44 protein-coding genes are annotated in these 50,414 nt (G+C 53.6%); 23 read left to right on the top strand and 21 right to left on the bottom strand.

The window, feature by feature from the left end; genetic code table 11:
- Window positions 1-90: 90 nt before the first annotated feature.
- Genes MIB40_RS13405 through MIB40_RS13395 form a run of 3 tightly spaced genes read right to left on the bottom strand, consistent with a single transcriptional unit; the run spans window position 91 to window position 6,497 of the window.
- Window positions 91-1,446, bottom strand: coding sequence for a sigma-54-dependent transcriptional regulator (locus MIB40_RS13405; RefSeq protein WP_249695119.1), 1,356 nt, complete (start codon window positions 1,444-1,446; stop codon window positions 91-93).
- 12 nt (window positions 1,447-1,458) lie between these two features.
- Window positions 1,459-4,068 carry a PAS domain S-box protein gene (locus MIB40_RS13400; RefSeq protein ID WP_249695117.1) on the bottom strand — a complete coding sequence of 870 codons (2,610 nt, stop codon included), beginning with the start codon at window positions 4,066-4,068 and terminating at the stop codon, window positions 1,459-1,461.
- Window positions 4,069-4,070: 2 nt separating this feature from the next.
- Complete coding sequence (locus MIB40_RS13395; protein WP_249695108.1) at window positions 4,071-6,497, bottom strand: HEAT repeat domain-containing protein; 2,427 nt, start codon at window positions 6,495-6,497, stop codon at window positions 4,071-4,073.
- 483 nt (window positions 6,498-6,980) lie between these two features.
- On the opposite strand from MIB40_RS13395, the gene MIB40_RS13390 reads away from it, so the two are divergent.
- The 5 genes from MIB40_RS13390 (at window position 6,981) to MIB40_RS13370 (ending at window position 13,517) form a co-directional block, all read left to right on the top strand.
- The gene (locus MIB40_RS13390; RefSeq protein WP_249695106.1) at window positions 6,981-8,090 is read left to right on the top strand and encodes a cytochrome-c peroxidase; all 1,110 of its coding nucleotides are present in this window, start codon (window positions 6,981-6,983) and stop codon (window positions 8,088-8,090) included.
- A gap of 16 nt (window positions 8,091-8,106) precedes the next feature.
- Window positions 8,107-9,285: a cytochrome-c peroxidase gene (locus tag MIB40_RS13385; protein ID WP_249695104.1), complete on the top strand. Its 1,179-nt coding sequence runs from the start codon at window positions 8,107-8,109 to the stop codon at window positions 9,283-9,285.
- Complete coding sequence (locus tag MIB40_RS13380; protein WP_249695101.1) at window positions 9,282-9,875, top strand: arsenate reductase (azurin) small subunit; 594 nt, start codon at window positions 9,282-9,284, stop codon at window positions 9,873-9,875. Before MIB40_RS13385 ends, MIB40_RS13380 begins: the two co-directional genes overlap by 4 nt.
- A 13-nt stretch (window positions 9,876-9,888) precedes the next feature.
- Window positions 9,889-12,597 (top strand): arsenate reductase (azurin) large subunit, encoded by a 2,709-nt coding sequence (locus MIB40_RS13375; RefSeq protein ID WP_249695099.1) that lies wholly within the window; start codon window positions 9,889-9,891, stop codon window positions 12,595-12,597.
- Between the two features lie 320 nt (window positions 12,598-12,917).
- Window positions 12,918-13,517 (top strand): hypothetical protein, encoded by a 600-nt coding sequence (locus MIB40_RS13370; protein WP_249695097.1) that lies wholly within the window; start codon window positions 12,918-12,920, stop codon window positions 13,515-13,517.
- Between the two features lie 114 nt (window positions 13,518-13,631).
- Here MIB40_RS13370 and MIB40_RS13365 read toward each other — a convergent pair whose 3' ends face one another.
- Entirely contained in the window at window positions 13,632-14,453 is an 822-nt protein-coding gene (locus MIB40_RS13365; protein WP_249695095.1) for a substrate-binding periplasmic protein, read from the bottom strand.
- Between the two features lie 191 nt (window positions 14,454-14,644).
- Here MIB40_RS13365 and MIB40_RS13360 point away from each other — a divergent pair, with 191 nt between their 5' ends.
- Complete coding sequence (locus tag MIB40_RS13360; RefSeq protein ID WP_249695093.1) at window positions 14,645-16,141, top strand: YifB family Mg chelatase-like AAA ATPase; 1,497 nt, start codon at window positions 14,645-14,647, stop codon at window positions 16,139-16,141.
- 277 nt (window positions 16,142-16,418) lie between these two features.
- Here the strand turns inward: MIB40_RS13360 and MIB40_RS13350 are convergent, their stop codons facing one another.
- The gene (locus tag MIB40_RS13350; RefSeq protein WP_249695091.1) at window positions 16,419-18,170 is read right to left on the bottom strand and encodes a putative bifunctional diguanylate cyclase/phosphodiesterase; all 1,752 of its coding nucleotides are present in this window, start codon (window positions 18,168-18,170) and stop codon (window positions 16,419-16,421) included.
- A 282-nt stretch (window positions 18,171-18,452) separates the two neighbouring features.
- On the opposite strand from MIB40_RS13350, the gene rep reads away from it, so the two are divergent.
- Both rep and MIB40_RS13340 read left to right on the top strand, forming a co-directional pair.
- The gene (rep, locus tag MIB40_RS13345) at window positions 18,453-20,468 is read left to right on the top strand and encodes a DNA helicase Rep (protein WP_249695089.1); all 2,016 of its coding nucleotides are present in this window, start codon (window positions 18,453-18,455) and stop codon (window positions 20,466-20,468) included.
- A gap of 86 nt (window positions 20,469-20,554) precedes the next feature.
- On the top strand, window positions 20,555-20,974 hold the full coding sequence (locus tag MIB40_RS13340) for a hotdog fold thioesterase (protein ID WP_249695086.1): 420 nt from the start codon (window positions 20,555-20,557) through the stop codon (window positions 20,972-20,974).
- Between the two features lie 76 nt (window positions 20,975-21,050).
- On the opposite strand, the gene MIB40_RS13335 is transcribed toward MIB40_RS13340, so the two are convergent.
- From MIB40_RS13335 to MIB40_RS13300, 8 genes are all read right to left on the bottom strand, one after another.
- Complete coding sequence (locus MIB40_RS13335; protein ID WP_249695085.1) at window positions 21,051-22,148, bottom strand: polyamine ABC transporter substrate-binding protein; 1,098 nt, start codon at window positions 22,146-22,148, stop codon at window positions 21,051-21,053.
- Between the two features lie 258 nt (window positions 22,149-22,406).
- Window positions 22,407-22,754: a DOPA 4,5-dioxygenase family protein gene (locus MIB40_RS13330; RefSeq protein WP_249695082.1), complete on the bottom strand. Its 348-nt coding sequence runs from the start codon at window positions 22,752-22,754 to the stop codon at window positions 22,407-22,409.
- Window positions 22,754-23,473: a hypothetical protein gene (locus MIB40_RS13325; RefSeq protein WP_249695080.1), complete on the bottom strand. Its 720-nt coding sequence runs from the start codon at window positions 23,471-23,473 to the stop codon at window positions 22,754-22,756. The genes MIB40_RS13330 and MIB40_RS13325 overlap by 1 nt, the downstream gene beginning before the upstream one ends.
- Before the next feature lie 135 nt (window positions 23,474-23,608).
- On the bottom strand, window positions 23,609-24,046 hold the full coding sequence (locus tag MIB40_RS13320; RefSeq protein ID WP_249695078.1) for a c-type cytochrome: 438 nt from the start codon (window positions 24,044-24,046) through the stop codon (window positions 23,609-23,611).
- Between the two features lie 104 nt (window positions 24,047-24,150).
- Complete coding sequence (locus MIB40_RS13315; RefSeq protein ID WP_319941672.1) at window positions 24,151-24,807, bottom strand: LysE family translocator; 657 nt, start codon at window positions 24,805-24,807, stop codon at window positions 24,151-24,153.
- A gap of 33 nt (window positions 24,808-24,840) precedes the next feature.
- Window positions 24,841-25,758 carry a MaoC family dehydratase gene (locus MIB40_RS13310; RefSeq protein WP_249695076.1) on the bottom strand — a complete coding sequence of 306 codons (918 nt, stop codon included), beginning with the start codon at window positions 25,756-25,758 and terminating at the stop codon, window positions 24,841-24,843.
- A 14-nt stretch (window positions 25,759-25,772) separates the two neighbouring features.
- The gene (locus tag MIB40_RS13305) at window positions 25,773-27,263 is read right to left on the bottom strand and encodes a sensor histidine kinase (protein ID WP_249695074.1); all 1,491 of its coding nucleotides are present in this window, start codon (window positions 27,261-27,263) and stop codon (window positions 25,773-25,775) included.
- Window positions 27,257-27,970, bottom strand: a complete 714-nt coding sequence (locus MIB40_RS13300; protein ID WP_249695072.1) for a response regulator transcription factor — start codon at window positions 27,968-27,970, stop codon at window positions 27,257-27,259. The genes MIB40_RS13305 and MIB40_RS13300 overlap by 7 nt, the downstream gene beginning before the upstream one ends.
- A 234-nt stretch (window positions 27,971-28,204) precedes the next feature.
- Between MIB40_RS13300 and msrB the strand changes: the two genes are divergently transcribed.
- The gene (gene msrB / locus MIB40_RS19755; protein WP_249695071.1) at window positions 28,205-29,407 is read left to right on the top strand and encodes a peptide-methionine (R)-S-oxide reductase MsrB; all 1,203 of its coding nucleotides are present in this window, start codon (window positions 28,205-28,207) and stop codon (window positions 29,405-29,407) included.
- 83 nt (window positions 29,408-29,490) lie between these two features.
- On the opposite strand, the gene MIB40_RS13290 is transcribed toward msrB, so the two are convergent.
- Window positions 29,491-29,730 carry a TIGR02647 family protein gene (locus MIB40_RS13290; RefSeq protein ID WP_249695069.1) on the bottom strand — a complete coding sequence of 80 codons (240 nt, stop codon included), beginning with the start codon at window positions 29,728-29,730 and terminating at the stop codon, window positions 29,491-29,493.
- 20 nt (window positions 29,731-29,750) lie between these two features.
- Entirely contained in the window at window positions 29,751-30,140 is a 390-nt protein-coding gene (locus MIB40_RS13285) for a DUF4870 family protein (RefSeq protein WP_249695061.1), read from the bottom strand.
- Between the two features lie 265 nt (window positions 30,141-30,405).
- Between MIB40_RS13285 and MIB40_RS13280 the strand changes: the two genes are divergently transcribed.
- Window positions 30,406-30,861: a bacteriohemerythrin gene (locus MIB40_RS13280; protein WP_249695059.1), complete on the top strand. Its 456-nt coding sequence runs from the start codon at window positions 30,406-30,408 to the stop codon at window positions 30,859-30,861.
- A gap of 82 nt (window positions 30,862-30,943) precedes the next feature.
- On the opposite strand, the gene MIB40_RS13275 is transcribed toward MIB40_RS13280, so the two are convergent.
- From MIB40_RS13275 to MIB40_RS13265, 3 genes are all read right to left on the bottom strand, one after another.
- Window positions 30,944-31,291, bottom strand: coding sequence for a hypothetical protein (locus tag MIB40_RS13275; protein WP_249695057.1), 348 nt, complete (start codon window positions 31,289-31,291; stop codon window positions 30,944-30,946).
- 127 nt (window positions 31,292-31,418) lie between these two features.
- A complete protein-coding gene (locus MIB40_RS13270; protein WP_249695055.1) occupies window positions 31,419-32,423 on the bottom strand; it encodes an asparaginase in 1,005 nt (334 codons plus the stop codon).
- The gene (locus tag MIB40_RS13265; protein ID WP_249695053.1) at window positions 32,420-33,889 is read right to left on the bottom strand and encodes a C13 family peptidase; all 1,470 of its coding nucleotides are present in this window, start codon (window positions 33,887-33,889) and stop codon (window positions 32,420-32,422) included. Before MIB40_RS13265 ends, MIB40_RS13270 begins: the two co-directional genes overlap by 4 nt.
- A gap of 187 nt (window positions 33,890-34,076) precedes the next feature.
- Here MIB40_RS13265 and queC point away from each other — a divergent pair, with 187 nt between their 5' ends.
- From queC to MIB40_RS13235, 6 genes are all read left to right on the top strand, one after another.
- A complete protein-coding gene (gene queC, locus MIB40_RS13260) occupies window positions 34,077-34,736 on the top strand; it encodes a 7-cyano-7-deazaguanine synthase QueC (RefSeq protein ID WP_249695051.1) in 660 nt (219 codons plus the stop codon).
- A gap of 17 nt (window positions 34,737-34,753) precedes the next feature.
- Entirely contained in the window at window positions 34,754-35,407 is a 654-nt protein-coding gene (gene queE / locus MIB40_RS13255) for a 7-carboxy-7-deazaguanine synthase (RefSeq protein ID WP_249695049.1), read from the top strand.
- Window positions 35,407-35,763 (top strand): 6-carboxytetrahydropterin synthase QueD, encoded by a 357-nt coding sequence (queD, locus tag MIB40_RS13250; RefSeq protein ID WP_249695046.1) that lies wholly within the window; start codon window positions 35,407-35,409, stop codon window positions 35,761-35,763. Before queE ends, queD begins: the two co-directional genes overlap by 1 nt.
- A gap of 90 nt (window positions 35,764-35,853) precedes the next feature.
- A complete protein-coding gene (locus MIB40_RS13245) occupies window positions 35,854-36,165 on the top strand; it encodes a hypothetical protein (protein ID WP_249695044.1) in 312 nt (103 codons plus the stop codon).
- A 221-nt stretch (window positions 36,166-36,386) separates the two neighbouring features.
- Window positions 36,387-38,216, top strand: a complete 1,830-nt coding sequence (locus tag MIB40_RS13240; protein ID WP_249695042.1) for a sensor domain-containing diguanylate cyclase — start codon at window positions 36,387-36,389, stop codon at window positions 38,214-38,216.
- A 70-nt stretch (window positions 38,217-38,286) separates the two neighbouring features.
- The gene (locus MIB40_RS13235; RefSeq protein WP_249695040.1) at window positions 38,287-38,694 is read left to right on the top strand and encodes a DUF1801 domain-containing protein; all 408 of its coding nucleotides are present in this window, start codon (window positions 38,287-38,289) and stop codon (window positions 38,692-38,694) included.
- 33 nt (window positions 38,695-38,727) lie between these two features.
- Here MIB40_RS13235 and MIB40_RS13230 read toward each other — a convergent pair whose 3' ends face one another.
- Complete coding sequence (locus MIB40_RS13230) at window positions 38,728-39,111, bottom strand: type IV pilus assembly protein FimV (RefSeq protein WP_249695038.1); 384 nt, start codon at window positions 39,109-39,111, stop codon at window positions 38,728-38,730.
- A gap of 808 nt (window positions 39,112-39,919) precedes the next feature.
- Between MIB40_RS13230 and MIB40_RS13225 the strand changes: the two genes are divergently transcribed.
- Entirely contained in the window at window positions 39,920-42,151 is a 2,232-nt protein-coding gene (locus MIB40_RS13225; protein ID WP_249695036.1) for an NADP-dependent isocitrate dehydrogenase, read from the top strand.
- Window positions 42,152-42,332: 181 nt separating this feature from the next.
- Here the strand turns inward: MIB40_RS13225 and norR are convergent, their stop codons facing one another.
- Complete coding sequence (norR, locus tag MIB40_RS13220; RefSeq protein ID WP_249695034.1) at window positions 42,333-43,895, bottom strand: nitric oxide reductase transcriptional regulator NorR; 1,563 nt, start codon at window positions 43,893-43,895, stop codon at window positions 42,333-42,335.
- Between the two features lie 258 nt (window positions 43,896-44,153).
- Here norR and MIB40_RS13215 point away from each other — a divergent pair, with 258 nt between their 5' ends.
- From MIB40_RS13215 to MIB40_RS13190, 6 genes are all read left to right on the top strand, one after another.
- Entirely contained in the window at window positions 44,154-44,603 is a 450-nt protein-coding gene (locus MIB40_RS13215) for a c-type cytochrome (protein ID WP_249695033.1), read from the top strand.
- Window positions 44,604-44,697: 94 nt separating this feature from the next.
- Complete coding sequence (locus MIB40_RS13210; RefSeq protein WP_249695031.1) at window positions 44,698-46,092, top strand: cbb3-type cytochrome c oxidase subunit I; 1,395 nt, start codon at window positions 44,698-44,700, stop codon at window positions 46,090-46,092.
- A 196-nt stretch (window positions 46,093-46,288) separates the two neighbouring features.
- Window positions 46,289-48,115 (top strand): nitric oxide reductase activation protein NorD, encoded by a 1,827-nt coding sequence (locus MIB40_RS13205; protein ID WP_249695029.1) that lies wholly within the window; start codon window positions 46,289-46,291, stop codon window positions 48,113-48,115.
- 18 nt (window positions 48,116-48,133) lie between these two features.
- Window positions 48,134-48,910, top strand: coding sequence for a CbbQ/NirQ/NorQ/GpvN family protein (locus MIB40_RS13200; protein WP_249695026.1), 777 nt, complete (start codon window positions 48,134-48,136; stop codon window positions 48,908-48,910).
- Window positions 48,911-48,921: 11 nt separating this feature from the next.
- Entirely contained in the window at window positions 48,922-49,512 is a 591-nt protein-coding gene (locus MIB40_RS13195; protein WP_249695017.1) for a cytochrome c oxidase subunit 3 family protein, read from the top strand.
- Between the two features lie 4 nt (window positions 49,513-49,516).
- Window positions 49,517-49,801, top strand: coding sequence for a cytochrome C oxidase subunit IV family protein (locus MIB40_RS13190; protein WP_249695016.1), 285 nt, complete (start codon window positions 49,517-49,519; stop codon window positions 49,799-49,801).
- 62 nt (window positions 49,802-49,863) lie between these two features.
- Here MIB40_RS13190 and MIB40_RS13185 read toward each other — a convergent pair.
- Window positions 49,864-50,414: calcium-binding protein (locus tag MIB40_RS13185; RefSeq protein ID WP_406566466.1), on the bottom strand; the 551-nt coding region annotated here is incomplete at its 5' end.

Genomic DNA, 50,414 nt, shown 5'->3' with positions numbered 1-50,414 from the left:
TGTTCAGGTCTCGACATGAACGGCGAGCTTCGCCTTGATAAAAACCATTTTAGGATCCGCAGAGATCTATCCGAATTAATCAGAGGTGCCCTAGTTTTCCTCTGCCACCGATTGTTGCAACAGGCGCTGCAGCCTAGGCCGTGAAATTCCCAATATTTCACAAGCTCTACCCTTATGACCGTCGGTAAATTCCATAACCCGGTAAACATGTTCCAGCTCTATCTGTCGAAGACTTTTCTGGGCTTGATCAACCGTCGTCAGAGATTCCTCATCCTGTGCCGCCGGGGACTGGAAAGTATCGGAAAGCAGGTCTCGTGTTATGCAATCTCCAGGCGCCAGGGCCACCGACTTGGTCAACACATTCTCAAGCTCACGGACATTTCCCGGCCACTCATAATTCCTGAACGCAGCCATCGTCGACTGTGATATTGACGTCACATTGGTTCCCAGCAATGCGTTGATTCTATGCAATAAAACCGGCACCAGATCTTCCAGGTCATCCAGTCGATCACGCAACGACGGCAACTCCAGACTGACCACTTCCAGACGGTAAAAAAGATCCGATCGAAATTTGTGATGCTCAACAGCTTCTGCCAGATCAACATTGGTCGCAGCAATTATACGCGCATTACTTTCATGAGATCGCTTTGATCCCAGCGGAGTGAATTCACGCTCCTGCAAAACGCGAAGTAGTTTGGCCTGAATGGCGGGCGATAATTCACCAACCTCATCAAGAAACAAGGTACCATTTTGTGCCAGCATAAACTTTCCGGGTTGAGCGCTCACCGCGCCACTGAAGGCGCCTCGTTCGTGGCCGAACATTTCCGATTCGAGCAGGGTATCCACCAGCGCGGCGCAATTGATCGCGACAAAGGGACCGCTGCTTTGTTTACTGGCCTTGTGAATCGCTTTGGCTACCAGCTCCTTGCCAGTACCACTCTCACCCGTAATCAATACCGTGGCCCCGTTACCCGAAACTCGACCGATGGTTTTGAACACCGTTCGCATCGGCTGGCTGCGCCCCACCATCAGATTATGATCCGGTGGCGACAGCACTCCATTACTGGCATCGTTTTGCACATCCCGACTGGCCAACGCCTGGTTCACAGCCCCTTGCAATTCGTCGAGATCGATCGGCTTATGAATATAGTCATCCGCGCCTCCCTGCATTGCCTGTATGGTGCTGTCCATATCGTGGAAGGCGGTGATCATGATTACCCGGGTATCCGGCCAACGCGCCTTGAATTCCAGCAAGCCGATCAGGCCACTCTCTCCACCCATGCGGATATCCAGAACAATGACATGGGGCAGAAATTTTTCACAAGCTTGTAAGCCCTGCTCAACAGAATGAGCAAGCTCAATAGAAAAACCTTCGCTGCCAAAATGCAATTCCAGCATCCGACAGATGGCCACATCATCGTCTACGATTAGCAAACGTTTGGTCATTCCAAATCACCCTCAAATAACGGCGGTTTCCTGTAGAACACCCATGGAAGCAGGTGCAACGGGAAGAATCACTTTGGCCACCACACCGCCCGATGCTCGTAATTCGAGTCGTATGCTGCCTTCATGTTTCTCAACCAGTTGCCGGGCAATCGCCAGCCCAAGGCCCGTGCCCTTTTCCTTACTGGTATAAAAGGGCTCGAACACATTGCCCATCATGCAGGGATCAAAACCCACTCCGTTATCGGTCACGACAACCTGCACTTTTGGGGTGCCATCGACAATTACCACGCCTGTTGATATTGTCAACTTAGCATCAGCCTGAGCAGCCAGCGCCTGGATTGAATTGGTGATCAAATTGCTAAATACCTGGCGTAATTTATTGGCATCGGCATAAAGGGTCGGTAATCCTTTTTCAATTTTAAAATCCAGCTGGATGCCTTGCTGATAGATCTGCTTTTGCAAACTGTTAATCGTCAACTCAAGTACTTTGTCGAGCTGAAGCCATTCGGGAGACAACCGAGTGGTACCGGAATAGTCCATCAAATCCCTCAGGATACCTTCCATATAACGAACCTGTTCCTGGGAGATTCCTATCAACTCTTCCTCTTGCTGATAGGAATCTCCCATCGCCGCACTGCGTTCTCTCATCAATATTTGCAAAGCCATCTTGATCGAACTTAAGGGATTACGAAGATCATGGGCGACCATATTAGCCATCGTACCAACCGCTGCCAGCTCTCGATTCTTTCGGTTTTCCTCTTCTTGCTGTTCCAGCATCACCTTGAGTTTTCGTTTCTCGGTAATGTCATCTTTGACAGACAGGTAGTGAGTAATATTTTCATTTATGTCAAAAATGGGGGATATGGTGGTTTTTTCCCAATAATAAACACCATTTTTCTTTTTGTTTTTTAAAACACCCTGCCAGGTTTCTCCAGCCTGAATTTTTTCCCAAAGCTCCTGGTACTCTTCATCCAGTGTTTCTCCGGAGCTGACAATACTCGGTTGTTTACCGATAACTTCATCGTATTGATAACCGGTAACTTCGACGAAACGTGGATTCACATATTCTATGCATCCGTTGGTATCGGTAATCATGACTATATTAGGACTTTGCTCGACCGCCATGCTTAGCTTTCTCAGTTCCGTTTCGATCTGTCGCTGTTTGGTGATATTCCGACCGAGGCAGATCAGGGAAGAAACCTGGCCGTGCTCATCGATGGCAAAGGTATTCGTCCAGGAAAACAGATGCTGATTCTGATGGGCATCGACCAGCCATTGCTCGACGTGCTCCTCGAGTTGCTGGTCCATTAAGTTACGCAGAAACACCGTGTAGTCACCACTGCGATGATCGGAATCGGGCAGCAGGTCGATCCACTCCATTTCCAGCAATCGATGTCGGCTATAACCCATAGTTCTGGCAAAGTGCTCATTACAGAAAATGATTTTTCCGTGCACGTCCATAATCAGGGCTGCCAGCTCAATATCTTCCAGCGCCCGCCGGAAACTACGCTCATAATTACGCTGTTCCTGAATAGCAATGGTCTTCATGCGCATGCTGCTGATAACAAAGGCACTGGCCAGCAGAATAATCAAAGCTACCAGATAAGCCGGCACCATTTTGCCCAGAAACTCTCGAGGGGCTTCATTGATTAACCGGTTGGGCGCAAACGAAATGACTTTCCAGTAATAGGACTTGGCATCATCATGCAGTCGATTCTGGGTATCTTCTAAAACATAGGGAAACAATGTATCAAAGCTGTAAAGGCCCTGATCAAATACCAACTGGCCTTTGGTGTTCGAATTGATCTGCTGCCAGGCGATGGGATGAGCTTCGGCAAAACTATCCTGATGGTCGAGCATAAAGCCCCAATTCTTGCCATCATCACCACCGACCAGCCAGTAACCTTCCGAATTGACCAACATCATTCGGTCCGACAGGTGGGAGGAAACCTGCTGGAAATTAGCGATCAGATCATCGCCTCGATAATTCGCCAGCAAATATCCCAGCCGTTTAGCTTCTTCATCAAACAGCGCAATACCAATTCGAATGGTGGGCTTAAAGGGTTGTTCAACCTGTGCAGACTCAACGTTGAGATCGAGTGGTGACAGGTATACCTCATCCGCTTCCAGACTTCTCATGCGATCAAAATAGTAGCGGTGGGATTTATCTTGCAGTTCAGAATCGGGAACCGGCAAGGGCCCCGCCGCGGCATTGTTAATACGCACCACTTCTCTGCCATTAACATCGAGCAAGCGAATCTGATCGTACCATTGCTTGTGTTTACTGAAGCTTAAAACAAAATGTGAGATATCATTGTAATGTTCAATAGAGCTCGACTTGCGCTCCATTAGATAACGGAAATGCTCACCCAGAAAGCGAACCTCATCCATCAGATAGCTCAGGTTTGCGGCGGCATTACTGCGAGACAGCTCCACCGCAATACTCTGCTTTTCTTCCAGCGAAACGGATTCGGTGTCGGTATAGATCCAGTAGTGCAGAACCATAACGGTTAACAGCAACAACATGGAAGGAATGAACAGCCTGAGCGCCCCCCTGACCACTTTACCCGCATTATCGGGCAAGGCAGGTTTACGAATACTGTTCAATCCCCGGGCAATCATTTTCAGACCGCCTGCGCGCCATGAATCGAGGTCAACATGGATACCGCCAATCGCCGCACCATGCTATCGGGGGTGTCGATAGCATCGATCAAGCGCGCCGTCGCTGCCTCCGAGTTCATCGGCCTTAAAACCTTTGCCGCGACATCACTCAGTGCACCGCCGGGCTCGAGCCCCATATTCACTAGCAACTCGACATCCGCATATTTCAAAGCACCCAGGGCTTCAATCACGACCACTCGCACACCAATTTCCGGGTCCTTATGGCAGGCCCGAATCGCCTGGATAATTCGTGTGGGCGCCACCTCATCGAGGGATACATGATCATTATCGTCCAGCTTTTTCCCGCCACGTTCGATGGCAACCAGCGATCGAATAGCCTGAATACGTACCAGCGTATCCTGATCATCCAGCGCCGCGAACAGAGGTTTGATCGCGCTCTTATGCCCCAGCACCCCCAGCGCCCGAGCGGCACCAAGGCGAATCTCTTCGGTACCGGCATGCAACTGCGTAACCAGCGCACCCAGACAATTTTTCAGGCTCTCGAGTTGAGGATGATTCTCGGCAATGGCGGCCAGGCTCTCCACCGCCTGTTTGCGCAATTCGGCGTTTTCATCCATCAGGCACAGCAACAGTTTTTGCACACTGAGTTCGTCACTGGCCTCAGACAATATCAATGCGGCCAGGACCGCCCGGGATTCGGCAGTAGATTCTTTGCGCCGCTTCTTGTCGCTCAGCATGCGTTCGCCAGTACGAGCGTTGTGATGCACCACATTGCCGAATTCGGCGTACTCTTCAGGCAGATCATCCACCATCTGCAAAATGCGTTCAGAGTCGGAACTCAGGTTCTGGGGGCTGGCCACAGCGGCTTCCGCATTACTGCGGGTGATGGCATCCAGGGTCGAACCTGCCGCCGAGGTAAAGTCATCATCGGTAGATTCCGGATAACTGGAGGACATACCAGCCAGGATCTCCTCCATGGTCGGTGCCTTTTCAACCTTGTCTTCCAGCGTCAGGGTATCGATCAGTTGCAGGTCGCCCTCGGGTTCCGTGGCGGCTTCAGGTTTGATGGCCACGACGGCCTCATCAAGCGACACAGAAGCATTCTCCGCGACAGCCTCTTGTTCCGTTACTTCAGCTGTCGGCTCTGGCAGCGGGGATTCCCCCGCGAGCATACGGTGCAACATCTCCAGTGGCGGGATTTCCAACGCCTCGGCTGTGGCCACAGAATTCAGTGCCAGTAAGGCTTTCATAGCGCCATGACGTACCGGCAGCTGCTCCGCGTCGCAACAACCCAGCAGAGCTTCCAGGGTCGCTTGAGAGCTGTCCTTTAATGCCTCCAGCGCTTTAATCGCTTCGCACCGCACCAGAGGGGAACACTCGGCATCGTTCACCCGCTCCAATACGGCGGGTACGTCCTCGGCCGACCCCACGCAGGCCAGTAGCTGGCAGGCAATCGAGGCTTCTTCTGCGTTCTCAGCCTGAGTGGCCCGCAGTGCCAATGCGGCCAGTTCGGAGCTGGGCGCCGGGCTATTTTTACAGCGCAGGTGCAGTAACCTGAGCGCCATCTGGCGAACGGGCTGGGAATCAACCTCGGCCAATTCAACACAGACTGCCGTATTCAGCACGCCGGCAGAAAGCCGCTCGAGTCCTTCGAGCGCCGCGACCTGAACATCGGCGTTAGGGTCCCCCAGAAGATGCACCAGGCGAGCAGCGCCGTCACTGTCCTGACGCTTCGACAGTGCCCGGCAACTGGCTTCGCGAACCTCAGCCCGCGGGCTTGCCAGCAGATCCGTTAACACGCTCAAGGCTTCATCGTTGTGACTGTGCCCCAGGGCGGTAGCAATGCGCCGCTGGCTGCGTGGTGTTGCATCCTGTAAACGTTGCTTCAGGCGTTCAGTCCCCGGTGCTCCCATCAGGGCCAGGGCCTTGAGGGCTTCGGATTCTATATCCTGGCAATCCTCATCATCGAGTAGCGCATCGATCTCATCCATCGCTGCCTGGTGACCATGATTGCCCATCGCCTTGACGGCTTCGAGCTGAAGATCCCACCAGTCATCCCACCCTTCCGATTCGCCGGTATCCATATCCTCCGGGCGCTCAAGCACCAGAGGGCGCAAGGCCTCCATCGCGATAGAACCGCCTCGTTCATTCAAGGCTTTGGCCGCGGCCAGTTTGACATCCCCGGCACAGTGATAAGCCAGCGCCTCTACCAGTCCCCGAGTCGCTTCCTCATCCCCCAGCACACCCAGGGCTTGGGCGGCATCGACACAGACATCCAGATCTTCGTCTTGCAAATGATTGTATAAAGCATCCTTTGCCCGCGAATCTCCCAGCCGCCCCAACGCCTGAGCAGCATTGCAACGATCAACCTCATCCCCTTGATCCAACAATGCGATTAAACGATCCACAACCTGTGACCGGATTGCCATATTCTACTCTCCCTTCAACCTCTGTTTTTCGCAGATCGATTGACCCCGAGGCCCATCCATCGGAATCACTTGCGCCTGTGAGCGGTATTCACTTCCCAAGCTAACAGCAGCAATCGTACCAACTTATGCAAGAGCGCTGGAGGCGCCACTTGACGTTTGCAGGGCACTTCACCCTAGCAGAATCGCGAGTATTCGAGGAATGAATTTGAACATAACGTTCAATTTTCAGGCGCAGATCAATAAGCAAAGCTATAGTTCGTTAAATCGCACGCGCAACTCATTAATACGATAATCTCTCAGCTTTTCAATAAAACCCTAATTTACATAGGGTTATCTCAGCATTCATAGAGCTGGCCTGATATCTGCATTATCTGTGGTGCGATTTCTCTTTGTCGTAAACAGCTGCAATAAGAATCGGCTGACTCACGATAAAGCACTACAACACGGGTAGTTTCACTAGTTAGTCTATGGGAGGACATCTAGATGGCTAAATCCACCGCTCCCCTCAAGATCGCGGCCGCAGTCACCATGGGCCTGGCATTGCTTGCCAGCCATGGCGCCAGCGCCGATCAAATGGGGCCATTACCAGCACTGAAGGTCAACGAGGCAAAAGCCGCGTTGGGTAAGCGACTGTTCTTTGATAAACGTTTGTCTGGCGATAGTGCAATTTCTTGTGCGACCTGCCACCAGCCCGATAACGGCTATTCATCCAAAGAGGCACTGTCTCCGGGTTATCCCGGCAACGGCCATTTCCGTAATGCACCAACCCTTGTCAACGTAGCGCACAAGAAGCGCTGGATGCATGACGGCCGGCTCGGCACCAACCTGAACGATGTGACCCGTGAAATGATCACGGAAGACTACATCATGAACATGGATATGCGCCTGATGCAGGAACGCATCAAGCAGGATCCTGTTTATGTGCAGATGTTTAAAGACGCCGGCTACGGCGAACCTTCCAATGGTAGCGTTCGTAAAGCCATCCCGGAATACCTGCAAACCCTCACTTCGCGCAATGCACCCGCCGATACCGGTAACATGAACGACTCTGCCAAGCGCGGTATGAAACTGTTTAGCGGTAAAGCAGGCTGTGCCTCTTGCCACAGTGGTGCGCTCTACAGCGATGGCAAAATGCACAATACCGGCGTGCCTGAAAACTGGGACGTATTCCTCGACCCCAACAACCACCAGGCTTTTATCGCCTTTACCATGTTTATGGGCATCGAGAACTACATGAACCTGAAGCGCGATCCCGGTGGTCACGTTATTCAGAAAAAGGCCGACCGCAGCGATATGGGAACCTTTATGACCCCAACCCTGCGTGAACTGAAGTACACCGCCCCCTATATGCATAACGGCATGATCAAGACCCTGGACGAGGTAGTTGCCTTCTATAACCAGGGTGGTGGCCAGGACCGTTTGAAAGATCCTCGCATCAAGCCTCTGAACCTGAACGCGCAAGAGCAAAAGGATCTGGTGAGCTTCCTCGAGTCCCTGTCCGGTGATCAGCTGACCACGACTGAGCATGTTTACCAGGACACGGATACCTACAAGTACAGGACCATCGAAAACTGGAAACAGGTCCGCAACTAGAGGCATGGAGGATTCTATGAACATCATCAAGAAAGCCAGTCTTAAGCGCCTGGCAACTACCTTGGCGGGATCCAGCCTGCTCATCGCAATCAGCGCCAGCGCTGCGATGGCACCTGCGCCTTTAGCACCACTCGGCGAGCCGCCTATTCCACCCGATAACAAACAAACCGAGGCCAAAATTGAACTGGGTAAAATCCTGTTCTTCGACGGTCGTCTGGGCGGTGACGGTTCTACCGCATGCTCAGCCTGCCACCTGCCTTCCGCCGGTTGGGACTGGCCTGCCGATATCTCTCTGGGCTATCCCGGCACCGTCCACTGGCGTAACAGCCAAACCATTATCAACTCGGCGTACTACGGCAAGTTGTTCTGGGCGGGCTCCGCTAACTCTCTGGAAAAACAGGCCAAGAGTGCCGCCAAGGGTGCTGTAGCCGGTAACGGTGAAAACGACATCATGGAAGCGCGCCTGGCGCTGATTCCGGAATATCGTGAGCGTTTTCAGGATGTGTTTGGCGACCAGTGGCCCAAGGTGGGCAACGCCTGGATGGCGATCGCCGCCTTCGAGCGTACCCTGGTGCAAACCGATACCCCGGTTGATAACTACCTGCGAGGCGATAAGAAGGCGCTTAGCAAGCAGCAACTGAACGGAAAGACGTTGTTTGAAGGCAAAGCCGGTTGTATCCAGTGCCACAGTGGTGCGCTGGCAACCAACGAGGCCTATTACAACATCGGTGTACCGGCCAACAAAACCTGGGAAACCGACGCCCTGCGCCAGATCACTTTCCGCTACGAACTCTACGCCAAGGGTTCCTACGAGGAGTCCTACCGCAAGCTGAAAGGCGATCCTGGTCTGTACTTCCGCGGCAAGATCAAATCACAGCAAGGCAAGTTCCGTGTGCCATCTCTGCGTTATACAAAGTATACGGCGCCCTATATGCATAACGGGACAGTGGCGACTCTCAAGGATGTGGTCGAGTTTTATAACCGCGGCGGCAAGATGGCCGACGGCAGCACCACAGAGTTCCCAGAGACCAAGAGCCAGTTGATCCAGCCTTTGAACCTCAGCGAATCTGAAGTGGATGATCTGGTGGCCTTTATCGAAGGTTTCTCCGGTGACAGGATCACCATGGATACCCCCAAGATGCCGCCTTACGCACCACTATTTACCAAAGAACAGTTAATGGAGGCCACCAAATGAGCCTTTTCAAAAAAGCGAAAAAGACGGATAAGGAAACCGCGAAGGAACATGGCAAGTGCATGCTGTCGCGTCGTAACTTCCTGATGTACAGCAGCACCGCGGCGGTATCGGCCAGTGTGATCAGCGTTAACCTGTTCCCCGGTACGGCACAGGCGGCCAATATGAATGCCCGCGTTGTCAGCTATCCCCGTAAAAAGGTGGCCAACCTGAGCGAGCTGAAAACCAATAAGCCGATTGATTTCAACTACCCCGATGACGGCCCACAAACCCAGTGCATGATCGCCAAGATGGGCGTTCAGGCCGGTGGTGGTGTGGGTTCCGACAAGGATATCGTTGCCTTCAGCTATATGTGTACCCACCAGGGTGGCCCGTTGCAAAACACCTATCGTGCCACCGATGAGCACCGCACCCTGGGACAGTGCCCATTCCACCTGTCGCTGTTCGACCTGCGTCGCCACGGCATCATCGTATCGGGTCAGGCCTATGAGAGCCTGCCCCAGGTGTTGCTGGAAATTCAGGGTGACGAAGTTTACGCGGTGGGCATGCTGGGCTTGTTATTCGGCAGAAACCACAACTTGGTGAGCGGCTAGGAGGGCATGAAACATGGCTACTAATTACTATTTACCCGAAGATCACGCGCCGCTGCCCCCCAAGCATGCGGAAGTCATTACCACCGCCTGTGACTACTGCATCGTCGCTTGCGGCTACAAGGTCTACCGTTGGCCGGCGGCGTCCGGTGATGGCGGCCCCAAGGCGTCTGAAAACGCCTTTGGTGTCGACTTCCCGAGCCACGCTCTGCAAAGCTGGGTCGCGCCAACACAGCACAACGTTGTGATCCATAACGGCGAGCCACACAAAGTGGTTATCGTGCCTGATAAAGATACCAAGTACGTTAACACCAATGGCGATTCCAGTATGCGCGGTGGTTTGTTGGCCTCCAAGGTCTACAACCCGCAAACCCCGACCCGCGACCGTCTGCTTAACCCGATGGTACGTATTGGCGGTACACTACAGCCCGTCACCTGGGAGTTCGCTCTGGATATCGCCGCCGAAGTCGGCAACTACGTGCGTGAGAAACATGGCGACGCCGCCTATGGTGTGAAGACGTACTCTTACCAGTACATCGAGAACACCTATGCCATCACCAAGTACGCGATGCGCCACGTCAATACGCCGAACTTCACCTTCCACGATACGCCGTCTGACGTCACCTCGACGCCGGGATTCCGTGATGCAGGTTTTGATAACTTCGGCCCCAGTTATGACGACTGGGCGGGTGCCGATACCCTGATGATCTGCGGTACCGATCCCTACGAAACCAAAACCATTCTGTTTACCCAGCACATGATGCCGGCGATTCGTGGCGGCATGAAAACGATCTGCCTGAACCCTCGTGAAACGGCCGGTATCGCATTCATGAAGCAGCACGGCGGCCTGCACCTGGATATCCTGCCCGGTACCGACAATTTGGTAGTGGGTGCGATTGCTCGAGTCATCATGGAAAACGGCTGGGAAGACAGCGACTGGATCAGCCAATGGGTCAACAGTAAATGGGAAAGCTCTTCCGGTTTCGGTCAGGGCACCCGAAATACGCCCTGGCAGTGGCGAACTACCTGGGGCAAATTCCAGACCAACGGCTACGAAGACTACAAGAAGTGGAACCTGGGTCAGGATGAATTTGATCCGTCTTACGCGGCCAAGGTCGCTGATATCGATGTCGACAAGATCTACCAGGCCGCCGAGATGCTGGCCAAACCCAAGGCGGACGGCTCTCGTGTCAAGGCCTCTGTTGCGATCGAGAAAGGCTTCTACTGGTCCAACAACACCGGTAATACCAACGCCATCAGCTCCCTGGCGACCATCGTCGGTGCTGGCGGTCGTCCCGGTCAGGTTGTGGGTCGTCTCGGTGGCCACCAGCGTGGCGGCCAGAAAGGCGGCAGTTACCCGCGCAACAAGTCGCCAGAGAAGGTACCTGGCCGTCGCCGTCGTTCACTGGATACGGACCGTTGGCTCTATTCCGGTCATACCCGTATGGCACACGTCATAGGTACCACCTGGATTCAGGCCATGAGTGGCTCGCAAGGACTGCAACGCAAGTTCTGGGAACTGGTAACCGCCAACCCCTATCAGGTACGCAGTTACAACAAGCAGGAGATCATCGACACCCTGAAAGCCCGGGCCGACTCCGGCGGTATGGTGGTGATCAACCAGGATATCTACCTGCGTGAACCCATTGGCGGGCACTTTGCCGACATCGTGTTCCCGGCCGCTACCTGGGGGGAAGAGGACTTTATGCGGGCCAACGGCGAACGCCGTCTGCGTCTGTACCAGAAGTTCTACGACGCGCCTGGTAACGCCAAGCCTGACTGGTGGATCATCGCACAACTGGCCAAGCGTATGGGCTTTGATGGCTTCGACTGGAAGAACTCCAACGACGTCGCCGAAGAAGCCTCACGTTTCAGTCGTGGTAGCCGTAAGGACTTCCATATGATCAAGGTCGCCGCTCATAAAGAGGGTAAAACCCTGCATCAGAAGATGGCTGAGTTTGGCACCGACGGTATCCAGGGTCCGGTGTTCTACAACTACGAGAGTGGTGAGCTGGTCGGTACCAAGCGTCTGCACGATACCACCCTGACCGATGCCGAGCTGGAGAAGAAAGGTTTAGCCAATGGCCCCATCGGCCAGAACACGCTGAAGAAGCAGCTGACCCACTTCAACAGCCAGACCGGTAAGGTGAACATCCAGAAGCATCCATGGAGCCTGTTCTCGGATCTCTGGGAGTGGTTGAAGCCAACCGGTGATGAGCTCTGGTTCAGTAACGGTCGTATCAACGAGATCTGGCAGTCCGGTTTCGACGATATCGAACGTCGCCCCTACACCACGCAACGCTGGCCGGAGAACTGGGTAGAAATTCATCCCGATGACGCCAAGGCTCGTGGTATCGAGTCCGGTGACCAGGTGATGATGTATTCCAATCGGGTGCCCGGTTTCAAGGACACATTGATCGGTGTGGAAGGTAATAACTTCCAGTTCGCTGAGCTGATGAAGCGGGGGCATATCGAGCTCAGTAAGGCCGCCGTGACCGCCGTGGCGATCGTAACTCCGGTGACCAAGAAGGGTTCACTGTACGCCAACATGCTGGATATGCGCCAGCCCAGTAACTCGCTGTCGGCTCGCGTGGTGGACAACATCAGTGGTAACTATAACTACAAGATGGGGGTTGCCCAGATCAAAAAGATCGGTGAATCGAAGTACAAGCATGAGTTCCGTAGCTTCTCCTTCGCGCCACGTAACATCAACCCAACCACCTAACCCTTAGAGGCTAAAGGTAGATCAAGGGGCCGCGAGGCCCCTTTTTTCGCTTACCCTTTTTTGCATAGAGATCACCGTTCACTCATCAGCCCGAGGATTGGGCGGCCTTGGAATCCCGCATGCCTGAGTACCATATCGCCCCCCACCTCCTGCCCATCGACCTAATCAAGTGTCGAAAAATTTTACAGACATACGCCCGGCATTTACTCCCAACCTTGTAACTATATGATTTATAAAATCTTTATTTTTATGGCAAGCATTCTGCTTGTTAGCACTTAATGGACTAATCCGATGTGTAATATAAAGAAAGGAAGTTAAGTATGCTAAAGCAGTCCCTGTGTCTTTCCCTTGCCTGGCTGGCATTCAGCTTATCCGGTTTTGCCAGCGCCGCCCCTATGGCGGATGTGTCACTGAGCTCATTTATCCAGCGAGGCAATGTCTCGAACAACTCAAACAGCGGCGCCAATATCAGCAAGATTGTTTATGATCTGGGCACGGCCGCCAACGGCATCGCCAGCTGGGATCGGAGAACCGCTGGTGGGGCTGCATCCAACTTCTTATCCAACCCTAACTTTTTCCAAACCGTCACCTTTGACGGATTATCTGTAGCACCAGGAACAACCTTTACCTTTGGCAGCCTCGATATAGACCTTATTCTCTCTCTCAGTCCACTGAATGTAGTCGGCTCCCCCATTGATTCAGTTGGTACTTCGCTGGCTAACGCCACGTTCAGTGTTTTCTGGGACAACGGCACTTCCGGCACGGTTGCCCTGATTCAACAAGCCTGGACTGAAACTCAAAACCTCTCGGTGAGTGCAACGGGTGGTGGTGTTAAATCAATCCCCATCCCAAGCTCTATCGCATTAATGTTACTGGGGCTTGCGGGCATTCGAATGACCCGTAAAAAGAGCGCGCTGTAATTCAATCGAAAGTCCGTTGTTTACCACAAAAAATGCACGCCCAAATAAATGGGTGTGCATTTTACGGGTCGGCATTAACAATCCTATGACTGCGAATGAGGCGGATAAAACACGCTAGTTTTCATCAGTCGTACAGCTCTCTACACAGTCGGATTCTATCGGGTGATCGTAGACACCCGCCTCTAACTGTTGCAACAGCTCGTCATAACGACCGCTCTTTTTAAGTCGGCGCAACCCTTCATTGAAGCGCTCTAATAATTGCTGATTACTGCCAATACTTTTACTCAGCATCAGGTAATATTCTCTGCGTTGCACGAGCGTTGGCGAATAAGTGACTTTGTCGCGCTGCTCCGGCGAAAGAGATTGTTTGAAATAGAAATCGGCCACTCGCTTGACCTGAGGGATCGCATCGATACGTTTCATTAACAGCCGATTAAACAGAACATCGTAATCACCCAGCCTTTCCATCTGTACTATACCCATGCGCTCGGCCGCGTCTAATAACGGGTAGATGGTATAAAGGGTTCCGCCGATAATTTTCCCTTGCAAATCTTCGAGCGTTTTCCACTGAAGTGGCTCGCTTTTCAGGTGAAACAGGACTTCATCATCGGTAACAACGATATCGCTGTACAAGAAATCATCGGCACGCGCTTCGCTGTAGACCCATGGCAAGGTTCCGTGCCAGACCCCCACCGTTAAGCCTTGCCCTCTCCGAGCGTATTCAAAGGCTCGTTTCCAGGGAAAGAAATCGTATTGAACGGTTACACCAACTGCGGCAAAGGCTTCCGTGGTTAAATGGCTGGCGAAGCCATAATGTGGCAAGGTCTGGGACACATAAGGCGGCCACTCTCCTACGGCCAATCTGACCCGCTCCTCCGCCAGGGCTATCCCGGAGAATAAAACAACAACGCACAGGACGCCCTTTAGAAGCTTCATCGTCTCTCACTTGGCTATTTGAAACCGACCATTTCCTTTATCTATAGCACCCTTTAAGCGGCACTACATTGATTTCAATTCAGCTCGCTCACAGCCTGGCGCCGCGTTCAAGATTCTGTCGCTGTGCTACACTTTTTACCATGCCAGCGGATACTGGCAACTCTTCAGCAACAGATAACCAGGGAAGGTTTATGTCGCTCTCAATTATTTACACCCGCGCCCGGGTTGGCGTAGACGCTCCTTTGGTGACGGTAGAGACTCACCTCTCCAACGGTTTGCCCTCGCTGTCGATTGTTGGGCTACCCGAAAGCTCAGTCAAGGAAGCCAAGGATCGGGTACGTAGCGCCCTACTCAATAGCGGCTTTCAGTTCCCCACACGACGCATCACCATTAACCTGGCCCCGGCCGATCTGCCGAAAGAAGGTGGTCGTTATGATTTACCCATTGCCCTGGGCATACTCGCGGCCTCAGATCAGTTAGCCGGTGTTGATTTATCGCAATATGAATTTATTGGCGAGTTGGCCCTGTCTGGCGAACTGCGACCTTGTTCCGGTTCGTTAAGCGCTATGATGGCCGCCGAAATCTCAGATCGAACAATGGTGATTCCAACAGCCAACGCAGCAGAAGGCGCATTATTGCAATCAACTCGCATTGTTTGCTCACAGCACCTACTCGCCTTATGCGATTCTCTGATACAAAACAAACCGTTGGGGGCGTGCCCTCCCATACCCGACTATGAAACATACGGAGCCGCCTGCCTGGCCGATATTGTGGGTCAGTTTCAGGGCAAGCGTGCTCTGGAAGTAGCCGCCAGCGGGGGGCATAGCCTATTATTCTATGGCCCTCCCGGTACTGGAAAAACCATGTTGGCCAGCCGTCTGCCGAGCATATTGCCACCTCTAGCTCGTAAAGATGCCCTGCAGGTCGCCAACCTGTACTCCATTGTCAATGGCCAGCCATTGGCACTGGGTCAGCGTCCCTTCCGCTCTCCCCATCACAGTGCCTCTTCCGCCGCACTGGTCGGCGGTGGCGGCAATCCGCGCCCGGGGGAAATCTCCCTGGCTCATCAGGGCGTTCTGTTTCTGGATGAGCTACCCGAATTTGAACGTCGCGTATTAGAAGTGCTTCGCGAACCTCTCGAATCGGGCGAGATCGTAATTTCCCGTGCCGCTCGACAAGTGACGTTTCCGGCACAGTTTCAATTGGTGGCCGCCATGAACCCTTGTCCCTGTGGTTACCTGGGGGATCGGGACCGACCCTGTCGTTGTTCTCCGGCCCAACTGAATCGCTACCGCCAAAAACTGTCCGGCCCGTTACTGGATCGCATCGATATGCAAGTCGAGGTAACACGTCTGCCCGCCAGCACACTTGCCCAACTGGAAGGTTACCATGGCGAACCTTCCAGCGAAGTTCGCCAGCGGGTTTATGCCAGCCATATTGTGCAGCAGGAAAGGCAGAGTTGTTCCAATGCTTCTCTGGATAATCGACAGTTAATGGAAGTCTGCGGACTGGGTAAACCGGAAAGCCAACTTCTCGAGCAGACCATTGAGAAACTGGGTTTATCGGGTCGGGCTTATCACCGCATATTGCGAATGGCTCGCACTCTGGCCGATCTGGAAAAAACAGAAAAAGTGTTAAAAACTCATATTGAAGAGGCCGTCAGTTATCGACAGCTCGACAGGTTATAATTGATTTTCACGCTGCATCGTTCGCGGGCTGGTTAACCCTGGCGTCCGAAACCCTGTACGGCTCCTGGGGAGTGGGTGGCAGCTTGCTCTCCGTTAGGTCTGCGGCGGGGGTCACCGTCAAAGGGCATTATACCTTGATGTCACATTTGAAATGGACACCGGCGATCGCGATCGGCTACTTCGCTAGCATTGGCATGCATTTTCTTATCAACGGCTGAAGCGCGATCGACTTCGGTTTAGCGGCTATTTGGCTGTTCACAAGCGGTGGTTTTGACGCTCAATGCTGGACCATTCCAGAAGATTGCAAGCTGACAGGCATCCCCCGTAAACGACGTTTTATCTTTTGGTCGTTACCCAGAAGTTGCATCAGAGAGTTCAAGGTAATGGGTTTACTGTAGAGAAACCCTTGTATCTGGTCGCAGCTCTCGGCGTTGAGAAATTCGGCCTGGGAAAGATGATCCACGCCCTCGGCGACCACCTTGAGATTCAGTTTATGAGCCAGGCTAATCATGGCCCGGACAATCACCTGATTATCATCATTGTTCTGCAAATTTGAAATAAAGCTTCGATCAATTTTCAGGGTCTGAATCGGCAATTCCTGCAAATGTGAAAAAGAGGAATAGCCCGTACCAAAATCATCCAGGGAAAACTGTATACCCTGTTGACTCAGTTTTTGCATGCTTTCCATAACACCGGCAGGGTCCTGCATAACGGCGGTTTCGGTCAGCTCAAATTCCAAACGAGAAACATCGGCCGAGCAATGCCTAACGATATTGCTGATAGTGCTCTGCAACTTCTGATCATTAAATTGATGAAAAGAAAGATTGACCGCAACGTGCAGCTGGTCAAATCCGGCGCTGGCCAATACCCCCATGTCGAGGCACGCCTGATGCAACACCCAATAGCCGAGCGGAACAATCAAGCCGCATTCTTCGGCCAGGGGAATAAACTCCATCGGCGATAACAGACCCCGACTAGGATGCTGCCAGCGCACCAAGGCTTCCACTCCGACTACACGCTCGGTCTTCACATCAATACGAGGCTGGTAGTGAACGCGTAACTCTTTCAGGCGAATGGCACGCCTGAGTTCAGATTCCAGGTGCAGTAAACTAACCGCCTCTGCCTTGAACTCATCGCTATAAAACTGATAGCTATTGCCCTTCTGCTTCTTCGCTTCCTTCATCGCCAATTCGGCATTATTCACCAAACTCGCTATATCGTCGGCACCGTCCGGATAACTGCAGATACCAATACTGCAATAGACCGAGACCTGGTGTTCTTCCAGATCAAGGGGTTCCGCCAGAGCAGCGACAATTTTTTTAACCGACCGCAGCACTTCGGTGGAATTCGACGTGCGCTCAAGGATGATCGCGAACTCGTCGCCCGATGTCCTGCCAACGCTGTCGGTGCGTCGAACACTGCCCAGCAAACGCTCGGCCACGGTTTGGATGAGGCGATCACCCAGCATATGACCGTAAGACTCATTCACTTTTCTGAAGCCATCTATATCGAGGCCTATCAAGACACAGCCGGTACCATCGCGATCGGCACGATCCATGGCTCGCTGCAACCGGTTTCGGAACAGGAAGCGATTGGGTAACCCCGTTAATGGATCGTTTTGAACTTGCCGTTGCATCTTATGCCGGCATAGATTCAAGTCGTAGCTGTATCGGATCACCCTGGACAATAATTCCGCGTTAATTTGTGCCCAGGATAACTGTTCGATAACCAAACGATCATGGATCGGCGGTTCCGATCCCATGTTTTCACCTAACAGAATAACGGGACAGGGCCTGACCAGATGATCCAGGGGAAGCGTGAGATAGCCGCCATCGGCATCCACCACCGTTTCGTCAATCAATAGCAGATCGGTGCTCAGCTCACGCAGATGTGCGATAGCCCCCTGAATCGAAGGGCACCAGTAAAGTTGATAACGATGGGTCACTGAATGGCTGGCAAGCAGTTTGCGCAATAGGCTAAATTGGCGCTGGTCGGTGCTTACCAACAACAGGCTAAGAGCGGAGGGCATAATAGGATCCGGGCAGAAGCCACCTTACTACGGTCAATTTCTGTACAATTTCAACAGTCCGGCGCTCCTCGCCAGTTCTTACAACCAATCCAGGCCCGACACCATACCTCATAGGGTTGTTTTTTTTCAATACAAACAAACTGATACAAGTGAATAATAAAAATTACTTTAAATAACTAACGAATCCAATGCAGGTAGCTTGCGCCCAATCAACCGCACGACTCTGCTATCACCCGAGCATCTGCTAGAATAGCGCGCCCTGTGATGCAACCCTGATGCCCTGTGAACCACCTGAATAAACGCCAGCACGAAGCCGTGCACTATATCGACTCTCCCCTGCTGGTACTGGCCGGGGCGGGGAGCGGTAAAACCAGCGTGATCACCACCAAGATCGCCTATTTGATCCAGAGTTGTGGTTATCGGGCCAACAACATCGTTGCCGTCACCTTCACCAACAAAGCGGCCCGAGAGATGAAAGAGCGGGTCGGCAAGCTGGTTAAAGGCTCGGCTGCCAGAGGACTGACTGTATCTACTTTCCATAATCTGGGTCTGAACATTATCCGCAAAGAGCATCTCGCCCTGGGCTACAAAAGCACCTTTTCCATTTTTGACGCCCAGGATGCGCAAACCCTGATTGGCGACCTGATGCTCAAGGACGATCAGGGCGAAGATGAACAGATCGATATCATCCAGCACATGATCTCCAACTGGAAGAACGATATGGTCAGCACCGAGCAGGCGCTGGCCAATGCCCGAGGGCCTAGTGAAGAAGTGGCCGCCCGGGTCTATTTTCATTACGACCGAACCCTGAAAGCCTATAATGCGGTCGATTTCGATGACCTGATCCTGCTGCCGGTAAAACTGTTCCTGAGCCGTCCCGATATTCTGGAGAAGTGGCAAAACCGCATTCGCTACCTGCTGGTCGACGAATATCAGGACACCAACGCCAGCCAGTATCTGCTGGTCAAACAGCTGGTCGGACAGCGCGCTCGCTTCACCGTGGTGGGGGATGACGACCAGTCTATCTATGCCTGGCGCGGCGCTCGGCCGGAGAATCTGGTCCAGCTGCAAGAGGACTTTCCCTCGCTGCGAGTGATCAAGCTGGAACAGAACTATCGCTCCACCAGCCGCATCCTGAAAGCCGCCAACACATTGATCGATAATAACCCCCACGTGTTTGAAAAGCGCCTCTGGAGCGAACTCGGCATGGGCAGTGAAATCCGTGTCCTGCGTTGCCGAAATGATGAGGCGGAAGCGGAACGGGTGGCCACCGAGATCGTTAGCCAACGCATCAAGCAGGCCACCCAGTATCGCGACTACGCCATTTTATACCGCGGCAATCACCAGTCACGCTTACTGGAATTAAAACTCCAGCACCATCAGATTCCTTACCATATCAATGGCGGCACCTCCTTCTTCTCCCGCGCCGAGGTCAAGGACATCATGGCCTATCTGCGCCTGCTGATTAACCGTGACGACGACAACGCTTTCCTGCGTATCGTCAATGTGCCACGCCGGGAGATTGGCCCTTCCACGTTGGAGAAACTGGGCAATTACGCCAACGAGCGGCATGTCAGCCTGTTTGAAGCGATCACCGAAATGGGCGTGGAGCAATTTGTCACCGGCCGTCACCTGGAGAAGCTGCGCCGTTTCGCCGAATGGATCGAAGCCGTTGCCAAGCGCTGTTACCAGGATGACCCCATCGCCGCTATCCGCGAGATGATCTATGACTGCGACTACGAATCTTACATATCCCAGCATTGCAGTAATGAACTGATCGCCGAAAAGCGCATGGGCAATGTCTGGTTCCTGCTGGAATCGCTGCAGCAAACCCTCGAGAAAGCTGAGGACGAAGAGATCAGCTTCGAAGATGCCATCGCCCGCCTTGTGCTACGGGATATGCTGGAGCGCCAGGAGGAGGAAGACGATGCCGATCGCGTGCAGCTAATGACGCTGCATGCCTCCAAGGGTCTGGAATACCCCCACGTTTTTATGGTGGGCATGGAAGAGGAACTCCTGCCCCATCGCACCAGCATTGAGGAAGATAATATCGAAGAGGAGCGGCGCTTGACCTACGTCGGCATCACCCGCGCCCGACAAACCCTGACCATGACCCTGGCCGGAATGCGTAAGCAGTATGGCGAAGTGATGGACACGACGCCCAGTCGCTTTCTCGACGAACTGCCCCCGGAAGATTTGCTTCGTGAAGGCTGGGGCGAAGCGGCCAGTCCCGAGCAGAAACAAGCCAACGCCAACAGTCATCTCGATGCCATGCGCCAGTTACTCAACCGGGAGTAACGCTGGCCCCCAAAACTGATTCCTTGGAGCGATTGCCCGACACCCGCCTTCCTGTTTGAATCGGCGGACGATATTAAGGAGCCATTATGAGTATCTGGAAAAAAACCTCCACGCTGGACCAGCTAAACCGTCAATCGGAAAATTCTCTGGTTCGTCATCTGGGCATCGAAATGACCGAGCTGGGCGACGATTATCTGGTGGGCACCATGCCCGTCGATGCCCGCACCCATCAACCCATGGGTATTCTTCACGGCGGCGCCTCGGTGGTATTGGCGGAAACCCTGGGCAGCACGGCGGCGAATCTGGCCGCCGAAGCGGGTCACTACTGTGTTGGTCTTGAGATCAATGCCAACCACCTGTCGAGCCTGCGCTCGGGAACCTTGACCGGCACCGCGAAAGCCATTCACGTTGGTCGTTCTACCCAAGTGTGGGAGATCCGCATGGAAAGCGATAAAGGCAAGTCGGTCTGTATCTCCAGGCTCACCATGGCAGTACTCAAAGCCTGAGACGACCCCTGCCCTGGTCATCCATCAAAAAAGGGCCTGCATCCAGGCCCTTTTTTCTACCACAACACTGAACGTCTTACTGACCCGATTTCAAACGCGTCCAGAGCCTTGTCTGCTTGCGTTCCAGCTTGCGCAACAACGGCTTGTGCAGATACAGCTTGGCCATCACCTCGGGGCCAGGAAAAATACCCTGGTCATTGCGAATGTCCTCGTCCACCAGGGCAATAGCCGCATCGTTAGGCGTGGCATAGGCAACATAATCCACGATCTCGGCCATTACTGCAGGTTCAAGCAGATAATTAATCAGCAAGTGAGCATTTTCTACATTGGGCGCATCCTTGGGAATACCGATCATATCAAACCAGATCGGGGCACCTTCCTTGGGTATGCTGTACGCCACCATGACACCGTTACCGGCTTCGTCGGCACGGTCTGCTGCCTGCAAGACATCTCCCGACCAGCCAACCGCAACACAGGTATCTCCATTGGCCAGATCAGCAATGTATTTGGATGAGTGGAAGTAGCTGATATAGGGTCGAACTTGTTGCATCAACTCGGCGGCTTTATCGTAATCCGCTGCACTCAGGCTATTCGGATCGAGGCCCAGATAGTTCAGCGCCAGGGGCATCATCTCATCGGGAGAATCCATAAAACTGACCCCGCAAGTCGCCAGTTTTTCCATATAGCGGGGTTCAAAAATCAGCGCCCAGCTATCCACCGGGGCATCCTCACCCAGAACCGCTTTCACTTTCTCCGGATTGTAACCAATCCCGGTCGTTCCCCACATATAGGGCACGCCATATTTATTTCCGGGATCGGTAATCTCAGCCAGCTCCGACATCAGCTTGGGATTCAGGTGCTTAAGGTTAGGTAACTTGCTTTTATCGAGCGGCTGATAAATACCGGCCGTTATTTGCTTGGCCATAAAGTTATCCGAAGGCACCACCAGGTCGTACCCGGACTGCCCGGTAAGCAACTTGGCTTCGAGAACTTCATTGGCATCGAAGACGTCATAAACAACCTTAATGCCAGTTTCTTTCTGAAAATTAGCAATGGTGTCTTCGGCTATATAATCATTCCAGTTATAAACATTAACCTGGCCTTCGGCCCAAACCTGGGATGCAGAAAACAGCGCTATCAGCAGGGGGGCACAGAGTCGATTCAATACCGGCATGAATTGGCTTCCTTGGTGGGTGGTTTATAGAGATAAGGGGCCGCAGAGTAGCAGAATTTGATCATGGGAAAAGCCCCCTGTTTGGCAAACTCTTTCAGCTTAGCTCATTTTGTAACGCTTCGAATCTCTCTGAAATTCACCGCCAGTTTGTCTGATGGCTATTGAATTCCCGGCTGTATCGATGCATATCAATTCGCCGACCTGACCGGCTTTAATTTTCATACCAGAGACCTGGCAGACGAACACCAACAGCCTGGACTAGGTATCCGCGCGAAAACCATCCAGCTTCAACTCGACCGGTGTACCCAGCCAATAGGCGTATTCGGTATGGTCTTTCAGGTTATCGCCGGTCATGCCGTGTACAAGAACACTCAAGCCATTTCGCTCGGCATCCAGCCAGGGAATCAGTTCATCAAACACCTTGTCGGAAAAGGCAATCTGGCAGCTCCAACGGGTATGCGGCCCAACACAGCGCTCATGAAAACGGCCAACCGAAACGACAAATTCTGTAGCCACCGTATCACATAAAGTCCGAGCTACTTTTTTACTGTTTTCATCGAAGTAAACATGAGCATGGTATGCCTTATGGCGTTTAACGGGGCGCATCAGGTTCTCCCGATCAGTTTAAGAAGAAAGCCCAGATCATTCTCTAACAGAGGCGGCGACAACAGGGTCTGATAGTCAGGTAGACGCCGCTGACACCAAGCATCGATATCTGCTTTGGAAAAAAACGCTCGAGTCGTTGCATAACTGCATCGGGTAGATCCGACATTATAAGTTACCTGGAGATTCGCCCTGTAGATAGCCGGGACAGCCGGCGACACCTTACTGATCTGGTTAAACAACCATTTACCCCTCTCCTTCCCCTGGCATCGGGGTTGTTCGAAATGGACTTCCAGATTGGAATAGATAGCGTCCCGATCAAAAAAATCGATCAGTACACAGCGGCGCTCAAAACATCCTAAGGCGGCGGCAAGTTCTTCAAGATTCTGCTGATCCTGCCAAAATGCCGACAACCGACCCGAGATGACAACCTGCTTCGCAGGATGGCACCGGAGCACCTCCATCACATCCCCCGTAATAATGGATGACAGCGCTGGATACCGACACCGGGCTCGTTCTGTAATCACTCGCGAGCTATCGATAAAAACAAGCTCTACTTGCTCAGCCAGATAGGCTGCTACGGCCGGAAATCCGCAGAATAGTACCGGTCCGGCACCTCCATCCAGCTCCCCCAGAATTCGTCGAGCGACGGATTCTGGATCATGAAAGGCCGCGTAGATTTCATCCCAATCAATGCTTTGCGAATACTCATCTGCGGTCATCGAGCCCACCTCAGCCATATAAACGATACCCGGCGTTATCATATTCTGACCGTAACGCTATTTTTGTGAACCTTCCAGACATAAAAAAACCTCCCGCGGAGCCGTTCCGGGGGAGGTTTTTTGTGCGATCAGAAACTAGCGGGACAGGCCACTCATGTACTCGATGGCTGAGGCCAGTTCGTCGTCGCTACAAGCACTGCAGCCGCCTTTAGCCGGCATGCTGTTAACGCCCTTGATGGCGCTGGCCAGCAAAGCGGCAAAGTCTCCGGCTTTGGCTTCACGAGCTTTCCACTCGTCGCTGTCATCTTTCTTGGGCGCGCCCAGAATACCGGAACCGTGACAAGCCGCGCAGGCTGCATTATAGACTGCGTCACCGCTCTTGCCTGCGGCACCAGCACTGGCCGTCTCGACACTGGCGCTGGCACAAGGGTCGCCTTGCACACAGACTTCACCAACCGGCTTAATGCGTTCGGCAATGGCTTCGTCTGCCTGGCTTACGGAAGCCAGCATCAAACCCACGATACAGAGTGCGCCAAGGACACTTTTTTTGAACATCTCGATTGCTAAAGCCACGCGGCTTCCCCCTCATCGGTTATTGGTTCTGACCATTATTTGATCATGTAGAAATTTTGCAGGGGCGATTATAGACCATTCTTTACCCACCACAAAGCAGCCTGCTAGAGAGTCACTACCCGCAACGCCACAATCAGCAATAACACTCCGGTAATACGGTCAATCAGCACCGATTGTGCCTTGAGCCTCTCCAATATCGATTGACGCGACAGCACCACCGCTACCAGGCAATACCAGCCACCATCAATCAGCGTTGGCGTTAGCACCATAACCAGCGCCACCCACCAGGAGGTATCCGGCTGTATGAACTGACTGAACAGAGCGACAAAGAAGATCATCAGCTTGGGATTCAGCAACGAGATCATCAAACCATCCCGTGCGGCTTGCTGCCAGCTCTGTGCGGTCGCCTCCGCCACCTCATCACCCACTGAACCAGCACTGCGCAAGGATTTCACACCCAGCCAGGCCAGATAAACGGCGCCCGCCCAGCCCAACAGCTGCTGACCAAAGGGGTAGAGCGCAAACAGTGCCGCCAGCCCGGTCACGGACAATAATGCGTAACAGCCCACACCCAGAGCGTGAGCCACCCCCACCGCAATACCATGGGAGCGAGAATGGTTGACCGTATGTCGCAACACCACCGCCAGACTGGGACCGGGAGACATAGCCCCCAGCAGGCAGACGCCTACCAATGCCAACCAGGCCGCCAGCGTCATAACACCCGTTCCTGTTTCATCATAAATATTCTCATCTGATTTCACTCAACCTTGCTATTGCTTCCGCAGTTCGCATCATCAAACAGCATCCATCAGCGGATCTGCAAGCGATCTCACTCGGCCTTGCAGATGGGGCTTAACGCCTTCGCCATCTTGCAACAGAAATGCGATACCTGCCTCGCCTTCCTCTTGCCAGCTCATCAGTACCTGGCCAGGCAGAAACACAGGAGTTTTGAAATCGCACTCTATTTCCAACTTGGTGCCCAGGCTATCCAACAAGGGCTGCAACCGGCTCAAACAACGCGCCTTACTCCACATGCCATGGATGATAGCGCGAGGGAAGCCAAACAGCTTTGCGCTCAGGGGGTGCAAGTGAATCGGATTGAAATCACCCGCACTGCGAGCGTATAACCAGCCCAGGTTAGCGGCTAAGGACCAACATTCTGTGGTCGCCAGGGGAGAGACCGGCCGGCGCTGTGAGGCTCTGGTAGAGCTGCCGGTAGAGGTTTCTCCAGCAGATCCCTGACGATACAGATTCACACTGCAACTTTGCCACAATGGTTGTCCCTGTTGTTCGACCTGGGTCCATAGATCAAACTCCAGCCCCCGCTCGGTGCTTCGCTGCTCACCTAGCCAACATTCAATCGCCAGTGGCTGATGTACATCAAGCTGGCCAAGCAACCGAATACGGTTTCTCAGATGCACCAACCCCAGCAATGGCAAGGGAAAATCGGGTGCGACAAGGAGTTTCAACTGCAAGGGAAAGCTCAGCAGGTGGGGATAACAGATCGGCAGCGACGCACCGCCCGCCGCGACGGTTGATTCCGGGGCCCCAACCAGAGTGCGATAGTTGTGAAGATGTGACGAATCGATTCGAACGTCTTCGACCCGGATCCGACCTTCAGGCATCGAGGAAGGCAACGCCCCCTTCTTGCCGCGCGCCAGTAACGCCCGGGCAAACAGGGGAGCCAAAGAGGGCATAGAAGCTAACAACACCGGCAGTGGTTTCCTTATTTCTGCTGTTTATAAGCAGGCAAAGGTAACACAAAGTAGAAGCGGCTACCCTGTCCTGCCACGCTCTCCACATCGATATCGCTGCCATGCAACTGCAATATTCGCCGACTGATGGCCAACCCCAAACCGCTGTTTCCCAGCCGGCCTGTGACGGCGCTGGCCCCTCGATAATGGGGGTCGAAAATATGCGGCAAATCTTCTTCGGCTATGCCCCGTCCACTGTCGCAGACGCTAACGCGCATCCCCCCGGCAACCGGTTCAATTTCCACCCAAACCCGGTCGCCCGACTCACAGTGGCGAATGGCATTGTCAAGCAGGTTAGTCAGCACTCGCTCCAGCTTTTCTATATCCGCCATCAATTGCAGGGAGGGGTCTCTGGGCTCTACCGATAAGCTGATGCCTTGCTGCTCGGCCGCAAGGGCCAGTTTTTGCAACAGGTCCTGTGCCAGTTCGGCGATGGCAACCGGCTCCGGATGCACTCGGCTATCGGCACTGTCGAGATGAGCCAGCTCGAACAGTTGCTCCACCAGCGCACTGACCCGCTGGGCATTCTCCAGCGCAACCCGCACCAGTTCAGCCCCTTCCGTCTCCCCATGGCGAATCTGCCAGGTTTCCAGATAGCCCAGCAACGCCGCCAAAGGCGTGCGAAGGTCATGGGATATATAAGACACCAGTTCACGGCGTAGCTCGTCACTGCCCTTAACCCTCAGATACTGCTGTTCCAGAACAGACACCAGCTCGTTAAAGGTCGCGCCCAGGCGTTCGATCTCATCCAGGCTATCCGCCGACCATGTCTCGGATGAGGGCAAAACCTGATCAAAACCTCGCTGGCGATACTGGGTCATTTCCCGGGACAGTCGGCGCAGTGGGCGAGTCAGCAGGGCAAACAGAAACAGGCTCACCAATAAGCCAAAGGCCAGTGCCGCCAAAGCCCCCCAGACCCCCAGCTTGACGATATGGCTCTGCTCCAGCAGCGCCGTCAGGTCATCGTAAACCTCACCGCCAATAATGATATAGAGGTAACCCATCAAGTGGTCACCATCACGAATCTCAGCCACCGAAAAGACTTTCTGTCGAGTCAGTGAGCGGGGATCATCCCCCATAATGGGCAACATTCGGCTAGCCCCAAGAAAGGCCTTAATCGGCTCGAGGCTGACCGACTGCCTCTTGATTCGGGATTTATCCGCCGAGTAAGTGATAACTTCACCAGCCGAACCCAATAAATAGAATTCGAAACTGGGGCCCAGAATCATCATCGAATGAAAGCTTTGCTTGAGAGCTTGCTGGTCGATTTCGCCGCCACGAATTAGCGGGTTATCCTGCACGATATGGCGCGCCAGATCACGGTGCAAACGCTGCTCTACTTCGTCCTGATAGGTGCGGGTGAGTTGCTGGGCCAACGCCATCAGAAGCACGACCAGCAGCAAGAAGCTGACCAGCAAGGCCAACGACAACTTGCTGTAAAAGGTCGAGAAGCGCTTCAGCATGGCGCACCTGCGGTTTCGCAAAGCTTGTAACCCACGCCCCAAACCGTCAGCACATAACGGGGATCTGAGGGTTCGGCCTCCAACTTGTTGCGCAGCCGATTGATGTGAGAATTAACCGTGTGCTCGTAACCACTGTGCTGATAGCCCCAGACCGCATCCAGTAGTTCGGTACGGCTGAAAACCTTACCCGGCTGACGAGCCAGATAGAGCAACAGATCGAATTCGGTCGCCGTCAATTCCACTTCCTGTCCGCCCACCGTAACCCGGCGTCGCTGTTGATCGATAACCAGCTGGCCAATCACAATCTCCAGCGCTTCTGGCTCGGAGCGCTGACTGAGCATTTCAACGCGCCTCAGCAGGGCTTTGACACGCGCCTGCAATTCGCGCACCGAGAAAGGCTTGGTCAGGTAATCATCGGCTCCCAACTCGAGCCCCACCACTCGGTCGGCTTCCGAATCCCGTGCCGTCAGCATCAGGATGGGCAAGGTGCGCTGCTCGGCGCGCAAGCGACGGCATACCTCGAGGCCATCAAGCCCTGGCAGCATCAGGTCCAGAACCAGCAACGCATAGTCATGCTGCAACGCACGCTGCAATCCCTCTGCCCCGTCATTGCAGCAATCGACGTTGTGATTGGCATCCGCCAGACTCATCGCCACCAGCTTGTTGATATCGGGATCGTCCTCGATCACCAGAATTCGTTTGCTCATCAACGCCTCTTCGCTCTTCGAGTGCCTGACTGGCAGGAATGCTTGCAGCCAGTGAACCAATGCTTATGACTCATCGTACCTGCCAGTATGCTGGGCCTTGTGCCTGAAGTTATCACGAAATTGTCACGAGATGTCATGATTCAATAAAACCGCCGCCTCGACACTTTTCACACGAAGATGGCTTGGGCACACTGAACACAACAGGTTGATTCAGCCTGCAAACTGGAGAGCGTTATGAAAACCCTGATGAGCCTGGCCGCCGCGGCTTTACTCTTGATCGCCGGCACCGTTTACAGTACTCAATCCGACAAGAGTGATATGAAAACGGCTTCCCCCATGTCCGCTTCTGCCAATGTTGCTACCTTCGCTGGCGGGTGCTTCTGGTGTACCGAATCCACCTTTGAAAAATACCCTGGTGTTAACGAGGCGATCTCAGGTTACATCGGCGGTCAGTCCGAAAACCCGACCTACAAACAGGTCTCCAGCGGTAAAACAGGCCATGTGGAAGCGATCGAGGTGCATTACGACCCGAACCTCATCAGCTACGAAGACCTGCTGCAAATATTCTGGCGGGAGATTAATCCCACCGATGGCAAGGGCCAGTTTGTCGACCGCGGTTATCAGTATCGTCCTTTTATTTTTTACCATAATGAACAACAGCGAGTCGCCGCAGAACAATCGATCGCACAGATGAACGCGTCGGGACGTTTTGAACAACCGATTTTGCCCGATATGCTCCAGCCAACATCGAAATTCTGGCCCGCCGAAGATTACCATCAGAACTATTACAGCAATAACCCGATCCGTTATAAGTACTATCGCTACAACTCGGGTCGTGACCAGTATCTGGAGAAGGTCTGGGGCGAGGAGATCAAATACACGCCTGGCACTGTGATGAAAACGTCGAACATGGAGACCTCGAGCTCGATGACTACCGACGCGATGTCTGATAAAAAAATGACCGCCATGAAAAAAGAGCTCGGCATTGAGGACTTTAAAACATTCGTACGCCCAGGTAAGGAATCATTACAACAGTCCCTGTCACCCATGCAGTACAAAGTGACTCAGGAAGAGGGTACAGAACCGCCTTATCGCAACGAATATTGGGATAACAAACAGCCGGGTATCTATGTCGATATCGTCAGCGGTGAGCCTCTGTTTTCCTCGACCGACAAATACGATTCCAAAACCGGCTGGCCCAGCTTTACCAAGCCGATTCATGAAGAGCTGATTGTCGAAAAAACCGACTACAAACTCTTTATGCCTCGTACCGAACTGCGTAGCAAATACGCCGACTCTCACCTGGGCCATGTCTTTGACGACGGTCCAGCGCCAACCGGTCTACGTTATTGCATCAACTCCGCATCACTGCGATTTATCCCCAAAGACAAACTCGAAGAAGAGGGTTACTCACAATATGCCTCTCTGTTCCAATAAGGCATGACACCAAATGGGAGTTCTTATCAGAAAACCAAAACGGGCCGCTAGATTGCGGCCCGTTTTCCAACTGGCAACAGGACTCAGCTTTCCTTCGACAACAGGCCGATCAACGACCGTGCGTGCTGTACCGCCTCTAGCCCACGGTCCGTCAAATAGCCACCGTCGTGTCTGTCGATCAAACCCTTGTCAAATAATCTCTGGGCGGCATCCACCAATTCCTGGGCCGCCTCATGATGCACCTTGATACCCTCCTGCGCACTGTCCGGGCTGAATTGCAATAACAGTCGAATCTCTTCATACAAACTTGTTGATAATGGCATTCTCTACTCCTTGGATCCTATTAAGATAGACCAAACCCGGGTTTGGGGGGCTGCTGATCAGATAACGCCAACCAACCCCGCACCAGGCGATAAATCAACCAGATACCTGCCAGCCCAATAATCAGCCAACCCACCAGAAATAACAGGCTGATGCCGCCTATCACCCCCCACAGCAAGGCAAACAGGCCGCTGCGCAGCTGCCATCGCGCATGAATGCGGGACAACTCGCTGCGAAACTCGGGCTTCCACAGCACATTGAGCAATAAAGCAGCAAAAAAGGTGATGCCGACAAAGAACGAAGCCGCATAAAGCGCATAGATAATCGTCAGGCGCTTACTCTCATCGGGAGAAACCGGGTCCATAACAAACCGGGCATCTTTGGGAAAATCAGGTTGGCGTTGATCGCTCATAGCGTGCCCCCGGCACGGTTTCTAAAACAATCACTGTAGCAGTGCCAATAGAGAATTGTAACTGCTCCAAATCAGTGTCCTGTGAGCCCATCTGCAACCAAAAGCTTTCCGACTTCATATGATTTTTTTCTCATCTTACTTCCAGAAAAATTAACATATATCAAAACAACGACTCTTCAGCCTACCTATAGTGAGCCGCCAGAGAACTCAGTAGGAACAGGTCGTCCCATGGTCGATGGGCTGACCCCGGAAAAAGGACAATACGATGGAAAAATTACAGTGGCTCAGCGAACTGGACACAGGCATTGAGGTCATCGACGAGCAACACAAGCGGATCGTTTATTACATCAACCAACTGCAGGACGCCCACGAAAAACACAGTCGGTCGAAAGTCGGCGATGTGATCAACGAGGTGGTGGACTACACAATCTCCCATTTTGCCTTCGAGGAAGCCCTGATGGAGCAGGCTGGCTACTCATTTTGCGCCCCGCACAAAAAAGTGCACGAACTCTTCATTAGCCGGGTAGATCGCTTTGCCAAACGTCACGAAGAGGGCCAGGACGTGGCCGAAGAGTTGCTGATCACCCTGCGCAAATGGTTGATCAATCATATCCAGAGCGAAGACGGTGATTACGTTCAGACCGTGCAAGCTTACCAGCGCAAAATGAGGCACGAACACGAGGGCTGGTTATCCCGTTCATTGCACCGTTTCTTTGGCTAAGGCACCTCTGATCGGATCAGCGGGCGCCATGCCCCCTTGGCACAGGAGGTCATGAGGCCTGCTACGATCAAAGTTTTCGGCCTTATTCTTTGGGAGCCCGCCACTCCCAGCGAATCACTTCACCGAAGTCGTCGTAAACCGGCACTTTGCGCGGACTGCGATTAGTTTTCAGGGGTGTTGCACGGCGCTTGTTCTCGGCTTTCAGGCGCCGCCGTTCGTCAATCGCCTGGGTCACATGCAGCAAGGATTCACGCTTGCTTTTCGGACCACTGGACGGAATGCTGCGACTCATCCCGGGGGGTATCTCACCGGGAGCAATCGCCGATTGCCCGCGGGGAATCTCATCCACCTGGCCGCCACCGGAGAGAAAGGCGTCCATCTCTCGCTGCAGTTGCTGACGCATCTCTTGTTTACTCGGTGGGTGTTTCACGGTGGACACTGCCTAAAATATCATCAACCCGCTAGCATACTCCTATGGCACTGGAGTTCCCAGTGTCCGCCACCGGTTTCACAAGATCAGCGATCTGGAGGCCTGCGATGTTCACCCCCCACTCGCTTCAGAGCGCCAGAGGGCTGCTCAACGCTGTGGCCGCCTGGTAATGTCCGGTCAATCGTTGTTTGCGGTTACGAATATCCGGGCGGGTGAAGGCTCCGCTCACGGGCAGTCCCAACCTGGCCAGCACATTGGCAATCGCCACTTCGACGGCTTTGATATCACCGGAATCCACCTTCACCGCCACCCCTAAGGCTCTGCTCGGGATAGCCGCCACATAGACACCCTCTGCGCCCAATTTTACAAACACCTGATCACCCAGCTCGGTCATCAACCGACTGCAGAAACGATCACTGCCCGCGACGTACCAAGGGTGTTGCAGGCAGGCGTTGAGCAATCGGGTCGCGGCGGCCTGATATTGATCAGGCAAGGAGGCGGGGGCAGCCAAGCGAGCAAAACCCTGCGCCAGGGCTCGCAGCGGAACCGCCCAGATGGGCGCACTGCAACCATCGAGGGCAACCGGGGCCCGTTCCAGATCCACTCCCCAGCAGACTTCAATGGCCTTACGAATCGATTGCTGGACCGGGTGATCCAGTTCCACATAACCCCGGGTAGGCCAACCCTGATGGCTAGCCAGCGCCAGCATGCCACAGTGCTTGCCCGAGCAATTGTTATGCAAGGCGTCGGGAGTAATACCCTGGGCAACCAGCTCCCGGGTCGCGACGTCACTCATCGGCCAATGCCAACCGCACTCCAGGTCTTCGGCATCCAATGTCAACTGCTCCAGCATGGCCGCCGCGCAGTCATGGTGAGAGACTTCTCCGTTATGGGAGGCGCATGCCAAGGCCAATTGTTGATCGCTGAAACCGTATCGATCGGCAGCACCGCTGGCCACCATGGGCAAGGCCTGAAACGCCTTAAGAGCCGAACGCGGATAGGTTAACTCTTCGATGTCACCACAACTCCAGCGCACCTGCCCCTGAGCATCCATTACCACCGCACGACCAACATGACGACTCTCAACAATATCGCCACGGACCACCTCTACCAGAGTCGGATTCGTTGTCATTTCAACCTCTTCGCTTCGTTGTTCAGGTCATCGCAGACCGGGTTCAGACTTGCTCCCTCGGCCGTGGACGGGCTAGCTGTTTCAGGTTCGCAGGCCAACCATTTCTGGTGCTGCAGGCGTTTTGCCAACTGCTGCCACTTGTCGGCCATAGACTCTCCCAGGTGGAACGCCGGTTGCGATGGTGTTAATTCCTCACGCTGTTCGCGGGCCAGTATCGAGCGCTGCGCCTGCTCCATCGCCGTGGCCAGGGAAAACTCGGTGCTGAGCTGTTCCCGAAACAGCGCATTACCGAAGTAGGTCATATCATTGTCGTTACCGCAACCGAATGAGGTACGATCGGCCGCCGCCGCCACCGCAACAAAACTGTTGTCATTGATTAGCGTCGGCAGGTAACCTCCCGCAAAGCAGGCCGACACCATAACGGCTCGCCAGCGAATCCCGGATTGCTCAAGCAACTCCGACAGCGACGATGGCGTTAACTGGGTCAAAGGCAGCTGGCCAAACTCGGCGGCCAGCTCATGATCCCGGGAACCGTGAGAGGTCAGATACAGCACCAGAACATCTTCTTCCGGATCCATCACCTGGCTCAGGGCCTGCAGCGCCAGACGCAAGTTGGTCACAGTGGCCAGGGGTTGCTGCATAAAGGTATCGCGATGGTTAACCAACGACAATGAGCGCCCTTCAGTGTCAAAACGTCGCTCCATTAGTGCGCGAATAATATTGATTTCACTGAGAAAGACATCCTGTTCGGCATAGGGTGCAAAAGCCAGAAAATACAGATCAGTGACACCCGCACGTTGGGGTTTCAATTGCTCAAGACTGTTTTCCAGGCGTTGTGGCTGTAACGAGAACAGGGTTTCTTCATCCAGCGGGGCATATGGGCTTGGCGCCTCGACATAGGAGTCATCGTACGGCTCTAGCCAAAACCCTTGGTAGGGGGCATAACTGAAACCCACCGGGAGCCATAACAGCAACAAAGACAGGCTAGCCAACAGTGACCGCCAGGGTCCCACGCCATAGAAATGCAGCAGCCGAGCAGGCGCTAACCATAACGCCAACAACGCTACGATCATCACCAACAGGGGCAATGCGTCAAAGGCCAGCGCCGACTCACCCGCAAGGTTTGCCAACCACTGCAACAGCTGCAGGAAAGGGAGCAGTGCCACTACCCCCACCAGCACTCGCATCAGCTGCTCAGGGTGCCTCAATACACGGGTGACCAGCCAGGCAGACAAGCCCAAAAGCACCCAACTGCTGGCATTGTAGAGCAATGACCAACTGTTGAATTCTGCCGCTGCTGGTGCCTGCCACCATTCACTGGCAATCTGTAACACCAGATCCAGCGCCAGCAAGGCAATCAGCTGATCGATTGAAAGCGCTAATCTGGCCTGACTGAGCGGACGAAGCGACAACAAACACCAACCCATCCACAGGTTGTCGATCAAGCCCCGCACTCCTTTGCCCATTGCTTAACTCCTGAGTATTCCAAGAGCGCTAGTGCATCACAGATCGCGCGTTTTGCCCAGCCGCAACGACCTTATCCTTAACATCGATTTTGAGCAGGCTATCGGCTAGAATGCGCCGACTTGAACCCGTGCGACCCCGTTTAAGCGTGACAAAGAGCATCGGGTATTTTTCCCTGGCAGGTCTCCTATGAAACAAAAAGTTGTCGTTATCTATTCCGGGGGAATGGACTCCTTTACCGTACTGCACAGAGCCATAGAAGAAGGCTTCGAGGTGTATGCGCTCAGCTTTAACTACGGTCAGCGTCATCAGCGCGAGCTCGAATACGCCCGCCGAGTCTGTGAACAGTTGGCTCTTCCACACCTGATCACCGATATCACCGCGATCAACGTCTTGCTGCAGGGTTCATCCCTGACCTCGGACGATATCGATGTTGCCGAAGGCCACTACAGCGCCGACAACATGAAAAGCACGGTGGTCCCCAACCGGAACATGATTCTGCTCTCGCTAGCGGTAGGCTATGCCGTTTCGATCGGTGCCGATCAGGTGTTTTATGGCGCCCACTCCGGAGACCACACCATCTACCCCGATTGCCGTCCCGAGTTTGTCCACGCCATGAACGACGTGACTCGTATTGCCAACTTCGAAGCCGTTGAGATTGTCAGCCCCTTTCTGGAGCAAAACAAAATAGACATCCTGCGCTGGGGCTTGGAGCGGGGACTGAATTATGCTGACACCTGGACCTGCTACAACGGCCGCGAACGCGCCTGCGGCAAATGCGGTTCCTGCGTCGAGCGCCTGGAAGCGTTCGAGCACAACCGCACTACCGACCCGCTGCCCTACGAATAGGCGGAAATTCCATTCCCATGTACAGCATCAAAGAAGCGTTTTATTCCCTGCAAGGTGAAGGTGCCCATAGCGGCCGTCCGGCGGTCTTCTGCCGCTTCACTGGCTGCAATCTGTGGTCCGGCCGCGAACAGGATCGCGCCGGCGCCATCTGCGATTTCTGCGATACCGACTTCATTGGCAGCGACGGCCAGCAAGGCGGTAAATTTTCCACGCCCCAATCGCTTGGTCGGCACCTTAAGGCGTTCTGGCCCGACACCCAAGAAGGGACTCCCTACGTCATCTGTACGGGCGGAGAACCCGCATTGCAACTGGATGAAGCGCTGGTGAGCGCTTTGCACGAAGAAGGCTTTGAGGTCGCCATAGAAACCAACGGCACCCGACCACTGCCCGCCGGTATCGACTGGATCTGCGTCAGCCCCAAAGGCAGCAGCCAACTGGTCATTACCGAAGGGGATGAACTCAAACTGGTCTATCCTCAGGCCAATGCATTACCCGAACGCTTCACGGCCCTGTCGTTTCACCATTTTTTCCTGCAGCCGATGGCCTCCCCTGAAGGCGTCGACCTGGTTCAAAACTGCGGCAACAGCCAACAGGCCACTATCGACTATTGCCTGAATCACCCGCAATGGCGACTGAGCCTGCAGACCCACAAGATAGTAGGCATTGAGTAATGGAAATCTATAAAGACTTTACCTTTGAAGCCGCTCACCAGCTCCCCAACGTCCCCGAAGGCCATAAGTGCGGGCGCCTGCACGGCCATTCATTCCAGGTCCGTATTGTGGTCTGCGGTGAAGTTGACCCTCATACCGGCTGGATTGTCGATTTTGCCGACCTGAAAACAGCCTTCAAGCCAATCTACGACCGTCTCGACCACTATTACCTGAACGATATCGAGGGGCTGGAAAACCCGACCAGCGAAAACCTGGCCCGTTGGATTTGGCAACAATTGAAACCCAACCTGGCCCTGCTAAGCCGTATTGAGGTCAAGGAAACCTGTACTTGCGGCTGCGTTTATAACGGTCATTGACCGAAGATCGGGAACCATCGCAGAAAATAGCACTCAAAGCCCCAAGCAGTCTGTTTCCACGGCTATGGATGGCCTGACATGGAGAATCCCATGTGCAGCACTCCCAAAAGCCACCAGTCCGCTACTCGATCTTCGCCTCTTTCGAAGATCCCTATTTTCGATGCCCGCAATCTGTCTCGCTTTACCGAAGTAGCCAATGCCGCCGAAGAGCGACGCCGGCAACAGGCTCAACAAGATGTCTCAACTCCCGCCCAACCCGCCTGGCAACCAGAGCCCAGAGTCCGCCAAAAGAAATCGTTCGATTGGTATTACTGGTTGATGGAGGCCGGCTGCCGACAGGTGCTCTGGCATAGCCTGAGCAGAATTCGCCAACGCACCCGCTCAATGGTTGGCAACTTGTAAGAGCGTTGCCTCATATATCTCGCCCTTCTGGAGGCACCAGCAGGTTGAGCTTCCGTAGCATAAAACCCATGCTGTCCTTCGTGTGATCCGACCGTTTTGACCCCATTCTGGCAGACGCTACACTGAACCTAAGCGGACTTAATGAAGTTCGCTGTGTTTCCAGCCCCGATTACGCAACCAACAACGATAACATGCGAACCTTATTGACCCTCTGGGGCCTCATGGCTTTTATGCTGCTACCAGTCATCGCCCATGCCACGCAACTGACTGCCCTGGACGTTACCAATGGACGCACACAGGTATCGCCTCATGTCGAGTTTATCGAGGATCCAAATCTTGGCCTCGATTTACTATCGGTTGTTCAACAACCCGCCTCTCGCTGGCGTAAAAATCACGACAACCAGGTGAATTTTGGCTATACCGATTCGGCTTACTGGCTCAGGTACCGCTTGATCAATCCTGATGATTACAAGGCCTTCCGCCTGATAGAGTTCTCTTACTCGGTACTGGATTACCTTGACGTTTACCTGCAGCGAACGGATGGAACCACCGTTCACCACGCCATGGGCGACAAATTACCCTTTCATCAACGTCCTCTAATAAGCCGAAATTTCCTCGTACCTATCGAACTGGATGCACAAGAGATGATCACCGTCTATGTTCGGGTCAAGACCAGCAGCTCCACCCAGGTCCCCATGACCATCTGGGATCCTCAGGAGTATTATCCGGTATCGCAATCAAGAACCATTTTTCATGGTATTTATTTCGGTATTACACTGGTGATGGTGCTCTACAGCCTGTTCGTATACCGGGCAGTGCAAGAAAGCGTCTATCTGTATTACGTTGCTTTTATCATTAGCCTCCCCATGTTTATCGCCAGCATTAACGGATTCAGCTTTCAATATCTCTGGCCCTATGCAACGACCTGGAATGATCGTGCGATGGTGTTTGCCCTTGGTGGCACCGTTGCCTCGGGTATTACCTTCGCGATGAAATTTCTGTCTGTTTCCCGCGTCGATGACAAATGGACTTATCGCTATCTATCGAGCCTGGTCGCTATCGCCCTGGGACTTATGCTCATTTCTATTTTTGTCGATTACGCCGTGTTAATTCGACCCACCATCATTTTGTCGATTATCTTTTGCTCAAGCCTACTAATACTGGCAGGCGCCAGGGTGTTGAGTGGCGATAGATCAGCACGATATTTTATCCTTGCCTGGATCTCTATGCTGTCGGGAGGCATTGTTTTATCGCTCAACAAATTTACTATTTTGCCGCAAAATATTTTTACCGAAAACGCCACCCAAATTGGTTCGGCACTGGAAATCATCTTATTGTCGATAGCACTGGCAGACCGACTTAACCGAGAAAAATTGAAAACCTTTGCTGCCCAGCAAGAATCTCTGGAAAAGGAACGTGAAGCTCGCGCCTCACAGGAACAAATGCTGAAGGTTCAGCGCGAAGCCAACACCTTACTGGAACAACGAGTTGAAGAACGAACCCGAGAACTGGCTGATCTTAATAAACAGCTACTCGAACTCAGTGCAACCGATGCCTTGACCGGGCTAAAAAACCGTCGTCATTTCGATGAGGTCTTTCAGCAATATTACACTGCGGCTTATCGCCACCAGCAACCACTGGCGATGCTGCTACTGGACATTGATCATTTTAAAGATTTCAACGATAACCATGGTCACGCCGTAGGTGATGACTGCCTGGTGATGATTGCAGAAACCATTCAATCCCAGCTCTCACGCCCGCAAGATATGGTGGCCCGTTTTGGCGGAGAAGAGTTTGTCCTCTTATTACCCGATACCGATAACCAGGGAGCCTGTGTGGTAGCGGAACGTATCCGTCAGCAAGTGGTCGTAACTCCATTTCGACTGGCTGAGGAGGTGCTACATGTCACGGTCAGTATTGGTGTCTCCAGCATTATTCCGAGCAGAGTGCAAAAACAAAAATCATTATTCGAATTAACCGATCAGGCACTTTATAAGGCCAAGGAATCCGGCCGTAATCAGATTCAAGCCCTGATTGAAAACACCCCATAATGCCGAGCATTACAGGGTACTTGATGTCGAATGAGTATCAAGCATCGTGGCGCGTTAAGGATAATCTTTTATGAACGCCAGCGTTATCCAAGTATTCGCAAGCTATCCTGACCCTATCAGGCATCAGCTGATAGAGCTGCGTACGATTATTTTCACGCTGGCCAAAGAACAGAACCTGGGGACGTTGGAAGAGTCATTGAAATGGGGTGAACCCAGCTATCGTTGTCAGGGTGGTACAAGCATTCGAATAGGCTGGAAATCAAAGCGCCCCAGACAATACCGCCTGCTTTTTCACTGTCAGACACGCCTGATTAGCACCTTTCGGGAACTCTATGGCAACCGGTTTGATTATGAAGACAATCGAGCCATTGTTTTCGATATCTCAGACACCTTACCCGTCGAGGAACTGAAACATTGCCTGTCACTCGCCCTGCGCTATCACAAGATCAAGCACTCACTTTGTTTCGGGCACCTCTGATGTACTCTGAGCTAAGCAGTCATACCTGTCATTTCAATCCATCAACACCGTGTAATCACGGGTCAACAAACCACCCGGCCAACTGAGCTGCACCCGTAAGTCAAGGTAAGGCTCGGCAATCGGTCGCTGCGACGTAATCTGGATGTGGTAATGGCGATCGGCTTGCTTGACCACGTCCACCTTATAACGATAGTGACTATTGCCTCGTGCAGCCTGATCCGCAAGGCGCACCAGTGACGCTTTCAATTCGTCCTGATTTACATTGGCATTGCCAAGGTGAATAGGAATCTGCCCCTTGAACACCTGGCCGAGCAGGGCTTCGGTTTCCAACTCACCCAAGCCTACAGCGAAGACCGGCGACCCAAACCCCATCAACAATAACAACATCCACTGACATATTTTTTTATTTAGCGACATAACATACCGACCGAAAAGACCAACGGGCAAAACAGCAGCGATGCTAACACGCATAAGGTGAGCAGAAGAGCGTCACAGATCACACTCATCGACCCGACAGCAAATCAGAGGCTGAGATTTCCCGCACTGGTCAGACCAGACCTTCGCCGGATTATCGTCAACCCTCGGCTGCAACAAGCCCGTAACATCGGCCTTGTACCATTGTCGTATAAACGATCTGACTGATTTGGACGTACAATTTGTAGCCTCTCGCACCTTCGAAAGACTGAGGGTGGGAGGGGGAATCGCATCTATTCTCATCCCTGCCCTTGATGCCAGCCATCGACTAACGGCACAATATGCAGGGTCCGGACGAGAGCTGGCACACACAGCTGGGGTTGTGAACAAGCCTCGCTCATAGTGCCCGGTAAGATGTCAGGCGCAGCAATCGCGCAAGTCGGACAGAGTAAAATGGCTCTGGCTAATACCAGGCCAAACAGGCTGGAGTCTGCAGACTCTTGCTCTGGGCCAGCCGCCTTGCGATCCAGCCAGCCACAGAGTTACTCCAGTAGATTGGGCAACCCTGTTGCAAAACGCAGTAACAAAACAATGCCGATTTCAGTAGCGCCTGGGCATTAGTCACAGCCTTGGTAAGGCCTATTTTTAAGATTTCGCTTTCAGGAGTCGGCCCGAGCGCCTGTCACCTGGCAGCAATTGCCGCTGTTAACTCTGGTACAATTCGCGCCAGGGCTCAGGCAGCTCAACAGATTTCATGACACATGGCCGACAGCCTCTTGATGGCCATCCAGACAGTAAGGTAGGGAACACAATGACAGAAAAAAAATCGACGATTATCTACACCCTCACAGATGAAGCTCCGGCACTGGCCACGTATTCCCTGCTCCCTATCGTCAATACCTTCACCGCCGCCGCCGGCATCAACGTCGAGACCAGCGATATCTCACTGGCAGCCCGTATCCTGGCCAATTTCCCCGACTACCTGGACGATAGCCAAAAGGTACCCGATGCCCTGAACGAGCTCGGCGAACTGACCCAGGATCCTTCCGCCAATATCATCAAACTGCCTAACATCAGCGCCTCGATCCCCCAGCTACTGGCGGCGATCAAAGAGTTGCAAGGCCACGGCTACAAGATTCCGGACTACCCCGAATCTCCCGCCAATGCCGAGGAAGAGGCCATTCAGGCCAAGTACGCCAAGGTATTGGGCAGTGCCGTAAACCCGGTACTGCGTGAAGGCAACTCCGATCGTCGCGCCCCGGCTGCCGTCAAGCAATACGCTCGCAAGAATCCCCATTCCATGGGCAAATGGAGCCAGGCCAGTCGCACTCACGTGGCCCATATGCGTGACGGTGATTTCTACTCCAGCGATATCTCCACCACCATGGACAAAGCCGACACCGTCCGCATCGAGCTGGTCGAGAAAGACGGCAAGGTTACCGCACTGAAAGAGGTGCCGGTACAGGACGCCGAAATCATCAGCGCCCAGTTTATGAGCACTCGCAAGTTGCGCAAGTTCCTCGACGAAGAGATGGAAGGCGCCCGCAACGCCGGCTTGCTGTTCTCCCTGCACCTGAAAGCCACCATGATGAAGGTCTCCGACCCTATCGTGTTCGGCCACGCCGTAACAGTCTACTTCAAGGACGCGTTTGAAAAACACGCAGACACCCTGGCCAAGCTGGGCGTTAACCCCAACGATGGCGTCGGCAGCGTACTCTACAAAATCGATAGCCTGCCCTATTCCAAACGTGCCGAGATCGAACGCGACTTCCGCATGTGTTATGAGAATCGTCCCGAGCTGGCGATGGTGGATTCCGACAAGGGCATTACCAACCTGCACGTGCCCAGCGACATCATCGTCGACGCCTCCATGCCCGCCATGATCCGTAACGGCGGCAAGATGTGGAGCGCCCACGGCAAACTGCTGGACACCAAAGCGGTCATCCCGGATAGCTGCTACGCCACTATCTACCAGGAGATGATCAACTTCTGCAAACACCACGACGCCTTCGATCCCACCGTTATGGGTACCGTGCCCAACGTCGGTTTGATGGCCCAGAAAGCGGAAGAGTACGGCTCCCACGACAAAACATTCGAAGCCCCTGCCGATGGCACCATGCGCATCGTGGCCAGCGATGGCACCGTCCTGCTTCAGCACGAAAATGTAGAAGCGGGAGACGTCTGGCGTATGTTCCAGGCCAAGGACGCGCCGATCCAGAACTGGGTCAAACTGGCTGTGGACCGTGCTCGCGCCAGCGGCATGCCCGCCCTCTTCTGGCTCGACGAACATCGTGGCCACGACGCCCAGATGATCAAGAAGGTCGAGAAATACCTGCAAGACCACGACACCAGCGGCCTCAAGATTCACATCCTTAACCCTGATCGCGCCATCCGTTACACCATGGAACGTCTCAAGCGCGGGCTCGATACCATTGCGGTCACCGGCAACGTATTGCGAGACTATCTGACCGACCTGTTCCCCATCCTCGAACTCGGTACCAGTGCCAAGATGCTGTCGATCGTGCCCCTGATGGCGGGCGGCGGCTTGTTCGAAACCGGTGCCGGTGGCTCCGCGCCCAAGCACGTGCAACAGTTTGTCGAGGAAGATCACCTGCGCTGGGACTCTCTGGGCGAATTCCTGGCCATTGCCGTCTCCCTGGAGGATCTGGCCAGCAAGGACGATAACAACAAGGCCCAGGTTCTGGCCCAGACTCTCGACCAGGCGACCGGTAAATTGCTGGAAACTGGCAAGTCGCCTTCTCGCACCGTGGGCGAGCTGGATAATCGCGGCAGCCATTTCTATCTGGCGCTCTATTGGGCGCAGGCGCTGGCCGAGCAGAACGACAATGCCGAACTGAAATCTGCCTTCAGCGAACTGGCGAAAGAGCTCAGCGATAACGAACAGAAGATTATCGACGAGCTGAACGCGTCTCAGGGTCATCAGGTCGATATGGGGGGGTACTTCCAGCCCGACGCGGCCAAGGTGAGTGAAGCCATGCGTCCGAGCCCAACCCTGAACAAGCTGCTGGGTGGTAACGCCTAGCCTGCCGCTTGAGGCAATCGGCAATGCCACCTCACTGATTGCCCAGGCCAACACAAAAAAGGCCCGACAGCGATGTCGGGCCTTTTTTGTAAGGGTCCAATTAACCTCGCAGAGCAACAATTCTCCGAACAGATCTGCATTGAACAACCTCTGAACACCAAACTTCAGCTACCCGATAATGCTAACGAATCTCCAATCGCTTCAGCAGCCGATGAAAATTACTGCGATTGACCCCCAACTCTTTGGCCGCCGCCGCCTGATTACCCTGATGACGGTCCAGTGAGGCTTCAATCAAGGTTCGCTGATAGCCATCCACGGCGGTTTTCAAATCGACTCCCTGCCCGGGGTCAACTGCCAGCTTACTATCAGGAACCACCGGTGGCGTACTCGACTCGACCGCGGACAGACCACCTCCTTCGAGATCAAGGTGAGAGGTTCCCAGCACCACCGCTCGACCGCCTCCCCCCTGCTCCGCTATCGCTTTCAGAGCCGCTCGACTCAACATATGCTCCAGTTCGCGTACATTGCCAGGCCAACCGTACTGTTGCAGGGCACGTTTTGCCTCAACGGACAGACGCAATCCCTGCACGCCCAAACGCCGCTGGTTAGCCTCCAGCAAATAACCTGACAACAACAAAATATCGTTGCCCCGCTCTCGCAGTGGCGGTACCTGAATAGGGTAGACACTCAGGCGGTGGTACAGGTCGGCACGAAATCGCCCCTGAGATACCTCTTGCTGCAAATCCCGATTGGTCGCTGCCACAATTCGCACATCGGCCTGGATCGCCCGATCACTACCAACACGCTGTATATCGCCGCTTTGTATCGCCCGCAGCAACTTGGCCTGAACAGCCAGGGGCAGCTCACCCACCTCGTCGAGAAACAGCGTGCCGCCGTCGGCGATCTCAAATTTTCCCGCCCGATCGCTCACCGCCCCGGTAAAGGCGCCTTTGGTATGCCCAAAGAGTTCACTCTCGGCGATATTCTCCGGTAGGGCGGCACAGTTTACATACACCAGGGGGCGTTCACTGCGAGGGGAACGCTGGTGCACTCGACGCGCCACCAGCTCTTTACCAACCCCGGTTTCACCGAGTACCAGCACCGTCAAATGGGACTGCGCAACGATCTCGATTTCCTGCTTGAGGTGGGTCATGGCGGTGCTGGTACCTACAATTTCTATATGACCATCTTCCTGCAGCGCCCGGGTCACCCATTGGGCCCGTTCGATGCGAGCCGACAGGGCATCAATACGTTCGGCGGCCTTGACCGTAGCTTCTGCCAGGCTGACAAAGGTACGCAACTCAACCGGATCGATATGATCAAAGGTGCCGGTTTGCATGGCATCCAGCGTCAGGGCCCCCCAGGGTTTATCGTCGATGCGCAACGAAACCCCCATACAGTCATGAACATGCAGATGACTTTCACCATCCTCAACCAAACCATCGTAGGGGTCCGGCAGGTCCGAATCTGCCGCAAAACGCACCGGCTCTCGCGAGCTCAATAACTGCGCCAGGCGCGGGTGCTCATCCACTTCGAAGCGACGCCCCATGGTGTCATCGCTGAGACCCTTGATCGCCAACGGCCTTAAATGCCCCCCCTCCAGGCGCAACAACGCCGCCGCATCACAGGGGAAGATCGTCAGGATGGCGTTCAATAACTGTTGATAACGCCGCTCCGCCGGTAGGTCCGTGGATAGGTCTGCTACTATTGAGATCAGGCTGTCGAAGAAGGCAGGTGTTGTCATATCGATAACGGTGTTGTTGGTAAGACAACATAGTAACAGTTGTCATAACGATAACAAGCACCCTGAAGCCTAGGAAAAGCGAGACCCCGTCACTTGGCACGATGTTTGTATTATTCCAGTGACCAACGATGCGAATGTTTTTAAGGTGATATCAGCTACCCGAGGCCTTCCAGCCTTTACGACTCTCCGCCGATCCACCTGATAGATGTTCACTGAATAACTGTAATACCCATTTGTCCATACACGAAAAAGGAGCCAATGATGGCTGAACACTTTAACAAGGGCATGGCCAGAAACATCTACTACGGGGGCGGTATTTTTACCTTTTTGCTGCTGCTGGGGTTGACGTTCGACACCATGCTGATTTTACCCGAGCGTGACCACCGCGAAAATATCACGGAGTCGGTTGCCCAAGGCAAAGAGATCTGGGAAAGCAACAACTGTGTCGGTTGCCACAGTCTGATGGGTGAAGGCGCCTACTTCGCGCCCGAGCTTGCCAACGTCTATGACCGCTACGGTAATGGCAGCGAAGAAACCTTCAAGCAGTACCTGCAAGGATGGATGGCGATTCAGCCACTGCCGATTGAAGGTCGCCGCAAGATGCCCCAGTTCAACCTGACCCCGGAAGAGGTCAACAACGTAGCGGACTTCCTGATCTGGACCTCTCGCATCAACGATAACAACTGGCCGCCTAACAAACAGGGCTAATAACGCTTGGGGCATTTAACACAGGAAACACAGCATACTGGCCAGCAGTTCTACTTGATCATGGATCGGCCGGATTCTGTAAAGGGGAAAGTTTATGAAATTTGAATCACAAGCGGTGGCGAAACCCTATTTTATTTTCGCCCTGATATTGTTTGCCGGACAGATCCTGTTCGGCCTGATCATGGGATTACAGTACATCGTCGGGGACTTTATGTTCCCTTACCTGCCCTTCAATGTGGCGCGTATGGTTCACACCAACCTGCTGATAGTCTGGCTACTGTTTGGTTTTATGGGTGCGTCCTACTATCTGGTGCCCGAAGAATCAGACACAGAGCTTTACAGCCCCTTGCTGGCTAAAGTCCTGTTCTGGGTTTTCGCCGGTGCCGGTGTCGCCACCATTCTTGGCTACCTGCTGGTGCCTTACGCCAAGCTGGCGGAGCTGACCTATAACCATCTGTGGCCGACCATGGGTCGAGAATTCCTCGAACAGCCGACGATAACCAAAATCGGTATTGCCATAGTGGTGCTCGGATTTATTTTCAACCTGGGCATGACCGTGCTGAAGGGTCGTAAAACCGTCATCAACATGGTCCTGATTACCGGTCTGATCGGTCTGGCTGTGTTCTGGCTGTTCTCGTTCTATAACCCAAGCAACCTGGTGCTGGATAAGTTCTTCTGGTGGTGGGTCGTTCACCTGTGGGTTGAAGGCGTATGGGAACTGATCATGGGTGCCATCCTGGCCTTTACCCTGATCAAGGTGACCGGCGTGGACCGTGAAGTTATCGAGAAATGGCTCTACGTTATTATCGCCATGGCGCTGATCACCGGTCTGGTTGGTATGGGTCACCACTACTTCTGGATTGGCCCCAGCGAATACTGGTTGTGGTTGGGCTCTATCTTCTCTGCACTCGAACCCCTGCCCTTCTTTATGATGGTCCTGTTTGCCTTCCGTATGGTGCGTCAGCGCCGCTACGAGCATCACAACAAGATCGCCACTACCTGGGCATTGGGTACTTCTGTCATGGCCTTCCTGGGCGCTGGTGTCTGGGGCTTCCTGCACACCCTGGCTCCGGTTAACTACTTTACCCACGGTTCGCAGATCACCGCGGCTCACGGCCACCTCGCATTCTTCGGTGCCTATGTGATGATTATCCTGACCATCATCTCCTACTCCATGCCGATTATGCGCGGACGCTTGCAGGGTAACTCCCTGAACGCACAAAAAGTGGAATCCATGGGCTTCTGGATCATGTGCATCAGCATGATCGTGATCACCATTGCGCTGACCGTTGCCGGTGCTTACCAGATTGCCTTGCAGCGTTTGCCAGGCGATGCCGAAGCGCTGGGCTTTATGGATACACAGGCCAAAATCGTTCCTATCTACTGGGTTCGTCTGTTGGCCGGTGCCGCCTTCCTGGTTGGTTTGGTGGTCTACTTCTGGAGCTTCTTTGTTGGCGGCGAGGAACCCGAAGCCGCTACTGCAAGCTAAGGGCCGCTGGCAATCAGCAAAGCCCACGATTGAGGAGGGGCTCACCCCCTCCTCAATCAGGTTCTACTGCGCTTTCCCAGCATTTGGATAACCCCCATCAAGATCGGGGAACTCCTGAAGAGAAAGCGCATTTATTCACAACAACAATCAACACGACGCATCCGTAGCGCCAACCGTTTTCGACCCAGGAGATTCCATGGAAGAGTTTATCGGCGGGGTCTGGCACAAAATGATTTCCCGTCAAGCATCCAGCGATTATGTTGATGCTCGGGTAGACATGGCGTCATTGAACATGGAACTGGCCACCTGGTTTCGTGCCTTGGGCGGCGACCCAGGCAAGGGTGTCGAGGGTGCCGATCCCAGAGTGCTCAATATTCGTCGTGGTCTCACTCAACGCATGGCAGGCAGCCACCGAAGATTTATGGTGAGCTGGCAGGATGACCGCAGCTTACGCCTGCCCTCCAGCCTGAGCTGTTTCCCCGATCCGTCACTCAATACGTCTCTTTTTTTCTGGCTGACTGCACTGGCGGCCCAAATGCCACGGGTCAAACACTGGTTTGCCGATAATCAACGGGCCACCCGGGAACTGCTGGAACGTCGGCCAGGACTGGTCAAGCAATACAAGCAACTGGTCATCGCCACCATCGCAACCCGCCCCGATCTGGAAACATTAATAGGGCCTGAACGCGAACGTGAAATCTGCATTCAACAAGCTCTGCTCAACCCTGGCACTGTAGCCAACATGACCGAAGCCAAGGGCGACCCACTTCCCGTCCCCCTGTGGATTTACCCTGCCCCCTTGCGCGGTGTTGAGGTCGCCAGCGAGGACGATCTGGAGGATATGGGCGATGGTTCCCGCGCCGAGGAGAACCTCAGCGGCGACCGCAAACAAGCGCAACGAATCGACGACGCCAAGAAGACCGATGGTCTCCTGGTGTTCAAGCTGGAATGCCTGTTCAGCTGGGCCGAGCAGGTGGAACTGGATCGCTGCCAGGAGGAAAACCTGGACGAAGATCTGGCTTCCGCCGCCGACGATCTGGATATCATCAGTTTATCTCGCCAGCGCCGAGCCGGTGCCGCACGGATCAAATTCGACCTGGACCTTCCCGCTCCTCAAGAGGACGATCTGCCGCTGGGTGAGGGTATCAAACTTCCCGAATGGGACTACCGCAAGCAATCCCTGATTGAGGATTACTGCCTGCTGCAGCCCATGTTGGCCGACGATGTTATGCCCGAGCCAATCCCTCCCCATCTGCTCTCCCAGGCCAGAAACCTCAAAAACCGTTTCGCCCAGCTACGCCCACAACGCAGCTGGCAACGTCGCCAACCCTTTGGCGATGAAATAGATATGGACAGCTGGCTGGAGCTGAAAACCCAGCCGCAAAAAACCGCCGATCAGGAAAACTTTTATCTTAACCGTAACAACCCGCAGCGCGAACTGTCCTGCCTGCTTCTGTCGGATCTATCGATGTCGACCGATGCGGCCCTTAACCAGGATCAGCGGGTGATCGATGTTATCCGCGACACCATGGTGCTGTTTGCCGAAGCCCTGTCCGGCACCGGCGACCCCTTTGCCATTTACGGTTTCTCCTCGGTTAAAAACAAACAGGTTCGCTACCAGTTATTAAAGAACTTTTCTGAACCCTACAGCGATGAAGCCCGAGGCCGACTGCTCGCCGTCAAACCCGGATTCTACACTCGCATGGGCGCCGCCATTCGCCAGTCGAGTGAAATATTGAAGACCCAGAAATCGCAACAACGGTTGTTACTGATTCTTTCCGATGGCAAGCCCAACGACATCGACCGCTACGAAGGTCGTTACGGTATCGAAGATACCCGGCGCGCCATACTGGAAGCCAAACAACAGGGCTTACAGCCATTCTGCGTCACCATCGATGCCCAGGGTAATGATTATTTGCCCTACCTGTTTGGTGATCAGGGTTTTGCCATCGTCAACGATGTCGATCGCCTCCCCTTATTACTGCCGCAACTTTATTTAAACCTTACCGGCGCCAGCGCCTGAAGCTTGTGAGAACCCATTATGTCTAACGAGATTCATTACTTACCCCAAGGCCGAGAAATCGATATTTTTTCCAGTGCCGCCGACAACCATCTGCCCGTGCTGTTAAAGGGACCGACCGGCTGCGGAAAAACCCGCTTTGTCGAATACATGGCGGAAAAACTAAAACGCCCCATTCATGTGGTTGCTTGCCACGATGACCTGACCGCCTCCGACCTGGTCGGGCGTCACCTGATCGGACCCGACGGCACCTATTGGCAAGATGGCCCCCTGACCCGGGCGGTACGCGAAGGTGGCATTTGCTATCTCGACGAAGTGGTCGAAGCCCGCAAAGACACTACCGTTGTGCTGCACCCGTTGTCGGATCACCGCCGTGTGCTACCCATTGAACGTACCGGGGAACTGATTCAGGCACACCCAGACTTTATGCTGGTGATCTCCTACAACCCCGGTTACCAAAACCTCATGAAGGGTCTTAAACCCAGTACCCGTCAACGCTTTGTCGCCCTGAGCTTCGAATACCCCGACCCCGATCTGGAAGTAGTGATCGTTTGTCAGGAATCCGGCGTGGACAAACAAACCGCCCAGCAGCTGGTATCTTTGGGCAACGATTTGAGGCGACTGAAAGATCATGACCTGGAAGAGGCCGCATCCACTCGACTTTTGATCTATGCTGCCAAGATGATATGTTCAGGTTTATCGGCCCGGGAGGCTTGCACCGCCTGTCTGGTGCAGCCCTTAACCGATGAAACAACCACCATTACCGCCATCGAACGTTTAGTGGACAGCTATTTCTAGATGATTACGCAATGAGCTATCAAGTAAAGATCGATGCCCACGGCGAAGATAAAAACACGCCAGGTAGTGTGGGGGCATGGGTTCTTATCTGGGTTGAATTAACCGAATTCGCGTTATTCTTCCTGGTCTTTCTGGTAGCCAGAGCACACAACCCGGATCTGTTTCACGAAGGCCCGACACGGCTAAATACCATTGCCGGTGCACTCAATACACTGATCCTTATCACCAGTAGCTACTGCGTCGCCAGAGCTGTCTCGGCCATCAAGCAGGGCAACCGGCAGGCTTGCCTGCGATGGCTGTATGGCACTCTGGGCATGGGGGTGGCGTACAGCCTGGTCAAGTTCTGGGAATACTACTGGAACGATCTGGCCGGGCTCAGCCTGCGTACCGATATCTATTACAGCCTCTACTACTACCTGACTTTTAATCACTTTTTGCATGTCATCATGGGCATGATGGTGATCGGTTGGGTGTGCGTAAATACTCACTTAGGCCATTATTCAAAAGAGGATCATGGCGGCCTGGAATCGGGCGCCAGCTATTGGCATATGATCGACCTTGTCTGGATTATTATCTTTCCACTGCTTTACGTATTTAGATAGGCCCATGGTTAATAACTCCAAATTAAAGAAAATCTGGCTGGTATTAATAACCCTGACCCTGGCCACATCCATCGCCATGGAAACGGTGGATCCCAACGTCTGGATTGTTATTGGGGTCTCTATCATTATCGGCGTAAAGGGCACTCTGGTGGTCGATTATCTGATGGGGCTGAAAACAGCCAACCCGAAAATTCGCATCTCGATGCTCTGTTATTTTTATTTTTTGCCGCCCCTGATCGCCCTGGCGATGATCTACTCCGAGCAGCTTCGGGATTTTACGACGTTGTGAATCGAGGCTTTTTCAAAAAACGCCAAGGCGCTATCGTCCTTGGCGTTTTTTCAACCGCGCAATTAACTCCAACTAGCGGCAATCACCGTATCCACCTGTTGGCGGTCTTCTGGTGTAATGGTTAGCTCACCGGCACCCGAAACATCAAAGGCTGCCATAGCGTTCACCAGCTGCAATACCTGAGAGCTTTGCAATACGGCGCCGTCGCTGTCCACGATCGACGTCAGGCTATCGTTTCCGCTCGTCCAGCCATCGACGGTAACCTGATCGGTACCACCCAACACATTGATCAGCAGATTTTCGCCTTGCAGGCTAAACCATAGATCGTCGGCTGTGATATCCCCGGTAAATACCAGTTGGTCAGAGCCAGCATTACTAACAATTTCCTTAGCTAGAGTATCCTGACCATCACCATTAGTGAACAGGAAGGTATCGTTACCGGCACCACCAATAAGAACATCATTGCCCTGGCCACCATAGATCGTATCCGATCCGTTAGCACCATTGAGCGTGTCGTTACCAACACCACCGTACAGGTTGTCTGCAAACTCAGTGCCCGCCAGCGTGTCATCACCTTCGTTGTTCAGACCGCCTTGCACCAAGCCAAAGATTT

Source organism: Aestuariirhabdus haliotis (genome assembly GCF_023509475.1).
GTDB classification, from domain to species: domain Bacteria; phylum Pseudomonadota; class Gammaproteobacteria; order Pseudomonadales; family Aestuariirhabdaceae; genus Aestuariirhabdus; species Aestuariirhabdus haliotis.
The sequence above is the reverse complement of the archived record's forward strand: the minus strand, read 5'-3'. Positions and strand labels throughout refer to the sequence as shown.

Coding starts and splice junctions, on each gene's coding strand:
- MIB40_RS13405 (WP_249695119.1), bottom strand. CDS start 1,446: ATGACCAAACGTTTGCTAATCGTAGACGATGATGTGGCCATCTGTCGG.
- MIB40_RS13400 (WP_249695117.1), bottom strand. CDS start 4,068: ATGATTGCCCGGGGATTGAACAGTATTCGTAAACCTGCCTTGCCCGAT.
- MIB40_RS13395 (WP_249695108.1), bottom strand. CDS start 6,497: ATGGCAATCCGGTCACAGGTTGTGGATCGTTTAATCGCATTGTTGGAT.
- MIB40_RS13390 (WP_249695106.1), top strand. CDS start 6,981: ATGGCTAAATCCACCGCTCCCCTCAAGATCGCGGCCGCAGTCACCATG.
- MIB40_RS13385 (WP_249695104.1), top strand. CDS start 8,107: ATGAACATCATCAAGAAAGCCAGTCTTAAGCGCCTGGCAACTACCTTG.
- MIB40_RS13380 (WP_249695101.1), top strand. CDS start 9,282: ATGAGCCTTTTCAAAAAAGCGAAAAAGACGGATAAGGAAACCGCGAAG.
- MIB40_RS13375 (WP_249695099.1), top strand. CDS start 9,889: ATGGCTACTAATTACTATTTACCCGAAGATCACGCGCCGCTGCCCCCC.
- MIB40_RS13370 (WP_249695097.1), top strand. CDS start 12,918: ATGCTAAAGCAGTCCCTGTGTCTTTCCCTTGCCTGGCTGGCATTCAGC.
- MIB40_RS13365 (WP_249695095.1), bottom strand. CDS start 14,453: ATGAAGCTTCTAAAGGGCGTCCTGTGCGTTGTTGTTTTATTCTCCGGG.
- MIB40_RS13360 (WP_249695093.1), top strand. CDS start 14,645: ATGTCGCTCTCAATTATTTACACCCGCGCCCGGGTTGGCGTAGACGCT.
- MIB40_RS13350 (WP_249695091.1), bottom strand. CDS start 18,170: ATGCCCTCCGCTCTTAGCCTGTTGTTGGTAAGCACCGACCAGCGCCAA.
- MIB40_RS13340 (WP_249695086.1), top strand. CDS start 20,555: ATGAGTATCTGGAAAAAAACCTCCACGCTGGACCAGCTAAACCGTCAA.
- MIB40_RS13335 (WP_249695085.1), bottom strand. CDS start 22,148: ATGCCGGTATTGAATCGACTCTGTGCCCCCCTGCTGATAGCGCTGTTT.
- MIB40_RS13330 (WP_249695082.1), bottom strand. CDS start 22,754: ATGCGCCCCGTTAAACGCCATAAGGCATACCATGCTCATGTTTACTTC.
- MIB40_RS13325 (WP_249695080.1), bottom strand. CDS start 23,473: ATGACCGCAGATGAGTATTCGCAAAGCATTGATTGGGATGAAATCTAC.
- MIB40_RS13305 (WP_249695074.1), bottom strand. CDS start 27,263: ATGCTGAAGCGCTTCTCGACCTTTTACAGCAAGTTGTCGTTGGCCTTG.
- MIB40_RS13300 (WP_249695072.1), bottom strand. CDS start 27,970: ATGAGCAAACGAATTCTGGTGATCGAGGACGATCCCGATATCAACAAG.
- msrB (WP_249695071.1), top strand. CDS start 28,205: ATGAAAACCCTGATGAGCCTGGCCGCCGCGGCTTTACTCTTGATCGCC.
- MIB40_RS13290 (WP_249695069.1), bottom strand. CDS start 29,730: ATGCCATTATCAACAAGTTTGTATGAAGAGATTCGACTGTTATTGCAA.
- MIB40_RS13285 (WP_249695061.1), bottom strand. CDS start 30,140: ATGAGCGATCAACGCCAACCTGATTTTCCCAAAGATGCCCGGTTTGTT.
- MIB40_RS13280 (WP_249695059.1), top strand. CDS start 30,406: ATGGAAAAATTACAGTGGCTCAGCGAACTGGACACAGGCATTGAGGTC.
- MIB40_RS13270 (WP_249695055.1), bottom strand. CDS start 32,423: ATGACAACGAATCCGACTCTGGTAGAGGTGGTCCGTGGCGATATTGTT.
- MIB40_RS13265 (WP_249695053.1), bottom strand. CDS start 33,889: ATGGGCAAAGGAGTGCGGGGCTTGATCGACAACCTGTGGATGGGTTGG.
- queC (WP_249695051.1), top strand. CDS start 34,077: ATGAAACAAAAAGTTGTCGTTATCTATTCCGGGGGAATGGACTCCTTT.
- queE (WP_249695049.1), top strand. CDS start 34,754: ATGTACAGCATCAAAGAAGCGTTTTATTCCCTGCAAGGTGAAGGTGCC.
- queD (WP_249695046.1), top strand. CDS start 35,407: ATGGAAATCTATAAAGACTTTACCTTTGAAGCCGCTCACCAGCTCCCC.
- MIB40_RS13245 (WP_249695044.1), top strand. CDS start 35,854: ATGTGCAGCACTCCCAAAAGCCACCAGTCCGCTACTCGATCTTCGCCT.
- MIB40_RS13240 (WP_249695042.1), top strand. CDS start 36,387: ATGGCTTTTATGCTGCTACCAGTCATCGCCCATGCCACGCAACTGACT.
- MIB40_RS13235 (WP_249695040.1), top strand. CDS start 38,287: ATGAACGCCAGCGTTATCCAAGTATTCGCAAGCTATCCTGACCCTATC.
- MIB40_RS13230 (WP_249695038.1), bottom strand. CDS start 39,111: ATGTCGCTAAATAAAAAAATATGTCAGTGGATGTTGTTATTGTTGATG.
- MIB40_RS13225 (WP_249695036.1), top strand. CDS start 39,920: ATGACAGAAAAAAAATCGACGATTATCTACACCCTCACAGATGAAGCT.
- norR (WP_249695034.1), bottom strand. CDS start 43,895: ATGACAACACCTGCCTTCTTCGACAGCCTGATCTCAATAGTAGCAGAC.
- MIB40_RS13215 (WP_249695033.1), top strand. CDS start 44,154: ATGATGGCTGAACACTTTAACAAGGGCATGGCCAGAAACATCTACTAC.
- MIB40_RS13210 (WP_249695031.1), top strand. CDS start 44,698: ATGAAATTTGAATCACAAGCGGTGGCGAAACCCTATTTTATTTTCGCC.
- MIB40_RS13205 (WP_249695029.1), top strand. CDS start 46,289: ATGGAAGAGTTTATCGGCGGGGTCTGGCACAAAATGATTTCCCGTCAA.
- MIB40_RS13200 (WP_249695026.1), top strand. CDS start 48,134: ATGTCTAACGAGATTCATTACTTACCCCAAGGCCGAGAAATCGATATT.
- MIB40_RS13195 (WP_249695017.1), top strand. CDS start 48,922: ATGAGCTATCAAGTAAAGATCGATGCCCACGGCGAAGATAAAAACACG.
- MIB40_RS13190 (WP_249695016.1), top strand. CDS start 49,517: ATGGTTAATAACTCCAAATTAAAGAAAATCTGGCTGGTATTAATAACC.